Here is a 56,961-nt window from a genome sequence, read left to right as displayed (position 1 = left end):
CGGCGCCGCTGAGGATGAACAGCAGGCTGAGCGTGACCAGGCCCACGGCAGCAATGAGGCGCAGCAAAGGGATGCTGTGGCGCAGATGCATGAAGAACATCGCTACCAGTACAGTTTTCGCCACGGCGATGACAATGTTCAGAACGACATTGGCCTCGCCCAGCGGCACCAGCGAACTGATGGTGGTGGCTGCAAGCAACGCCATCAGGCAGATCCAGACATGAACGAGCATTTTCACGCAACTCCTCCTTCCATTTGCGCCTGCTTGTCTCGAGCCGGCAGGCCGTCCAGCGCACAAGTCATGACGCGCGACCAGCCAGGTACAAGGCTGGAAACAGAAATATCCATACGATATCTACAAAATGCCAATACAACCCGCATATTTCGAGGCGGCGTACAGCTGTGTGTCCGCTGTCGTGCTTCAGGTGGCAGCGGCAGTACAGCATCAAGGCCAGGCCAATGATCATATGCAGAGCGTGAAGCAGCGTGGCAAAGAAATAAATGAAATAGAAAAGCTGAGCCGCTGCCTGATCAGTGGCCTGATCCACATGAAAATGTGGTCCAGGCACTAGGTGCTCGTGCCAGTCCTGGCCATATTCGTAGCTTTTGATCAGCAGGAACGCAGCGCCCAACACGATGACGCAGTCCAGCGCGCGCCGTGCCTGTGTGCGTGCGTTTCGCTCCGCCAGCAGCAATGCCGCGGCGACGCAAGCGCTGCTGGTCAGCAATAGGGCTGTATTCAGGGTGCCGCAGACCAGGTCTGTGCTGCGGCTCGCCGCCTCGAATGCCTGCGTCCAGGTGTGGCGTCCGTATACATACGCAAAGAACACCGGCCCGAAGAACATGATCTCGGATGCCAGGAATACCCACATGCCCATGCGAGCGCGCGTATCGTGGGTAGCCCGAGCAAATTCGGATGCGGCGCTCATGCTCCCGCGCTCCCTGCGGCTGGGTAGTCATAGGGGCGCGCGGAGCCGTCCGGTTCCTCATCAAAATTATGCTGGGGCGGCGGCGACCGGGTCTTCCATTCGAGTCCCGTCGCCTGCCAAGGATTGTCGGGGGAGCACTTTCCATGCCACAGCGACCAGAGAAGATAGCCTATGGGCAGCAGATAGCCTATGGCCAGTACGGCGGCGCCGCTGGAAGACAGTACATTAAGCACCTGAAACTGCTCGGGATAAGTGTGGTAGCGGCGCGGCATGCCTTCATAGCCGAGCAGGTACTGGGGAAAAAACGTCAGATTGAAGCCCGTGAAAATAATGATGGCGGCTGCCCGCGCCCAGGCCTCTGAATAGAGGCGCCCCGTGATTTTCGGCCACCAGTAATGCATGGCGCCGAGATAGGCCATGACCGATCCACCCACCATGATGTAGTGAAAATGCGCGACGACGAAGTATGTGTCGGTGACGTGCACGTCGACTGCCAGCGAGGCGAGAAACAGGCCCGTCAATCCGCCTTGGAGAAAGAGAACGACGAAGCCAAGCGCATACAGCATGGGAGCGGAAAACGTAATGGAGCCTTTGTATAGGGTGGCTGTCCAGTTGAACACCTTGATGGCGGAGGGTACGGCAACCATGAAACTGAGTACGGAGAAAACCATGCTTGCATAGACTGACTGGCCGCTGACAAACATGTGGTGTCCCCAAACCAGGAAGCTGATGATTGCGATGCCGATGATGGCAAAAGCCATGAATCGGTAACCGAACACTCGCTTGCGCGCAAAGCAGGGAATAATCTCGCTCGCCACGCCCATGGCGGGCAGCACCATGATGTATACCGCCGGGTGGGAATAGAACCAGAACAGGTGCTGGAATAGAAGCGGATCCCCACCCAGTGCCGGATTGAACAGGCCGATGTGGAGAACGCGCTCCGCGGCGAGAAGCAGGAGTGTTATGGCAAGTACAGGTGTGGCAAGCACGAGAATGATGCTGGTGGCATAGATGGCCCATACGAACAGGGGCAATCCGAACCAGCCCATGCCGGGAGCGCGCAGCGTATGAACGGTCACGATGAAGTTCAGGCCGGTCAGTATGGATGAGAATCCCACGATCAGGACGCCCGCCAGCGTCAGGATGACATGGGTATTGGAAAATACGGACGAATAGGGTGTATAGAAAGTCCAGCCGGTATCGACGCCACCCAGCAGCAATGCAGCAATGGTGAACAAACCGCCACCCGCATACAGGTACCAGCTGAGCAGATTCAGGCGAGGGAACGCAAGATCGCGGGCCCCGATCATGAGAGGCAGCGCAAAATTACCAAATACCGATGGGATGGAAGGAATGAGAAACATCCAGACCATGATGACGCCGTGCGCGGTGAACAGCCGGTTGTATGTATCGGCATCGACCACATCGGCGGCGGGCGTGAAGAGCTCCAGCCGCATCAGTGCCGCAGCCACCGCACCGATGAAGAAAAAGGCGGTGATGGACAGTGCGTACAGAATGGCGATGCGTTTATGATCGTGGCTGACCAGCCAGGACCAAAGTGTATAGCCATCGTGAAGATAGCTGGGTCGCGCCGAACGGGCCGTTCTGGATGGATCGACAACGCCTGTTGTGTTGCTCATGGCCGCTCTCCCGCAAGCGTGTCCGGACCGAGCGAGCGGATATATTCTATGATGGCCATGATTTCCTCTTCGTTGAGTTGGTTCTTGAAGGAAGGCATGATGGCGTCATAGCCTGCCACGATCGCTTTCTGGGGCTCCATCATGGCGTCGCGGATATAAGTCTCGTCGGCGACAACTGTGCCGCCGTTGGACAGATGCACTGTGCGGCCCAGCAGTCCGGCCAGTTCGGGCGCATGCACGGACGATGCAGCGGCGTGGCAGCCCATGCAGCCATGCCTGCGAAACAATGTATAGCCTCGTGCCGCCAGCCCTGCATGCGTGGGGCCAGCCTCCAGCCATTGCGCATAGTCTTCGGGCGCCATGGCAACCACGCTGCCCTTCATCTCCGCATGATCTGTGCCGCAGTACTCGGCGCATAGCAGTAGAAACTCGCCCTCGCGATCCGCTGTAAACCACATTGTGCTGTAACGGCCGGGCACCACGTCTCGCTTGTTGCGCAATGCGGGCACGAAAAAACTATGTATGACATCCTGCGAGGTCATGATCAAGCGCACCGGGGTGCCGACAGGCACATGGAGCGTGTTGATTTCCCGTCGCCCATTCGGATGTTCTGCTTTCCACATCCATTGCTTGGCCACAACGAAAACACGCAGCGCATTCCGCGGCGCATGGAACTGCAGCGCATAATCGCGGGCAGCCCATGCGAAAAGCAACATAAAGACCAACATCGGTGCGATGGTCCATGCGGCTTCGAGGCCGCCGGCATGAGATGGCGCATTCCTGCGATCCACGCGGGCCTTTTTCCTGTATCGATAGCAAAACATGATGATCACCACGATGAAAGCAATCGCTATCAGCGTGGAGAAGGCGACCAGGGCCAGATAGAGCTTATCGGTGTCTCGCGCGGCGGAGGAGGCCGCGGGCGGAAAGAGTGTGAACGCGTGGCTCATGACGGCCTCCGCGCGTTGCGGCGTGCAATCCATATCCCGCCTGCGAGCCCGATCAGCGTCAGGAGGCCTATCATCCGCACCACCGTCATCACTGTGACGGTATATCGCCCAGCCAACGGATCATAATGGCTGCACAGCAGCAGAACCTGTTCCGTCAAGCTTCCGACACGCTCGTCCGAAGCCTCGATCAAGGCCAGGCGTACATCCCGGCTGTCGAAGCGCAGCCCGGAGAAATAGCGCGATATGACGCCATCCGGTGTGGCAATCAGAAAGCCAGCCGGGTGGCTGTATTGATCATGCTCTCGATCGTAGCTGTAGGTGAAGCCGGCCGCTTTGGCGAGACGGGCGATCTGGTGTTGCTGTCCGGTCAGCAGATGAAGCGCGCCTGTATCTTCTCCGCTGCGGCGGTATGCTTTCAGTTTGCGTGCGGCGTCGTCCGACGTTTCACGCGGGTCGATGCCTACGCCGACAATGGTGTACGGCAAGCCCGTTTCACGTGCCACTTGCAAGACGCCATCCATAATGGTGCTGCACAGGCGCGGGCAATGATAGTAGCCAAACACCATGATGACGGGGCTTGTTCCAAAATAGCTGGACAGCTGCCTGACATGACCGTCCGCGTCGCGGAACACGGCATCGAGCGGCAGGCCTGTGCCGGGGCGCTGGTGAAACAGAGGCGCGGGGCTGGCATGCACCATGGCCATGGCGCATGCCAGCAGAAGCATGGAAATCACCCGCATCGCCGCGCTCCTTTATTTGTGATCGCCATCGTCCGTCTCCAGGCCCATGAGGTATGCGCTGCGCTGTTCGGCTGGAATGTCTGTCGTCTCGGTCAGCGCACGCATGGCCTGCTCGACGGGTATGCGCGCCAACTGCCGGGATGCGTTGATCCAGGCATAATCTTGTGCAATACGCTGCTTCTCGGCAAGGTAGGCGCGTAGTGCCGATTGCGGTGTGGTCTCCAGTGCCGGTGCAATGCCGCGGCGAGCATCTATTGTCTGCCAGTCGGGTGGGTTGCCCACATGCCAGATTCTGCCCAGGGCAGCGACTGCGGCCAGCACAATGGCTATGGCGGCAATCAGGAGCACGAGCAGCAAGCCCATTCGGCGGATTGGCACCTCGTTGTCAAATGGCCTTTTCATGCTTCAATCTCCTGATATGGTGAAAGAATCATGGCAAGAAGCAATGCCGTCATCGCCAGCATGGCGAGAGGAGCCATCCAGGCCGTGTGCCATGTCATGCCGTTGATCGAAGGCAAGGTGATCCACACGGATTCGAGCCAGCCCAGTACGCACAGGATTAGGGCAAGACTGCGCAGGCGCGGCCGGCTCTGCTTGACGGCACGAAACAGCAACAGCAGCAGCGGCGCGAAGAAACCCGCCGTCGTTAGTACGATACCCAGCCAGAGCCAGTCTGTCTGGAGCCGCGGCACATACCAGGCGATTTCATGAGGCAGGTTCTCCGACCAGATGATCAGGAATTGCGTGAACGCCAGATACGCCCACATCAATATATACATCAGCATCAGGTTTCCCCAATCGCGTCCGATCTGGGGCGCGAATGTACCTGCCTGCGGTCTGTTGCGGCTCGCAGGCTTGGCTGCGGCCGCCACGCCCAGCGCAAAGCCCAGCTTCATGGCCATGGCGATGGCCAGCAGGCCGAATCCACTGGCATACCATTGCGGGACCAGCGACATGATCAGATCCACGGAGGCCAGACCTATGGTTATGGCATAGACGATGAGGCCAAAGGCGCTGAAGCCCTTGCGCCGGATGGGCATCAATGCCAACGCCTGCCATAACACGGCATAAACAACAAGGCGAAGCGTGACGAATCGCGGAGAAAGCCACAAGGTCTGGAATTCGGGATGAGACGAGTGCGGGGCCCAGCCCGCCTGGCTCCAGGGATAGAAGTGCCAGATTGCGCCAAATAACGGGAGCATCAGCGCCAGCAGCATTGGCATGGCGGCGGAAATCCGCCACCACGTCTGGCGCAGCGGTACACCCCAATCGCCGCCCGACAAATCGTGCAGCCACAGATTGGCCCGGGCGCCGAGCACACCGCCCGCACAGGTCCACCATGCCGCGAGCCAGCAGGCGAAGAAGGCCTTGCGATCCACAATGACACCCAGGCAGAAGATCGCGATGGCAATCGATCCGCCGATAATCAAGCGTATGCTGCTCCATTGAGAGGATAGGCTCATTGCTTATTCTCCGTTAGGGAAGCAGCGCCGGAAAGGGCGTGTCTTGCCTTTTTCTGAATATCCACTGGCAGACGATCGACTCGCGCGTGCTGGCTGATTTGCAAGGCGCGTACATAAGCCACGATCGCCCATCGGTCCGCCGGCGCGATACGGTCTGCATAAGAGGCCATGACCCCATATCCTTTGCTGATGACGTCGTAGATATAGCGGTCATGCACCTTGCGCAAACGTTCACTGTGATAGCTGGGCGGCGACGGAAATCCGCGCCGCACAATGCGGCCATCGCCATCTCCCACTGGGCTATGGCATGGAAGACAGTAAATGGAGAAGCGCGACTGCCCCCTTGCAAGCAGCTTCATATCAATCGGGTACGGTTGGGTCTGTGCGGCTTCATCGCGCGCGCGGCGCTCGGCGCGGTCTGCGCCAAGGCGGCCGCTCGACGAGCCGGGCCTCGCGCCACGCGCATGCGCCACGCTGCCAGCCGGGGGTGTGCGGGACGCGGCGCCGTCTGGGAACAGACTGCTCGTACCGTAGGTGTTTCCGCGTGGCTGGTCGTACATGTTGTGCATCATGCGTTCGCAGCCCGGAAGCTGCAGCAGTACAGGCAGCCCCAGCAGCAGGTGCGCCAACCGCTTCATGACCACACCTCGTCGGAGGCTGCTGCGCCCAGATCCTCGAGGCGCTGCCGATAGTAGGCGGCGTCAAATCCGCCTGCCTGCCGATGCGTAGTGCGAATACAAAGAAAGTAGCGATCGCGCGTGGCGAGATCAAAGCAGGGGGCGTTGAATACCGGATGATACAGGCGCGGCAATCCATTTATGGCAAGCATGCCGAAGGTTGCCGCCAGGGCGGCGCAGAGTATGGCCATCTCGAATGTCACGGGTATGAACATCGGCCAGCTGTTTAGCGGCCGGCCGCCGATATTGACAGGAAAGGACACGACTGCGGCATACCATTGCATGAAAAATCCACCCAGCCCGCCGATCACGCCGCCGATTAGCGTGAACAGCGGTATTTTGCTGGCACCCAGGCCCAGTGCTTCAGACAAGCCTTCCACAGCGTAGGGCGCATAAGCCTCCAATTGGATGGCGGCGTTCTGCTCACGCAAGGCATTAATTGCCTCAAGCAGCGCATCGGGCGTCTCGAATCGGCCAATCACTCCATAGAGTATCGGTTTCATCGTGCTTTCTCCTCTGCTGTTTCCTGTACCAGTCCGCGCATTTCCGCCATGGAAATCATGGGCAGGTAGCGAATGAACATGAGAAACAGCCATATGAACAGGCAGATCGAGGAAAGCAGGAAAATCCAGTCCCACACGGAAGGCACGAAGTTGCCCCAGGACGAGGGCAGAAAATCCTGATGCAGGCTTTGTACGACAATCAGGAATCGTTCCATCCACATGCCAACGTTGATAAGTATGCTGATGACAAACAGTGCGGGTATGCTGCACCGTATTCTTCGCCACCACAGCAATTGGGGAATCAGGACATTGCAGACGATGTACGCCCAGTACACCGGTGCATAGAAGCCGGTGAAGCGATCCTGCGTCATGTGGATTTCGTACCTGTCTCCGCTGTAATAAGCCGTGAATATTTCCGAGGCGTAGCCATAGGCAACGAATAGACTGCAAGCCAGCATGACCTTGGCGGCCAGGTTCAGGTGCCGCTGCGTGATGAACGCATGCAGTTGGAAGTAGTGCCGCAGGGGAATGGCCAGCGTGATGACCATGGCAAAGCCTGAGAACAGCGCGCCCGCGACAAAATAGGGCGGAAAGATGGTCGAGTGATAGCCAGGTGTGTTGCCTATGGAGAAATCCAGCGATACGACGGTATGCACGGAAACCACCAGCGGCGTTGCGAGCCCTGCGAGAAGCAGATAGGCGCTCTCATAATGGTGCCAATGGCGAGCCTCCCCGCGCCAGCCAAGTGCAAAGATACCGTAGGCGAGGCGCTTTCCCCGGCTGGCTGCCTTGTCGCGCAGCGAAGCCAGATCGGGAAGCAGACCCACATACCAGAACAGCAAGGACACCAGCAGATACGTGGAGATGGCAAAGATATCCCAGACCAGCGGGCTACGCCATTGCGGCCACAGCTCCATGCGATTTGGATAAGGCAGCAGCCAGTATGCGAACCACGGGCGGCCCAGATGGAAAATCGGAAACAGCCCCGCGATACCGGCGGCAAACAGTGTCATGGCCTCAGCAAAGCGATTGATGGAGGTGCGCCATCGCTGGCGCAGCAGCAACAGAATGGCGGAGATGAATGTACCGGCATGGCCTATGCCTATCCACCATACGAAATTGCCCAGTGCAAAACCCCAGGCCACGGGCATATTGACGCCGAACAGCCCGACACCGCGCACGAAAAGCCAGGTGCTTGCGCCCAGCAGCACAACGACACCTGTAAAGCTCAACAGCAGTGCCCCACGCCAACGCCAGTGCGCGTGCCAGCCGTGCGTCCAGGGGCCGCCTCGTCCGAGAACAATGTCCGATATTCTGTCCGTAACACTGCCCGCGGTCCATCCTGGTCCGAGTTCCGACGTGCCAGGAGAAACAGCCTGGGTGCCGCGCTCAGCCATCTCCGTCTCCAAGCTTTGCCAGAGGGTTGTCGATGCGCGCGAGATAGGTGGTTCGCGGACGCGTATTCAGCTCGTCCAGCACGGCGTAATTGCGTGGCGAGGCCTTGCTGCGGCTCACGCGGCTTTGGGGGTCATTGGTGTCGCCGAACACAATGGCCTGGGTGGGGCAGGTTGCCTGGCAAGCGGTCACTACTTCGCCGTCCTGAATGGCCCGCCCTGATTTCTGGGCTTCAATGCGTGCGTGAGAGATCCGTTGCAGACAGTAGGTGCACTTCTCCATGACGCCGCGCTGGCGTACCGTGACGTCTGGGTTGGCATGCGCGGCCGAACTTGGATCCTTGCTGGCGTAGTCGAAGAAATTGAAGTGCCTCACCTTGTAAGGACAGTTGTTGGAGCAGAAGCGGGTTCCGACGCAGCGGTTATAGACTTGTACGTTCAGGCCCTCGCTGTCATGCATGGTTGCGCCGACCGGGCATACCACCTCGCAGGGGGCATTCTCGCAATGCTGACATGCCATGGGTTGAAATTGCGACTTGTGTTTCTCATCGTCCCAATAGAGATCCACGCGTATCCAGTGCATCTCCCGGCCGCGGGCAACCTCCTCCGGGCCCACGACGGGGATGTTGTTCTCCGCCTGGCAGGCAAGCGTGCATGCATTGCAGCCTATGCAGGCATCCAGGTCCACGGACATGCCCCAGGCATAGCTATCATATTCGCGTGCGGGATACAGGGAGGGCGCAGCGGCAGCAGATCCATGATGCGCTGTCTTGCCTGTTGGCGGTACGTCCTGGATGTTGTGACCGTCAGGCATGGCTGGCCCCCGCCGCAGCTCTACGGTGCGTACGGGTTCGCGGCCCGCCTGGGTCATCTCGTGCTGGGTCCTGGCGAAAGCGTGATGATCGCCCGTGGCACGCAGCAATACCGGGCGGCTGCGGCGCGTGGCAGCATGTTGCATATCCAGAAGCGGATAGGCGTCGAATCCGCGGCCATGCGCGTTGCTGCCGCCGTGACGCCGTCCGTATCCCAGGGGTAGCGTCACGACTCCATCGGCATGGCCAGGCTGAACCCAGACAGGCACCCGCAATTTTGCATGCGCGTCCGCAGACGAAAGCGACACAATGTCGCCGCTGCGAATCCCATGGCGACGAGCGGTGGCGGGGCTCATCAATGCGGCATTGTCCCAGCTGATCTTGGTATAAGGGCGTGGAAGCTCCTGTAGCCATGTATTGTTCGCATATCTTCCCGTTACGATGTTGCTGTCGTTTGCGAAGACGGCGACGAGTTCGGCTGCTTGCGAGACGGTGTGGCCGCCCCCGAGCGCCAATTCGGTTAGCGTGTGAATGTCCAGATTCAATGCGGGGTCGGGCTGCGCATCCACCACGACGCCTTGCCGCAGCGATGTCTCCCAATTTGCCGCCATCGCGCTGTCGTTCTCCGGTCTCCATAGAGACCGCCATGTCTCGCGAACGCATGCATGCGCATCACGCGTCTGGCCGTGCGCAAGCAGATTGAGCAATGTATGTGGAGATCGTCCGCCATAGAGCGGCGAAATAACGGGCTGAATGATGCTGGGCGTCCCATCGAAGCTGCGCGCGTCGCTCCATGACTCCAGCTCGTGCGTCATGGGTATGTGCCATACTGCCTGGTGCGCGGTCTCGTCGGCGTACAGGCCCATATGAACGGAGCACGGCACATGCTGTAATGCATCTTGGAAGTCCAGCGAGCCGGGGGCATCATAGACCGGGTTTACATCCAGCATGATCAGCGTGTTCACTGCTTCATGGCGCATTGCATCCACCAGGCTGGACATGTCTTCCGGTCGCACTGATGAAGAAGGCTCACCGGCGGTACTGATGTTGGTTGGCAGCGCTGATGCGGCCACTGTGAGCGTCCTGCCCAGATTCCCCAGATGCGCATTGATTTGCCACGCCAGCAGTTGTCCGTGTTCCGATAGGCTGCTTCCGGGCGCAACCACGCTCGTGCCAGCCGCATCACGCAGCTGCGCTGCCAACCCGCGTACCCATTCCTCGTCGGCTGCATCGGCCATATGATGACGCCTCAAGCCTTGCACGCCGAGATGAGCCGCTATTGCTTCGAGAACGGCCTCCATGCCGGCGGGGGACAGCGCGACACGATGGTCTGCAAGTGCGCCGCAAAGGCCTGGTGCGCTTTCCAGTGCATACAGATGGGCTCTTGGCGTTCCGCGGCGCGACTGCATGAAATCATGGGCGTTGCGTACACCGTCAGGCGCGGGCCCGAACAGGTCTGCGTCCACAGCAAGAACGACCCGCGCCCGATCCAGGTGATAAATGGTGCGCGCGGGGCCGCCGAACAACCGCTTGGCAAGTCGTGATGCCGCATCGCAGCCTGCGGGGTCGTGTACATGCCATACCGCCTCTGGATAGCGGGCCTTCATGGCGCCGATCTGCGCGAGCAGCGTGGGTGAGGACACTGGCCCGGTCAGCAGTCTCAGTCCGCTCCCGCGCGCTGTGTCGGGCCCACGCAGACTGTGTGCAATAGCGTCGAGCGCCGCGTCCCAGGTCGCCAATTGTCGCTGCTTCATGACGATGTGCGATCGTTCGGGGTCCCACAGCGTCAGCACCGAAGCCTGCGATTGCGCATCGGCCGCACCCAGGCTGGCCGGATGCAGGGTATTACCCTCTATCTTTATGGGGCGGCCAGACTCGGCTTCGACCAGCACGCCAACACCGTAGCCTTCGCGCAGCAGTGTGCTGGCATAGAAAACCGGGTCACCGGGTACAAGGCCTTCGGGCATGGAAACATAGGGCAGTATCTTCTCCTGGGGCGCCTGGCTGCACCCCGCGCCGGCCAGCGCCGCTGACGCGGCCAGGAGTTTGAGCACTCGCCTGCGGCCGTTGTCCATGCCGGCGTGAGGCGGTACATCGATGGCGTTGGCGTCCTGGCGTTTCATGGTCGGCTTTTATTCAACGGTGACAAGTGGAACAGTCGGTAAGTCGTTGCGTGTCTTCCAGTTGCAGCAATCGCAGCAGGTGATTACGCTCGCTGTCAGTGAGCTTGGGCAGCGTTCGCATGGACGTGACATGATTCAGCGGCACAACCTTGCTCGATGGGTCCCGATGACACCCCAGGCACCATTGCATATCGAGCGATTGCTGACGGACCAGTACCGGCATCTGGTCCACGCGACCGTGGCAGCTCACGCAGGCGATGCCCTTGTTCACATGAATACTGTGATTGAAGAACACAAAGTCAGGCAGGTCATACACCCGGTTCCAAGCGATGGGCTTGTCCTGGCGCATGCTCTCGTGCAGCGGCGCCAGTGCGGGAGCGTCGCGGAACAGCTGTGAGTGACAAGTCAGGCAAATTCCGGTGGTCGGCATCCCTGCCGAGGCCGAGGTTTCGACCGATGTATGGCAATAGCGGCAGTCTATGCCGTCGTCTCCCACATGGTGCTTGTGACTGAACGGAATGGGCTGCGGCACGGCTACGCCCGGCTCCACCGGCGATGTTGTGCTCCAGACCATGCCGACTATCGTAAGAACAAGCATGCCGGCGGGCACAAAGAGGATGAGCTTCACCAACAGGACTTGCGAGCGCTCCATCAACTGCGGCATGACAGACTCTAGTGCGGCTCATGGGTAATAAGGCGCTTGTAGCGCGGCCCATACTCGTGCACAGCTTCCCGCACCGCCTTCACCTGTTCGGCACTCACGGCGGGCGCCTGGTTTCCCCAGCTGTTGCGCACATATGTCAGGACATCGGCCACCTGTTGATCATCCAGCTTCCAATCGAAGCCTGGCATGGCCAATCCTGTGGGCAACTCCGGCGGATCCGCCATATGATCGCCGGTCAGCACGACCTGTATCAATGTCTGGGGTTTGGCGGCTTGTATGGGCGGACTGTCCGCCAGGGGCGGGAACGCATGCTTCTGGCCCCGGCCGTCGGCCATGTGGCAGCCCATGCATTGATCCATGTAGATGCCCTTGCCGCGCGTCATGGTGTCGGCGCTGATTGCTTCACGGCGCTTATCCTCTGTTTTGTGTGCCGGAATATCCTTGAGATAGGTTGCCATGGCAAGAAGATCTTTCCGGCTGAGATGCTGCGTTGAGTTCATGATGACTTCGGTCATTGGGCCGGTACTGGCGGTATCTCGGTTCGCGCCGGTTTTCAGATACTGCACAATATCCTCGGTCGACCAGCTACCGAGCCCGTCGCGCCCATTTCCTGTCAGGCTGGGCGCAAACCAGCTCTCGCCTGCATCACCACCTTGCATGAAGCGATCGTGATCCGATGCGCCAAGGAAGTTCTTGGGCGTGTGGCAGGCGGCGCAGTGTCCAAGGCCATGCACCAGATACGCGCCCCGGTTCCAGAGATCGGATTTATCGGGATCAGCAACAAACTCGCCCGGCTCGAAGAAAAGAAGATTCCATCCTGTGACCAGTTGCCGCCATCCCAGCGGCCAGATCAACGCATTCTCGGGCGGGCGTGCGCGAACTGGCTCAACCGTATCCAGAAAGGCCTTTAGCGCGTCCACATCTTCGCGCGTCATCTTCGTGAACCAGGGGTAAGGACAGGCCGGATAGAGATTTTTGCCGTCCTTGCGCTTTCCCTCGTGCATGGCCCGATAGAAATCGTCGCGCGTCCAGTTGCCTATGCCTGTTTCCAGATCAGGCGTGATATTGCTGGAATAAATGGTGCCGAAGGGCGTTTCCACGGGATAGCCGCCTGCAAACGGCTTGCCGCCCTTGACGGTGTGACAGGAGATGCAATCGCCTGCTGCGGCAAGATAACGCCCACGTTGAATATCTATGATCTCGGTGCCTTGGGCGTAAGCGAGGGTGGCAGACAGGGATGTACAGAGAGACAGCAGCAGAGCGGCGATCTGATTTCTATTTTCGTGCATGACGCCTCCCTATTCATGCCTGGACCAACGGTCCGGGATTTTTCAGGTACATGGTGCGTATGGCATCTGCCGCCCAGAATGCGAGCGCGCCAACCGTACCGGTTGGGTTGTAGCCGGCGTTCTGAGGGAAATTGCAGGCCCCCACCACGAATACGTTCGGTACATCCCAGCTTTGCAGATAACGGTTGACGACGCTGGTGCGCGGATCATCGCCCATGACGGCACCTCCCGTGTTGTGTGTGGTCTGGTAGGGTACGATCGAATATGGCTTCTTGCGCTTCTTGACATTGATGGAGCGCGGTTTCATCGCTTTTGCGATGCCTTCGGCCTTGTCCGTCAAAAAATCGGACATTCGGTAATCGTTGTCGTGAAAATCAAAGGTAAGCCGCAGCATGGGATTGCCGTAGATATCCTTGTAGTTGGGATCCAGATCGAGATAGGCACCCCGATGACTGACAACGCTGCCGTGCGTGGAGACCGACACGCTCTTCAGATAGTTCTCCGCCATGGCCTTCTTCCATCCCGCCCCCCATTTGGGTGCATCCTTGGGCAGATGATGCTGAAGTATCGGACGTCCGCCCGTAGTCCAGAGCGCGATATAGCCGCCTCCGATGAAGCCCTCCGGCCCGTGGTCGAAGTTATCGGTATTGAATTCATCAATCGCCTGACCAAGTGCGCCGGCGCCCATATAAGGATTGATCAACTCGTCGACAAATACTTCCACTGACGAGGTGATCTGGTAGGCGTAGTTTCGACCCGTCACGCCCGTTTGCGACACCGGATCATAGGGTTGCCCGATACCCGAAAGCAGCAGCAGATGCACATTGTGGTGGGCGAACGCACACAAAATGACGATTTGCGCCGGCTGTTCGTATTCATCTCCCTTCAGGTCCCGGTACAGCACACCTTTTGCCTTCTTGCCGGTATTGTCCAGCAGAACCCTGGTGACATCGCAGCCTGTCCGATATGAAAAATTGTCTTTCTTCAACAGGACAGGCAGTATGGTGGACTGTGGAGACGCCTTCGAGTAATTCCCGCAGCCAAACCATTCGCAGAACCCGCAGTAAGTGCATTGCCCCATCTGGACGCCCAATGGATTCTTATAGGGCCGCGATGTGTTTGCCGCAGGCGCGGCGAACGGATGATAGCCCAGTTCCTTGGATGCTTTGTCGAACATCAGCGAACCCACACTGCGCTCCAGCGGCGGCAGCGGGTAGTCGCGCCGCCGCGCGCCTTCGAAGGGGTTGCCTTCCGCCTGCTGCGTCCCGTCCAGGTTTCCGGCTTTGCCCGAGACGCCGCATAAGTATTCGAAGCGGTCGTAGCTGGGCTCCAGGTCTTCATATGTCACGCCCCAGTCCTGTATGGTCAGATCATCGGGAATGAAGCCAGTCCCGTACCGTGCCTCGGTATGCGAACGCAGGAGAAAGTCGTCGGGGAGAAAGCGCCATGTCTGGCCGTTCCAGTGCACACCCGCGCCGCCTACGCCGGCCCCGGGCCTAAAGGATCCAAGGTGGCGCATTGGCAGCGCATGCTGATCCCGCGTGTTGCGAAAACTCAGTGTTTCTCGTACCGGCGCTTGGAAGAGCCCGCCCCGCACTGCGTACTTGAGCTCGTCCTGAATATGTGTGGTCGAGAAATCAGGCACTGTAGCGCGGTCCACGCCGCGCTCCAGTGCAAGCACTTGCAGCCCTTCTTCCGTTAGCTCCTGCGCGATGATGGATGCCGTCCAGCCAAACCCGACCAGAACAACGTCTACTGGGGTCAGTCTTTTTGCCATGGCCTGTCCTTATGAGCGTATGCGTGTACCATCCCGTCCCAGTAAGCCGACCGGCGGCAAGGGATAGGGCTTTCCATACTCTGTTATTTCTTTCACGTAGTTGTAGCGAGGTCCCGGAAAGCCGATCAGCTTCCATCCCGCGAAATTCCGGTTTCCGCCGTACATGGGATCCGAAAGAAAGCCCTCTTGCGTGTTCTGCCAAAGAATGGCGAAGAAGGCCTGGCCTGGAAAATCCTTGAGCTGGATCTTGTCTTCGTCCAGATCATGAAGCACCTGTTCCTGCTCGCTGGTTTTCAGGTCTGCATAATCCATGCCGTTGAAATGCTTGCGGCAGTATGCGTCCACCTCTGCAATGGCCTTGCGATAGAGCTGCGCGGGCGTTTCTTTCAATTGGTAGCCTTGTTGCTCGGTGCCGGATGCCCAGGGTCCTTCCATGTACCATCGATCCGCGCGACCATAAGGTCCGGCAAGCTGCAGATCGATGAAAAAGGGCACGCCTGCCTCCAGGGCGCCCGGGTCGGAGGCGTCGCCCGGGATCAGCCGCGCCGTGGCCGCCTCGATGAACCGCTGTTCTCGTGCTGAAAAGAAAGTACGGCTGACCTTGATTGCCTTGCGGTCATCGCTCCCGCAAGCGGGAAGGGCGATGATGGTGGGCAAGGCCAATGCCGCCTGAACGAATCGCCGCCGGGTAATGCCTCGGTCGAGTGCCGCCTGCTGGAATGAAGGCGTCGCGAATAGGCTACAGGATGGGGAGCGCGCTACAGGCATGCGCTTCTTTCTTTCTGCTGAGGTCATGTTTGTCTCCGGATGGCACTACGGACACGACCTCAGCAAAGCGCATTCCCGCGTTGAGTTACTCTCTATGCGGAGAAGACGATTGTATTTTTTACAGACGCTTGCAACAATTACTTTTTAAGCATCTTGTCAGCCTCGATGCTGCGACTCATATCATCAACGCGTTTCTGTTCGTCAACGCAGCATGAACGACATGGCTGAGAGGCAATTCAGAACGCGTATCACGGCTTCCATGGTCGGCGCATCAAAGCTCAGTGCGGTGGCGTCCTCGCGCCGCAACTCGGGCCACTGACAGAACAGGTCCGCCTGTCCTGGTGTTTGCGTTCTCAGCTCGCAGTGCATAACGGACCCGGACATGCGCCTGGCCTGAAGAGAGGGAGCGGCCGCCATCGCGCGTGCTGCGGCGGCGCGGATTTCTCGGCAGGATTGCGCGGGGGAAAGCGATACGCAGGTCGACTGCCCCTTTGCCCGCTTGGTCTGTACGGCAATGGCCCCCGGAAACCGGGCTTGGGTTTCGGCGATAAAGACATCGTCGCCGCTCATCAGCGCGACCGGCGTGCCCAGCTCCGCGGCCAGTGCGCCGTACAGTCCCGCCTCGTTCAGCTCTTCGCCATTCACCGTAACGCAGCGGAACGCGGCGCTGTTGATGGTGTGTGCCAGCACGCCCTCATGGCCGGCGCCGGCATGGTAGCCGATGAGAAAGACGGCATCGCAGCCTTCCACGCCGGCAACCATGCCCAGATAGCGAGGTTTTCCGGTAACCATGAAAGCGCGCTCGTCCATGCGGTCCAGCAGCAGGTTGCGAAAGCCGCCGTGCGAATCGTTGACCCATACCTCAGTGGCGCCACCGTCGAACGCGCCGCGGATGGCAGCATCGGCCTCGGCTGTCATCCACGCACGCGCGCGCTCATACTCTGGATTGCCGGGACGCACCTGCTCGACATGCGTAACGCCAGCCACGCCTTCTATGTCGACAGAAACCAGAATTTTCATTACCTGCTCCAGAAGCTCCGTCCTTCGAGACGGAAAAGAAATGTGACGCTACCCTTTGGCGGATTGCTGTGCCAATACCTCGCGCCAGTCGGGCAGCAGTTCGTGGATGGCGGTTCGTATATGCCCGTCCCGGCCAGATACGGTGATGGCCGCCCACAATGCGTTGATGATGGCCTGTTCGGTTGCCTCGGCGGTTGCTTCGAAAAGGGCGTCCATGCGCGTTTCGTGCAATGTGGTCACGCTGGGCATGGCTGCGTCGGCCTGAAAGGGAATGCGATAGGCGGTGCTGAAGGCCAGAGCAATATCGCCGCTGCCATGGCCGTAGAATGAGCCGGTGCGCGCCAGGCCCGCGGCGGCCCGTCGGGACAGCCTGCCCAACTGGCGCGTGTCCAGCGATGCATCGGTGGCAAGCACGATAATGATGGATCCCTTGTCCTGTTCGGCCAGCATGCCGCTGGCCTGGGGGGCAGCCTGCTCGCTTGCCAGCATACGGCCCACGGGTACACCGCCCACAACCAGGCTGGGAAGGCGGCCAAAGTTTGCCAGGACGAGGGCGCCCACGGTGTGGCGTGCGCCATCTTCCCACACAGCCAGGCGCGATGCCGATCCTATGCCTCCTTTCAGGCGGAAACAGGACATGCCGCGTCCCGCGCCGACCGCGCCCTGCGCGAAATCCGCGCCGGCGCTAGCCACGGCCTGCTCATAGTGCGACTGGCGCACGGCGAAGGCCTGGATGTCATTGAGATAGCCGTCGTGGCATTCGAGCACCAGCGGATTGAGCGTGGGCCAGCTGCGCCCGATCTCGGTATGCGCGGCGGTGGCCAGCTTGAGTTGAGCGGTGGCGATTTCACCCACGGAAAATGTATTGGTCAGTGCGATGGGTGTCTCGATGACGCCCAGCTCGCGCAGTTGAACCAGGCCTATGCTTTTGCCAAAGCCGTTGATGATCGTGACGGCGGCGGGCGCTTTTTCCAGGAAAATATCGCCATTGTGCGGATGAATGGCGGTGACGCCCGTCTGGATATCGCCCTGTTCAAGCGTTGTATGGCCAACCCGTACGCCTGCCACATCGCTGATGCGATTGCGCTCTCCCGCGGGCAGTATGCCGACGCGGGGCGCATCGAAATGATTCATATCCTGCATGGTCCATCCAGAAAATTCGGCCGTCCCATGGCCGAGGTGTTCGTCATTGTTCTATCTTGGGATCCAGCGCGTCGCGCAGGCCGTCGCCAAGCAGATTGAAGGCCAGTACGGTCAGGAAGATGGCCAATGCGGGGAAAATGGCCACATGCGGGGCCAGCAGCATATCGGCGCGTGCTTCGTTCAACATGGCTCCCCATTCGGGCGTGGGCGGTTGGGCACCCATGCCAAGAAAGGACAGACTGGCTGCCGTAATGATGGATGTGCCGATGCGCATCGTGCCATAGACCACGATGGGCGAAATGGTACCCGGAAGAATGTGGCGGAACAGAATGACGCGATCCGATGCGCCGATGCTGCGCATGGCTTCGATGTAGGTCATGTTCTTGATGGCCAGCGTGCTGCCTCGCACCAGACGCGCAAAGGCGGGCACGCTGAAGATGGCCACGGCGATGATCACATTCACCATGCTCGAGCCCAGCACGGCCACCACGCCAATCGCCAGCAGAATGCCAGGAAAGGCCAGCAGCACGTCTGAAATACGCATGGTAATGCGGTCCCACCAGCCTTCGTAGTAGCCTGCCAGCATGCCGAGCACGGTACCCACCAGTGCGCCCAACGCCACGGACACAAAGCCGGCCGCCAGCGAGATGCGCGCACCCATCAGGATGCGGCTGAAGATATCGCGGCCAAGGGAATCGACCCCCAGCCAGTGAGTCGGGCTGGGCGGGCTGTTCAGCGCGTTGTAGTCGAAGTAGTTCTCCGCATCGAAGGGCGCGATCCAGGGGGCAAAGACCGCGACGACAATAAGCAGGACGATAAAGACGCCGGCCCACATTGCCAGCTTCTGCTTGCGGAACTTGCGCCAGAATTCACGCATGGGCGTGCGTACCGGAGTTTCGTCCATATGCGGCTGCGCGTGCGCGGTCGTTGTAGCGTGCGTCATGGCAGTCACCTATTTGTAGCGTATGGTTGGATTGATGAGGCCATACAGCACATCAACAATCAGATTGATTACGATGAACTCCAGCGAGAACAGCAGGATGAGGCCTTGTATCACGGGGTAGTCGCGCATGTTCACGGAGTCGATCAGCAGGCTGCCCATGCCCGGCCAGGCAAACACGGCCTCCACGACAATGGAGCCGCCCAGCAGAAAACCGAACTGCAGACCCATCATGGTCACGACGGGAATAAGCGCATTGCGAAAAGTATGCTTGATGACGACGATGCGTTCGGCCAGGCCCTTGGCGCGCGCCGTGCGCACATAGTCTTCCTGCATGACTTCGATGAAGGCCGCGCGCGTGAAGCGCGCCATGACTGCCGCCACGCCGGCACCCAGCGTGATGGACGGCAGGATATAGTGCTGCCAAGTGCTTGCCCCTACTGTGGGCAGCCAGCCAAGCTGCACGGAAAAAATCTGCATGAGCACCATGCCCAGGGCAAAGGCGGGAAAAGAAATACCCGACACGGCCACGGTCATGCCTGCGCGGTCAGGCAGTCGGTTGCGCCAGACGGCCGAGACCACGCCTATGGCCAGGCCGAATATCACTGACCAGACCATGCTGGTCAAAGTGAGAAGCAGGGTGGGGACGAAGCGCTCGCCTATCTCCACGGATACGGGGCGCTTGGTACGCAGCGATTCGCCGAGATCGCCATGCAGAAGATTGCCGACATAGCGCACGAATTGTTGAGGCAGCGGCAGATCAAGCCCCAGCTGATGGCGCACCACTTCCACAGTGGCCTGGTCGGCTTCAGGGCCGGCCGCCAAGCGCGCGGGATCCCCTGGCAGAGCGTGCACGAACATGAATACCACGATCGCCACCAGAAGCAGGGTGGGTATCATGCCGAAAAGACGTTTGACGATATATGTAAACATAAGTCGGTAGCCGTGTTGCGGGCGGCGCCGGTGAGGGCGCTGCCCGCGTTGTTGAACGGCCGGCGGCCACGGCCGGAAATCAGAGTGCCGCCGGGCGCGCCCTTGATGGCGCGCCTTCCGGCACGGAATGCCTCATCAGGGCTTCAGGTCCACATCCTTGTACTGGAAGGAGCCATCAGGCATGACGTTGAAGCCAGTGAGATTCTTGCTCTGCGCGGAGAGCAGCTTCATGGTAACCAGGAAGGCCCATGGTGCATCCTTCCAGATGCGGTCTTGCGCGTCGGCATAGAGCTTAGTCTTCTCGGCGTCATCCGTGGTCAACAGGGCATTCTTGATGTCCTCGTCGACCTCCGGATTGGAGTAGTAGGCTGTGTTGTTGAAAACAGGTGGCCAGCCGCTGGTTGCCAGCAAGGGGCGCAGCGCCCAGTCCGCTTCGCCGGTGGAGGCGGACCATCCGGCATAGTACATGCGGACAGGTGCTGTTTTCGGATCCTGCGCCTGCTGCACGCGCTGCACCCGCTGGCCCGACTCAAGCAGCTCTACCGAGGCCTTGATGCCCACCTGGCCCAGCTGCTGCTGCAGGAATTGCACCACCTTGGCCGATGTGCCGTCGTTATAGGCTGACCAGAGCTGCGTGGAGAAACCGTCAGCATAGCCCGCTTCCTTCAACAATTCCTTGGCCTTCTTGGGATCATACGGCCAGGGGTCCATCTTCTTTGCGTATTGCACACCTTGCGGAATGACGCCCTGGGATGGGAAGGCATAGCCGGCGAACGCCACCTTGGCCAGCGCTTCCTTGTTGATTGCGTAGTTGATGGCCTGGCGCACACGCACATCGTCAAAGGGCTTGTGCTGCACATTCATGGAAATGTAGCGCGCAATGATGGATGGCGCGGCAACCACCTTCAGCTTGTCGTTCTTCTCGAGCAGCTTCGCCTGTTCGAAGGGCAGCGGAAAGGCAAACTGCGCTTCGCCCGTTTGCACCATGGCGGCCCGTGTGTTGTTGTCTGTGACGGTGCGGAAGGTCAGTGTATCGATTTTGGGGTAGCCCTTCTGCCAGTAGCCATCGAATTTCTTTACCTTCAGGTAGGTGGCCGGTTTCCATTCCACGAATTCGAACGGCCCGGTCCCTGTCGGATGGAAGGTGATGTCCTTGCCCCATTTCTTCAACGCCGTGGGGGAAATCATCATCGCCGAAGGGTGCGCCAGCGAGTTGATAAAAGCAGAGAATGGCTCTTTCAGTGTGATCTTCACAGTGAGCGGATCAACCACATCCACCTTCTCGATGCGGCTGAACTGGTTGTAGCGCGCCAGGCCGTTGGACTTGTCCAGCACGCGTTCAAGATTAACCTTGACTGCGTCGGCGTTAAAGTCGGTGCCGTCCTGGAACTTGACGCCATCGCGAAGCTTGATGGTGTAGGTCAGGCCGTCTTCGCTGGCTTCGTAACCTGTCGCCAACAGAGGCTGGATCTTCAAGTCCTTGTCGAACATGAACAAGCCTTCGTAGTAGCTCTTGCCCACGGCCTGTGCCAGCGTGGAATTGGTATTGTAGGGATCGAGCGAATCCAGGGAAATGTTGACGGCTATGGTCACGTCTTCGGTGGCCATGGCGGGCGAACCCGCAAGCAGGCCCACTGCCAAGCCAAGCACCGCAATGGTGCGTTTTATTTTGAAGCGTTGCATGATGTCCTCCTAATAAGTTGCATCGGATTGATGCGGTGCTACGTAATGTCCTGCTGACACCTCGACCAGCGGCTGTACGACGGGCTCATCGCCGACACGCCGAATGGGGCTTGGAATCTCTCCGGAAAGCAGCTTTCGATCCAAGTGCCTGCGGGATGGATCCGCGATGGGCACAGCGGCCATGAGCTTGCGTGTATAGGGGTGCTGGGGGTTCTCGAAGATTGCCCTGCGTGGCCCCATTTCCACGATCTGGCCCAGGTACATCACGGCCACGCGATGGCTGATGCGTTCGACCACGGCCATGTCGTGCGAAATGAACAGGAAGGCAATGCCCATCTCCTGTTGCAGATCGATCATGAGGTTGACGATTTGCGCTTGAATGGATACGTCCAGTGCCGACACGGATTCATCGGCGATAACCACTTTGGGTCGCATGGACAGGGCTCGCGCAATGCAGATGCGTTGGCGTTGCCCACCCGAGAATTCATGGGGATAACGTTGAGCTGCGTTGCGCGGCAAGCCTACCTTCTCCAGTAGCTCGAACATCCGGCGCTCGGCTTCCTTGGACGGCATCAGCTTGTGAATGAGTAGCGGCTCCATGATCGAATAGCCCACCGTGACCCGGGGGTCGAGTGAAGCAAACGGATCCTGGAAAATGAACTGTATATTCCGTCGCAGCGCCTGTAGCGCTGTACCCTGCAAGGCTGATATCTGCCTGCCTTCGAACTCGATTTCGCCGCCCTGGCTCTCCACCAGGCGCAATAGCGAGCGGCCGGTGGTGGATTTGCCGCAACCGGATTCTCCGACCAGCGCCAGGGTTTCGCCGGCGTACAGATCGAAGCTGACTTTTTCCACGGCATGCACGCGGCGTGTGACGCGGCTGAAGATGCCTGAGCGAATATCGAAGCGCGTTACGAGTTCGCGCACGCGCAGTATCGGTTGCCGCGGCGTATCCGCCGACTGGGTGTCCTCGGCAGGGGCTGCCAGTGTGGTGGCGGCAGGTCCGGCATCTGTCTCGGCCTTGGCTTTATGACCGACGCCCGCCGCCGCCTCGGCATCGGCGTCATAGGCCACAGCAGCCTCGGCCTCGTCGCCTGTTTTCATCGCGGCCGCCGCATCGACTACCGGAAAATGCATAGGCAGATCGGTGCCCCGCATGGATCCCAGCCTAGGCACGGCGGCGAGCAGGGCGCGTGTGTACGGATGTGAAGCCTGATCGAAGATCTGCTGCGCTGGGCCGGCTTCTACTTTGTCTCCGCGCAGCATGACCAGGACACGGTCCGCCACTTCCGCCACCACGCCCATATCGTGCGTGATGAAGATGACGCCCATGTTCATGTCGCGTTGCAATTCGCGAATCAACTGGAGAATTTGGGCTTGTATGGTTACGTCGAGCGCGGTGGTGGGCTCGTCGGCAATCAGCAGGGCGGGCCGGCAGGCCAGCGCCATGGCGATCATGACGCGCTGGCGCATGCCGCCCGAGAGCTGGTGCGGATAGCGGTTCAAAACACCTTTTGCATCCGGAATGCGCACTTGATCCAGCATGTGCAGCGCTTCCGCCAGCGCCTGGCGCTCGCTCATGCCCTGATGCAGGCGCAGGCTTTCCGCAATCTGATCGCCCACCGTGAAAATCGGGTTGAGCGACGTCATGGGCTCCTGGAAAATCATGGCCATGTCGGCGCCCCGTACGCTGCGAAGCTGTGCGCCGCTGGCTCGCGCGAGGTCAAGCACCTGGCCATTGCGCCGGCGCAGCAGCATCTCTCCGTTCAGGATGCGGCCGCCGCCGTAATGCAGCAGACGCATCAGGGCCAGCGACGTCACGGACTTTCCGGAACCCGATTCGCCAACAATCGCCAGGGTTTCGCCCCTGTCCACATGAAAGGACATGTGCTTGACGGCGTCCACGGTGCGTTCCGCGCCTTTGAACTGCACGCTCAGATCGGTTACGCGCAGTACGCGCGCCGCTTCGAGGTCGGTATACGAGTTGTGTTCTGCCTGCATGGGGCCGAATTCATCCTCTGAAAAAATCTTGAAAGACCGGCCATCGGACAGTGAGGCCGGTCGCGCGGCCTATTGCCGGTAAATGGCCACCTCGGCCGTTTCGCCGGCCACAATGCGCCCCCGATACATGCCTTCGGTATTGAAAGGCATGACGACGTTGCCTTGGCCGTCGATGGCGATCAGGCCGCCTGCGCCACCCAGGGGTGGCAGCTTTTCATGTACGACTTTGTCGGCAGCCTGGGCCAGGGATAGGCCGCCATATTCCATCAGCGCCGCAATGTCGTACGCGGCAACGGCGCGAATGAAGGCTTCGCCTTTACCCGTGGTGGACACTGCGCAGGTGGCATTGCTGGCATAGCATCCCGCGCCGACGACCGGACTGTCGCCTATGCGGCCCGGCCACTTGTTGGTCATGCCGCCGGTGGATGTGGCGGCGGCCAGATTGCCGTGGCTGTCGAGCGCCACGGCGCCCACTGTCCCCATCTTCGTGCTTTCATCAAGCGGCGCGGTGCTTGCTTCGCCCGCGAGCTTGGCGGCGTCATGGTCGAGCATGATGGTTTCGGCGCCGGTTTGCTGAGCCAGCGTCAGTTGATCGCGCCGGGCGGTGGTGGAGAAGAAAGAGGGGTCCACGCACTCCAGCCCCTGTGCGCGGGCGAAGGCTTCCGCGCCGTCGCCCACGAAGAAGACATGCGGGCTGTGTTCCATGACGGCCCGCGCAGCAAGTACGGGATTGCGGATGGTACGAAGGTTGGCGACCGCCCCACAGGCGCGCGTGCGCCCGTCCATGATGGCGGCATCCAGCTCGTGCTGTGCCTCACGCGTGAAGACCGCGCCGTGGCCGGCGTTGAACAGAGGACACTCTTCGAGCAGGCGCACCGCTTCGGTAACGGCGTCCAGCGCCGATCCGCCACCGGCAAGCACGCGCTCGCCCCCAGCCAGGATGGATCGCAGCGCGTCTTCATATTGCTGCTGCTGCGTGGGGGTGATCTGGGAGCGCGTCATGGCGCCAGCGCCGCCATGAATGGCGAGTACAGGTTTAATCATTGCGTTGTTCACCGTGTATCAGCCACGGCATGACAGACTCTGTGAGCAGGGCTGCCGTGGTGAGGGAGTGTTGGGATTGATGGGCGACGGCCGCAGATAGAGCCTCTATGAGACCCAGCGCGGCCGTCTCCGAATTGGAAAGAAGTTGCCGCTGGCTGTGGGCATACAGACAGATGTCGGCCATGGGCGCGAGTGGGGACGTTGGTTTGTCGGTGAGCGCCAGCACCGTTGCCTTGGCGGATTTCGCGGCCTTGGCCAGGGTGACGGTGTCGGCCAGGTAACGGGGAAAGGCGATCGCAATGACGAGATCTCCGGGCTGGATGCGTGAAAGCTCACGCGCCGCATGAGAGACGCCGCCTGGACCGGCCAGGGATTCGACCATGTCGCAGTGCAGGCTGAGCCCGCGTTGCAGAAGGCCGGCCAGAAAACCGCTGGAGCCGAAGCCGATAATGAAGACCCGCCGTGCGTCGAGGACGGCCCGCACCGCCTGCTCGCATTGTTCGGCGCTGAGCGCAAGCCTTGTCAGTTCGAAATTGCGCTGGTCTTCGTAAAGCGATGCCGCGATGACATCCGCCGCGGTGGCCGCCTTGCCCCGCTCAAGGCGCAGCCGCTCCACTGGCTCTAGTGCCTCTTCGAAGCCGCGCGCCAGTTCCGCACGGAACTGTGGATAGCCCGGCAAGCCCAGAGCCCGGGCAAAACGGTTGGCGGTGGCTATCGATACCTGGCACTCCTGCGCGAACTCGTCGATGGACATGGTGGCCACCTTGAATGGATGCGCCAGCACGTAGTCGGCCATGCGGCGGTGGGAGGCGCTAAGCGACGCCATCACATTGGCGATTCGGCCGGAGATGGAAGGCGTTTGCTTACGCCCGGAAGACTTGGCTTTGGTCAAGATGAAAAGTGAAAAGGCTGGGTCAATGCAAGGGAAGTCAGCGCAGGGGAAAAATCGACGCCTGCTTGTAAAGATAAGTAATTTACATGAAAACTCAATTTATGAAAATAAATTTTCATGCGGGAAAACCCCCTTGTCAGCCTGGCGGGCGGGGCTCTGCCATCGGCGGCATCGCAACACATATGAAACAAAACGGCGCCCCGAGGGGCGCCGCAACCAGACAGAGAGAAGATAAATCAGGCGCGCACTTCCTGCCGCTGAAATACGACGTATCCCGCTGTGAACAGGACGACGACGCCCGCAATCAGGCCGACAGCCTGGGGCCAGACTATGGACAGGCTTTCCGCCAGGGGGAGAGGGCTGCCGATGACGGCGCCGCGCAGCTGGCTCATGAAGACCGGGCCCAGTGTGCGCGTTTCGGGGCTGAGCAGGCCCAGAATGCCTTCCTCGAAAAGGCGGGCCGGCGATACACGCCCCAGGGCCTGCTGCCACTGCAGTGTGTCCAGGCTGGGCTGTCCCAACATGGCGCTGATCGGGTCTGGCGTGGAGAATGCCTGGGCAAGTGCGGGTACCAGCATCGGCCAAAGCAGTGTCAGGAACAGCCATAGCGCCAGGCAGACCAGGGCCGAGGTGGCCGCCGACCGAAAGCAGACGGAGCAGAGCAGCGCCACGGCCAGCCAGATGCCCGCGTAGGCCAGCGCCAGGACCAGGAAAAGCAGGGATCGCGCGACTTCCTCGCCGCTGGGCGGCACACCCATGAGCACCAGCCCTGCGCCGATGATGAGCAGCCACAGCGCCAGCAGGGATATCGCGATGGTGACGAGCCCGGCGAGGAATTTTCCCACCAGCAGAGCGTCGCGGTATATGGGCTGGGACAGCAGCCTGCTCATGGTGCGCCGGTTGTACTCGGCATTGATGGCGTCAAAGCCCAGGCCTATGGCAACCAGCGGGATCATGAAGGACAGTAGGGCCGAGAATGATGGCATGGGCGACTCGGCCATGGTGAACAGGCGCAGGAAGATGAAGGCGTCGTCGGGCGTTGCATTGTGTATCGCCTGGAACACGCCGTACAGCGAGGCCGCGGCCGTAAGGATGATGAGCCATTCGAGCACACGCATGCGCGCGCTGCCCAGATGGTCGGCAAGTTCCTTGGTGAATACGACGCCCAGTCCGCGCCAGGGAGAGCCTTCACGCTGCATGGCGCACCTCCTTGGATTCCAGGGACTGGAAGTAGCGGTTGTAGATGACATCGAGGCTGGGCACATCATCGTCCAGCCGCAGCAGATCGGCGCCGGCGCCGACAGCGGCGCGCGCAATGTCACCCCGGACGTCGCGATCGGTGAGCAGCCTGTACGCGTGTTCGCCGACCTGTTCGGCGCTACGCACACCGTCCAGTGCCTGCAGCGCAGGCAACAGCGAGGCGCCATGCGCTTCGATGCCGACATAGCGATGCCCGCCCAGCACTTGCCGCGCAAGCTCGTCCACCGAGCCTGACAATGCGATGCGCCCCTTGCGAAAGAGCGCAACGCGATCGCAGATGCGCTGCATGTGGTCGAGCATGTGGGACGACAGCAGCACCGTCACGCCGTCCTGCTTGAGGTGGCCGATGAGCGAAAGAAAATCTTCGGCGGCCTGGGGGTCGAGCCCTGATGTGGGTTCGTCCAGAATGGCAATGCTTGCGCCCTTGAGCACGATTTCAGCCAGACCCAGGCGCTGTCGCATCCCGCGCGAGAACGAGCCGACCTTGTCATGCGCCACGTCGGCCAGCTTGACGCGAGCAAGCGCATTATCGATGCGGGACTCGCGCTCTCGGGCGGGAATGGCCGCCAGCCGCGCGGTGTAGGCAAGATTCTCCCAAGCGGTGAGATAGTCATAAAAGCCAACTGCGTCGGGCATGTAGCCGATCTGGCTTTTGACCTGCAGCGGCGCGCGCTGCGGATCCTGCTCCAGCACCCGTATAGTGCCCGACGACACCTCTGTCAGGCCGAGCATCATCAGGATGGTGGTTGTCTTGCCCGCTCCATTGGGGCCGAGCAGGCCAAAGACTTCGCCTTTGTTGACGTTGAAGGAAATATGGTCGACGGCCAGGTGCTTTCCATATCGCTTGCATAGGGAACTGGCCTGTATGACTGGCGTGTTCATCGGCGTCCGAACCTCGCAACGGCGCCAACCAGAACCAGTACGGCGATGGCGATGATGATAGCGCCCGCAATGCCCCAAGTGCTGGACGTCTTGACCGTGACGCGGAAGTCGCCGGATGTGGACTGGCCCTCTGACGACGCGCGCACGGTCGTCATGTAGTCGCCTACGAGCGATTTGTCGGACGGTGTGATGGTGGCCTGGACCTCGGCCTTGTCATTGGGTGCGATCTGTTCGATTGTCTTGGGTTCGAACGCCACTTTCCATCCCGACGGCGCGCTGGACGACAGCTCGACATTGGTGGCGGGGGCGGAACCACTGTTGAATACGACGAGCGGCAAGGTCTTGGCCTCGCCCGTTTCAGCGTCGGTGCTCATCAGGCCGTCGCGGCCGCTTATGTGTAGCTTGGGCTGCCCCACGATATCGAGCTGTACCTCGGTGCTTGCCTGCGCCTCGTTGGTGACAACCTGGATTTTCACGGGATACTTGCCCGCCTTCACCGCGGAGGGCGTCTTGACGTTCAGCTTGAGATCCTTGGATTCTCCGGCCTTGATGGGGACGGATGTGAGCTCTTGTGTGCCGTAGCTTTCAGTGAACGTCGTCTCGAAATAGCGCGGCGCATCGGCGGCGAGTTGTGCGACAACATCCTTTCCGCTGTCGTTCTTGACGGTGAACTGGAAGTCGAAGGAGCTATCGGGCGCGCCGCGCAGGGCGGGCAGCTTGGTTGTGACAGCGAGCTTGGCAGGCAGCTCCTTGGACAGCGTCACGTGCAGTGGAAGAGAGATCTGGTCGGTGCCCATCTGACCCACCAGATCGAAGGCGTAGGGTTTGATCTCCGCCTGGTTCGGTATGTCGAGCTTGAGCTGAAGTGAAACGCTGTCCTCGCCCTTGGCCATGGCTGACTTCACAGGTTGGCCGCCTCCCAGCCATTGCGCCTTCCAGTTGTCGGGCAGGCCTTTCACATCGAGATCGACAAGCGCCGGCTGCTTCTCGTTGTTTTGCAGTGTGACGTTGAGGGTGGTGCTGTTGCCGGCTCGAGCGGTGAAGGAGGGATAGTGTGTGATCAAGTGCACGTCAGGTGCCGCGTGCGCAGCGGCAAGAGGCAGGAACGCCACGATGGCGAACACCAATGAAGAGATGAACTTGTACATAAGCGTTTTGATTTCTGGTTGTTGCGCGGCGGCGTTGCACCGGCCCGCGCCGGGTTTATGGACACGGTTTCAGCGCCCGGCGGGCCAGGCGCCACACACGAAGTGACCGTCGTCAAAACGATTGGTTCAGAAATCAGGAATCAGGGTTTTTACGAAGCTTGCCTTTCTGTAAGCTGCGTTTAAACCCTTTGTAAGCAAGGCGTTCCGGGCAGCGCCGCTGCGGCGGTGTCGAATCGGGCTGGCGGCCCGCCGCGCCGCAGGCATACGCAACGAGGCTGCCTTGCCGATTTGCACACTGCCGATTTCAGTCAGTCGCGCGCATGGGCCTTATCGAATTCCCACACTTGCTCGAATCCCATGAGCTTGCTGAAGGCCTCGAAGTCATAGAGCTTGCCTTCCAGGGACCGGGGCGCATCATCGCGCTGCAGCATCGAATAGACCTCTTCCAGCGCTTTCCCCATTGCGAGAAAACCCGTCGCCGGATAGATGGCGAGCTTGAAGCCCATCTGATCCAGTCTGGACTTGGGCAGCACAGGTGTCCTGCCGCCTTCGACATTGTTGACCAGCACCGGTTTGTCCAGCGACGAGGCGATGCGCGCAAGCTCCTCCTCCGACTCCGGCGACTCGACAAACAGAATGTCGGCGCCAGCCTGTGCATAGGCCTGCGCACGCCTGAGGGCTTCGTCCAGGCCGAGCGAGGTGCGGGCGTCGGTGCGTGCGACGATCAGGAAGTCGCTGCTGGATCGGGCATCGGATGCCACGCGTATCTTCTCGACCATGTCCTCCATGGGTATCACGCGCCTGCCGGGCGTATGGCCGCATTTCTTGGGAAACTCCTGGTCCTCAAGCTGGATGCCCGCCACACCGCCCGCTTCATAGCCACGCACCGTATGGGCCACGTTCAGCAAGCCGCCATATCCCGTATCGCCGTCTGCAATAATCGGTGTGCTGGTGCCCTGGGCGAAGGCGCTGGCGCGGGCCAGCATGTCGGTGTAAGTTGCCAGGCCGGCATCGGGAAGGCCCAGGTATGATGCGACGGTGCCGTAGCCCGTCATGTAAAGTAGATCGAAGCCCATGCGGTCCGCCAGGCGCGCGGAAATCAGATCGAATATGCCCGGCGCGACCAGCAAGCCCGGCTTGGCCAGCCTGGCAGCCAGGCTTTGTCGTTTGGATGCTGGTGTAGTCAAAATGCGGTTCCTCCGATGTATGAGCGTGAGCTTGAGTTCTTGGATGTCTCCTTTTGATTGTATACAATTCAGATAAAAATGGAATATAAACTGCGCCTTTCTGGCCGGAGCAGGGCATGAGCACGGACACGCCGCACGGGCACGCCGCCGAGCGCGCCTATCAGTGGATCAAGGAACGAATCCTGCGCAATCATTGGGAGGCAGGCGCATCGCTCAAGGAAAGCCCGCTGTCCCGCGAAATCGGCGTGAGCCGCACTCCGGTCAGGGAGGCACTGCGCCGCCTCACGCTCGAAGGGCTGGTGGAGACCATCCCGAATCAAGGAAGCCGGCTCCAGAAATGGAGTGACCAGGATCTGGACGAGATCTTCGGCCTGCGGGTTTTGCTTGAATCGCATGGCGCGCGGCTTGCGGCCCAGCGGATCACCGATGACGAGCAAGGCAAACTCTGCGCCCTATGTGACGCGATGGAAGAGCTGCTGGCCAAGTCCTTTGACGACATGGCGGCGCGGCAGTCCCTGACGCGTCTCAACGAGCAGTTTCATGCGCTGATTCTTGCAGCCGCGCACAGCGAACGCCTGAAGAGCCTGACGGCTCAGGTCATCTCGTTTCCTCTGGTCTATCGCACTTTCGCCATTTACGACAAAGCGGAAATATTGCGCAGCATGGCGCATCACCGCGAGCTGGCGGATGCGTTTCGCGCGCGCGATCCGGTGTGGGCGGAGAGTGTGATGCGCGCCCACCTCTCGGCTGGCCATCAGGCAACGCGTCGCATGTTGATCCGGGGCGCGGACGAATAAGCCGGGAATCATGTCAGCCGCCGCGTCCCCGTGCCGGCGGATTCGGCGCGCAAGCATTGCAATCATTCCACAGGTCTGCCTGCCGCGTGGATTCTTTCAAGCCAAAATTGACGTCATGGTTATTGGTTGTATACAATCCATGAAAATATCAGGCTTCGTAAGCTAAAGAGGAGACATGCCGTGAAGAAATTCAATCCCATGAAATCATTGTGCCTGTCGGCTGCCGCCGCGCTGATGCTCTGCACAGCCCTGTCGGCCCAGGCAGAGCGTACGCTCAAGGTCAGCCTTCAGGTCAACACCAAGCATCCTGTGGGCGCCAACGTCGTCTTCTTCAAGGATCAGGTGGAAAAGATCTCAGGCGGCGAGATCAAGGTCGAAATCTATGATTCGGCGCAGCTCTACAAGGGCAGCGAGATTCCCCAGGCAGTTGCTGCGGGCGCCATCGACATGGGCTTGGTGCTCGTGGACGAGTATGCGGGGACATTGCCGGCCACGGGCCTGTTCTCGGTCGCATTCCTTTTCCCCAACTACGATGTGCTCGCAAAGGCCGCCGCGCCTGAGAGTCCTGTAAGACAGGAAATCGACGAGATGATACGTGCCACCGGCACCCGTGTGCTGTGGTGGCAGGATTACGGGCCGGTACAGCTTCTGTCCAAGGAACACGCTGTGTCCTCCCCGGCGGACATGAAAGGCAAGAAGGTGCGTGTTCTGGGCAAGCCTTCTGGTGATTTCATCGAGGCTGTGGGCGGCATCCCCGTGAAGATAGGCGGTTCCGAACAGTTCATCGCCTATCAGCGCGGTACGGTCGATATCGGGATGACAGGCACCACGGCCATTCAGTCTCGCAAGCTGTTCGAGGTCATGAATTATGTGACGATCACAAACCATGCCCAGACCGAGTTCCTTATCGTGATGAACGACAAGTTGTGGGATTCGCTTTCCGACCAGGAGAAAGACTGGGTATCCAAGGCCGCTCTCAGCGCCGAGCAGAAAATACGCGCCGATACCAAGAAAAACAATCTGGATTCGGAAAAGTTCATCGCTGACAAGACCTCGATGAAAGTGGTCCATCTTGATGATGCCCAGGTCAAGGCATGGCAGGCTGCCGCGGCGCCAGCCGTGGATGCATATATCAAGGAAGCGGGCGATGTAGGCAAGCGCCTGGTGGATGAAGTCAAGAAATTCTATTGATATCCCCTCCAGTGAATTACTGGCGCTGTCTTTGATCATCCGGCGGGCTTGACGCAAGCGCGCCCGCCGGACCAGTGACTGCCCGTATAACAGACACGACTTTATCCATGCCCACGAAGAACGCCATTGAAAACAGCAGGCTGCTGCGCTGCGTAGACCGCATTGCGGACCTGTGCGGGGCTGCGGGCATTGCGATGCTTATTTTCATCACCGGGGCGCTCACATACGAGGCCGTTGCCCGGTATTTCTTTCATGCCCCCACGCAATGGACGCAGGATATCTCGGTGACCATGCAGATATGGTTCACCTACATTGGCATGGCCATGGTTCTGAAGGACGGCAAGATGATAAGAATCACCGCCATCCTGGGTATTTCGCCGGTCTGGTTCAGGTATGCGTGCGAAGGACTCGCACTGCTCATCATTTTTCTTTTCTCTCTCATGGCGACGGTCAAGGGCTGGGATGTCGTTGCCGACTCCATAAGGCTGGGGCGCCGTCAACCCACCATGCTTGCCCTGCCGAACTGGATTGCCGAGCTGCCAGTCGTGCTGGGCTTTGCCTTGTTGACCGTGCAGTCTTTCGTTGAAATCGTCAGGCTGCCATTTCGTGGTCCGCCTTCCATTTCCGCGGAGAGTGAGCTGGATATGGCCGATTCCCAATTGGCCGCGGAAGATACAGAAGGGGAGAGAGCGTGACGCTGCTGTATATCGCCCTGGCCTTGCTGGCGCTCCTGTTTCTTGGTGTGCCGGTGGCCTTTTCCCTTGCCGGCCTGGGCGCCGGCCTGCTCTTGATAAAAGGGCTGCCGCTCGCCATGGTGGCGCAGAACCTGCATGGCGCACTCGATAACTTCGTACTGCTTTCCGTGCCGCTATTTCTGCTCATGTCCAACCTCTTGCTCAAGGGCGGTGTGGGCAAGGATCTTTTCGAGGCCGTGCAGAAATGGGTGGGGCATCTGCCCGGCGGGCTGGGACTGTCGGCGCTGGTATCCTGCGGCATCTTCTCGGCCATCTCGGGCAGTTCGGTGGCCACAGCCGCGACCGTGGGCACGGTTGCCATACCCGAAATGGTCAAGAGAGGCTACAGCAAACATTTCACGCTGGGCTTGCTGGCCGCGGGCGGCACACTGGGCATACTGATTCCGCCTTCCATTCCACTTATTGTGTACGGCGTCATCACCGAGGAGAGCATAGGCAAGCTGTTTCTGGCCGGCGTCGGGCCCGGGGTCATGCTGCTGCTATTCTTCGGCTTGTATACCGTGATCCATGCCAAAGTAACCGGCATGCATCGTGGAGAGAAAGTAGCCTCATCGCAGGAGAAGATGGCTGCCACGGCGCGGGCGCTGCCCACCATTGCCCTGGCCGTGCTGATCATCGGCGGCATCTATGCGGGGGCCTTTACGCCCACGGAGGCCTCCGCCGTGGGCGCTTTCGCATCTTTCGTCCTGACTGCCTTCGTGCTGCGCACCTTGACGCTGAAGACTTTCATTGCCGCGGTCAGGCAGACCCTGAGTACGACTGTCGTCCTGTTTCTGATCGTGATCGGCGCGAAAATATTCGGCAAGGCGATCACGCTGTATCAAGTGCCGTCGATGCTGTCCGAGCTGGTGGATGTGCATATATCGTCGGTGGATGGCTTTCTGCTGCTTGTCACCATCATTCTGCTGATCATCGGACTGTTTCTTGAAAGCCTTTCCATGCTGTTGATCATGGTTCCCGTGCTGTTTCCCACCGTACTCGGCTTGGGCATCGATCCGATATGGTTCGGCATCTATTTCGTCATCCTGATCGAGCTCGCGCTGATTACGCCGCCCGTTGGTCTCAATCTATTTGTCATCCAGGCGATTGCGGGCACATCGCTGGGGGTGGTCGCGCGTGGCGTGCTGCCTTTCATATTGATCATGCTGGCGAGTGTGATTATCGTATATTTCGTCCCCGGCATAGTCACCTGGATACCCGCCAACCTTTAGCCATTGGCGGCTGTGAGCGCAGACGTCCCCGCCACACGCCTGCGCGGGCAGACATGCATGAAGCCGCTGCGGGCGTACAGCGGTGTGCGAACCGTGATATAACTTGCCTCATCGTGAACAAGTATCTGACGGTGCGGCATCGCCGACCACGCGTTTCGGTTACCAAGGGCATCAGGCATGTTGTGTATTGCCTGATGCTGTTTGCGTTTGTATGCCGGGCCATGATACCCGTGGGGTTCATGCCTTCCGCCAATGCAAGTGGCGACATGCCTGGCATGATCCTGTGTTCAGCGGGCATGGCCACCGGCGTGGAAGGCGGAGAAGCGCCACAGAACAACAAGCATGATCATGACCGAGGCGCGCATGCCGTGTGCCCGTTCAGCGCACTGAACCTTCAGGCCGCCCTGTCGTTTTCAGGGGGCGTGCTTGAGTCGACCACCTCCGTTGCCGCCACGATAGTTGTATACACGGCGCATGCGCAGCAATCGAACCAGATGTCGGCGGGGCCGCCGCTGGGGCCGCGCGCACCGCCCATCTTCCTCTGAAATGCCTTGCTTCTTGCCGGCCTCTTGGGTTGCGCCGGCTATTCATTATTTTCCGGTGATGCTCAGTCATGGATTTCACCGGCAGGGATTTCGAGGTTTTATCTTATGTTCAAGTCTTTTCTTTCATTGGCCGCGCTCGGCGCCGCCGTGCTGTTTCCCGCTTCGCAGGCCTCTGCGCATGTCACCTTGGCTGTCCATGAGGCGCCGGTGGCCAGCTACTACAAGGCGGTGCTCAAGGTACCGCACGGTTGCGACGGTTCGCCCACGATCGCGTTGCGTGTTCGCATCCCCGAGGGCGTCATTTCTGTCAAGCCGCAGCACAAGCCCGGCTGGAAAATCCAGACGACCAAGGGCGACTACGCCCAATCCTATGTACTGCATGGCGGCAAGATAGAATCAGGTGTCAAAGAAATCGCATGGACCGGCAGCGTGTTGCCCGATGAAGAATACGATGAGTTTGCATTTGTCGCGTATCTCGCGAGCGATCTGAAGCCGGGAGGCATGCTGTACTTTCCAGTGGTGCAGGAATGCGAAAAAGGCGTTGCCCGCTGGATAGACGTACCGGACGGACATGCCAAGGGCAGCGATACGCATGAGGACACGCCCGCGCCGGGCCTGAAGTTGCTGCCGCCACAATGATGACTGCAAGACGCGCGCGGGCCTGGGCGTCAGGGCTGCTGGCGCTTATGCTGTGTCTGGCCGGCTTGCTTGTTTCGCCCAGAACGTGGGCGCATGCCTCTCTGGTGGAGGTCGAGCCGGCCAACGGTGCGTTGCTTGCAGCGGCGCCGGCAAAGATGACCTTCTCCTTCAACGAGGCAGTGTCTCCCACGGTACTCAAGCTGCTCAGGCCCGACGGCAGGACAGTGGTGTTGGATCGGGTGGCACAGCACGACAATACCTTTGTCGTGGATCTGCCGCGCTTGCAGCAGCACGGCACCTATGGCCTGAGCTGGCGCGTGGTGTCGGCTGACGGCCACCCGGTGGGCGGCACGACCCTGTTTTCATTTGCTGTGGCAAGTGCGGTGCCAGGCGGCGCGCAGGCCGATCATGCTTTCCGTTCAGCGGGCATATGGCTGCTGCGGCTGATGTCATACATGGCGCTATTTTCGGGTATCGGGGCTGTTTTTCACCGGTATTGGCTGAGCCAGACCCGGACGGATCACGCGCATCTGTCGATCTGGCCCCAGCGGCGCATCGTAACCGCGCTACTCGCGCTTGCCGTGTTTGCCGGCATTGTGTACACCGGCCTGTTTGGCCTGGATGCCCTGGACCTGGGCTGGGCGGGTTTGCTGAACAGCCATCCCTGGCGTGTGGCGGCGTCCTCGACAGTTGGGCTGGCCGCCTTGCTAGCCATCATTGCCTGCTTTGCGGCCGCGACCGCAACATGGACACGCGGGCTTGTCCCCGCACGGGGCCTGGCGGCGCTGGCAGTGGTGCTGGTTGGCCTGTCTCTGGCAGTTACAGGCCACGCCAGCCAGGCGCCGCCGCAATGGCTGTCGCGCCCCGCGGTCTGGCTTCACGGCGTGGCCGTGGTGTTCTGGATAGGTGCTTTGATGGGCCTGGCTGTCCGGCCGTGCAGCGGAGAGGAAGCCTATACCAGAGGGTTGCGTCTTTTTTCCGCCTGGATTCCCTGGATCCTCGCCGGCTTGCTGGCCAGTGGGGTAACACTGGCATGCCTACAGCTTGGCCATCTGTCGGCCTTGTGGACCACACGCTATGGCGTGGTGCTGGTAGTCAAGCTAATGCTGGTGTCTCTTCTATTGGGGCTGGGCGCGTTCAATCGTTATAAACTGACGCAGCGGGTACTCGATGGCGATGCCGTCGGCCAGGCCGGAATGCGGTCCATAGTCTTGCTCGAGATCGTGGTGGCGGCGGCCATCCTGGCAGTGGTGGCCTTCTGGCGCTTTACACCGCCGCCACGCACGATGGCGTTTCAGGACATGGCGCAACCCGCTATGGACCATCATCATGCCTCAGGCCATGTCATGGGCAGCCATGCCGCCACTGAACTGCATGCCCGCCGCGCTTCCGCGCGACTGGACGTCGTTCACGCACAAGGCGGACAGCCCATGGCCTTGCGTATTGAACTGCTTGATGCGCAGTCCTTGCCGCTCAAGGCCCAGGAGGTGGATATTTCCTTTTACAACCGGCAGGCCGGCATAGAACCCGTGCGATACGCTGCGGGTAAACAGGATGGCGTCTGGATCGTTCCCGATCTGAGACTGCCCGCGGTAAGCCATTGGACGGTGGAAGTGGATGCCTTGATATCCGATTTTGAACGTATCCGGATGGTCGGCGATCTGGCGCTCCAGTGAGGCGTTGACCACGCGGGCCAGGCTTTACGCGGGCGCCTTATCGGCGCGCGCTTGCCTGGCGGCCCAGCCAAGCATAAGCAGGACGAGACCTACAATGGGCAGCATAAGTGTATTGATGCTGCTCCAACCTGAAGTATTCAGCAGTTGGCCAGATCCGAATGAGGCTATCGCCACTGTGCCGAAAACCAGGAAATCATTCAGGGCTTGGACTTTTGCGCGCTCACTGGGCCGGTAGCAGTCGGTCACCATGGCGGTGGCGCCGATGAAGCCGAAATTCCAGCCTAGGCCCAGCAAGACAAGGGCGCCCCAGAAATGCAGCAGGTCGAGTCCGGCGAGGGCCAGCAAGCCGGAAGCGGCGATCATCGCCAGGCCGGCCGCAGTAACGCCCGGCTTTCCAAAGCGGTTGATCAGACTGCCCGTGAAAAAGCTCGGACCGAACATGGCCAGCACATGCCACTGTATGCCCAATGCCGCTTCGCCTACAGTGTGGCCGCAGCCGACCATGGCCATGGGGGCCGCCGTCATGATAAAGCTCATGAGGCCATATGAAACCACACCGGCTGTAACAGCGACGATGAAGCGGGGTGACCGGGCGATGACGACAAGTGGGCGGCCCGCATCGGAGGATGCCGTTGCAGAGGCCGTGGGCGGCATGCGCAGCAGCGCGAGCAACGGCAATGCCAGCAGGGCCAGCACGGATTGACCGAGGAAGCTGCCCGCGAAGGGGCTTGCTGGCAGCGCGTCGCGTGTCCAGATGACCACCTGCGGGCCAATAATGGCTGCCATCAAGCCACCGATCATAATGTTGGAAATGGCCTTGGCGCGCCGCTCGCTGTTGACTGTGTCCGAAGCGGCAAACCGGTAACTCTGCACACACGCGCCATAAAAGCCAGCCATGGCAGTGCCCACGCAAAACGTCAGGAAACTGCCTTGTATGATGCCCGCAGCCGCCGTCAGGCCAGCGGCTATGGCCAGTATTGCACCGAGTAGATAGACGCTTCTGCGGCCCCACGTGCGCATGAGCATCGCGGCGGGAATGGTGGAGAGTGCCAAGCCCAGTTGATACAGGCTGACTGGCAACGTGGCAATGGATGCGTCATCAGCCAGCGTCTGGCCCACGATGCCGCCCAGGGAAATCAGAATGGGCGCCGAAGCGCCGCCCAGCGATTGCGCGGCCATGAGCAGTCCGACATTGCGGCGCGCCGAGATTGTGCCGTCTGTGGTCTGTGTCGGCTTTGACACAGGCGAAACCTGGAACGCCATGGTTGATGCCGCCTTGTGAAAGTTTGTTATATCTTTAAATTATATATTTATTATTTAAATGAATATTAACTGAGTTGGTCCGCAGCCTCGACGCCGTTCTTAAAAACAAATCTTTAGTCCCACGGGATTACACGGGCATATTTTCGTGCGCTGGCAAAAGAGTAAGATTCAGCACCATGACCACACACGCTTTGTTCACATTGCTCGATCTGATAGGCACCTTTGCGTTTGCCATTAGTGGGGCGGTTGCCGCGCATCAGAAAAAGCTGGATCTATTTGGTGTCATTTCGCTGGCCTACGTGACTGCCTGCGGCGGCGGGATTATCCGCGACATCTGCATAGGCGCCATACCGCCGGCGGGCTTGTCGGACTGGCGTTATCTTGTTGTTGCCGTCATAGCTGCGGGGCTTGTCATCAGCATGAATGCTTTGGTAAGAAGGCTCTCCCATCCCGTGCTCCTGTTCGATGCGGCAGGGCTGAGCTTTTTTGCGGTCTTTGGCGCCCATAAAACGCTGCAATTCGGCCATGGCATCGGTGCAGCCATTATTCTTGGGACAGTGTCGGCAGTGGGCGGCGGCGTGATGCGAGATCTTTTCCTGAACCGCACGCCTGTGATTCTCCAGAAAGAAATCTACGCCTCAGCCGCGCTATTTGCGGCGGCTTTCCTGGCCATTGCAGAGGAAGTTGGCTGGTCGCTCCAATGGGTACCCTGGACGGCCATTGCCCTGTGTTTTGCTATCCGGTATCTATCGTTGCGCTTCAATTGGAATTTGCCGCGGTTCTCGGACGACAAGGCGGAGCGGGGCTAGGGCAGGGTGAGGCGCGTGCCTGATCGGCAGTCTGTGGTCAATCCGCCTTGATGCCTGCTGCCTTGACAATGGGCGCCCATTTCTCAACTTGAGCGTGTATGTATTTATCGAATTGCTCTGGTGTTCCTGGTTGAAGTGTGACGCCAAGGCTTATGAGTTGATTTTTTACATCTGCGTTATTCAATACGGTATTAAGCTCGGCATTTAGTTTCCGGACTACATCGGGCGGTGTGCCCACTGGCGCCACCAGCCCCCACCATACGGTTGCATTCAAGTCGGGATAACCTGCTTCGCCTGCCGTTTGGACGTTGGGAAGCAAGGAAAGGTGGTCGTTCGTTCCTATCATCAGCGCGCGCAGACGATCAGATTTGATCTGCGGCATCGCTTGAAGTGGGTCAAGCATCATGAAGGAAACTCTTCCCGTACTCAAATCCACAATCGCAGGTGCGCCACCCTTGTACGGGACGTGAAGAATATCCACTTTTGCTGCGAACTTAAGCGCCTCCGATGCGAGATTCGCCGAGCTGCCAAACCCTGCAGACGCATAACTGACCGAAGTCGGATCCGATTTTGCCTTTGCAATAATTTCACCTGCCGAATCGGCAGGATAGTTCTTTCCTACCACCATGATGAGTGGTGCGCTTCCAATATATCCAATGGCAGTCAGGTCCTTCAGTTCATTAAAACTACGGTGTGAGTAAACCAGGCCGTTGCTCGCCATCCCGTTGCTGCCCAACAGCAACGTATAGCCATCAGGTGCTGATTTAACTACATATTCAGTGCCGAGATTTCCGTTTGCACCGGGGCGATTTTCAACAATAACGGATTGATGCATCTGTTGCGAAAGATGGGTGGCAATCAGTCGTCCGAGCATATCCACCGCGCCGCCTGGGGAAAACGGCACGACGATATGGATGGCTTTGGTCGGAAAACTCTCTCCTTGTGCGTGCGCGGCAGATATGCCAGAGGCAACAGGCATTGTCAATATGGACAGTGCTACGGCGATCTTTGAGATGATTCTCATGTGTGTCTCCTATATTTATTCAGTCGATGCGGGTGCGGCTCAGCAGTGCCAGATAGCGTCTGCTATCTGGCAGGGTAAGTATTCAGAAGTGTCACGGGAATTCCGCCTCTGGCCAACGGAGCAGCTCAGCAATTGTTCCGCCCAGAATCCAATCCTTGTCTTCGTCGCCAAGAAAATCCAGCGCATAGCGAAAATGGTCTAGACATTCCTGGTACGTGCAAGGCAGTCGGGTGTAATCGGATCCCCACATCAGTTTCCTGGGGCCAAAAGCATCGTAGATTTGCCTCAGAAATGGTTTTAGATTGGAGAATGGGTACGGCTGCGTGGTATAGCATGGAACCGCTGATACCTTCACAGAAACATTGGGATATCGTGAGAGCGTAATAAGCTTTTCTATATCCGCAAAACATGCATCATCCCTCAACGAGCTCTGACGCGCCATATGATCCAGGATGATAATGAGATCGGGATGCTTGATGGCGATATGCTCGATTTTGTGCAATAGACCTGGCGCGAGCAGCATCAAGGGTATGCGCAGTCGCTCACACTTTTCCCAGAACCAGTCCAGCGTGTCGCCTTCAAGCCATTCCTTCCATTTTTCCTTGTGAAAGGTCATGCGTATGCCAAGCATGTTTTTCTGGCTCAACCAACGCGTTATACGCTCTCTGGCATTGGCGGCTTGTGGATTGAAGCGGCCCATGACTGCCAGTTGTTTGGGATAGCGTGCTGCCGCTTCCATCGCGGTTAGATTTTCGTCCCCCACTGGAGACGGGGGAACAATAATGGCGCGGTGAACGCCCGCGAGCCGCATGACATGCAGCAACTCGTCAGCTTGTAAAGGCTCTTTGCGGTGAGGGCGAGCTCCTTCTTCCGCAACGAAAACCGGTTGGCCCACTTCTTCAGTCGGCCAGGGACGGTCGGGACGATGTGCCTCCCATAAATGCACCTGCGAATCTGTAATCAGCACTGGAGCTTCCTTTCTATAACTGGCGAAAGCAATGATAGTCAGGATGGTGCCAGATAAAAATGTAATTTCTAATCTAGCTGATATGTATTAAATGAATACAATAGAGCAGGTAGCATTACCTCTTGCGTGTCTTGGTATTGGGGGCAACGAGGACGGTTGGTAAGAAAGCTTGAAGCAAAGAAATCGAGCTTGAAACCAGTGTTGTCATGGGCCTTTCCGCGGAGATTCCCAGCGCGAGTATGCTGGTCAAACCTGGCGATACGATTCTGCGTGCGGAAAGTTTCGCCGCGTCTTCCGCAATAAGCAAGGCGTTTGCCGTAACCACTGCGTTGCCGAAGCCCTGCATGACGAGTTCCACAATGCCTGACACCGTATCAATTTCCAATCTTATGGTTGGTTTTCTTCCGAGATTGGCAAGTCGCGTTTCTATCAGCATGCGCAGAGGGTGAGGGCGGCTCGGTATGATCAGCGGCATATCGGCCAGCGCTTTGAGCGGCACAGTGGTACGACTCCTTCCGGGCTGACCCTGCTTGCGGCCAATCAGAAACAGGTCATCTTCGCTCAGAGGAATAATTTCGAGGGCTGGAGATGGTGAGGGGTCATGCAGCAGGGCGATGTCGATGCGCCCGGATAGCAGCCATTCATGTAAATGCACGGTAAGGCCTGCAGTAATGCAGATCGTGGCATCGGGAAAAGCTTTAGTGAAATGCGTGACAAAGGGCGCGATAATAATCCGACCAATCGAATGCGGCACGCCGATGACAACCCGTCCGACAGGCGTGTCTCTGATGGCCTCGACGGCCTGCCGGGCTCGCTCTAACTGCGTCAAGACAACTCGGCCGTGTGTCAGCAGTCTCTTGCCTGCTTCTGTCGGGCTGACACCCCGCCCATTCCTGTAAAGCAGATTCTGGTGTAATTCGGCCTCCAGGCTTCGTATCGAACGGCTGAGCGCTGGCTGGGCAACGTCCAGCAGCATTGCGGCTTTCGTGAAGCTCCCTACATCGGCGACCTGGATGAAATATTCCAGTTGACGAAGGTTCATGGCATCGTCCTGTTGAAAATAGCATGGAGTCTGTAGTGTGCCGCATTCCTCGCGCTGTGCAAGCAGTATGCATGGGGGGGCATCACGGTTAATTTCCATTGGAGGCGTTCTGCTGGCGAAATAGTGCCAGGTGGCCGTTATACTGTTTGCGTTTAAAGCGAGTTTGGCATATGGCTGACCTTTCCGATTTGCATGCCTTCATCAAGCGTCACCAGCGGCTGTTTGTCATCACGGGCGCCGGTTGCAGCACCGATTCCGGCATACCTTGCTATCGCGACACGGCGGGCAACTGGAAGCGTCCGGCGCCGATGGACTTTCGCCTGTTCATGGATAATCCCAAGCAGCGTGCCCGCTATTGGGCGCGCAGTATGGTGGGCTGGCGCCGCTTCGGCAGCGCGCGTCCCAATGCGGCGCACTACGGACTGGCGATGCTTGAGCAAAAAGGACGCATTTCGCTGTTGCTGACGCAGAACGTAGATGGCTTGCATCAGGCAGCCGGCAGCCAGCGTGTTCTTGATCTGCATGGCAGGCTGGATCGGGTACGTTGCATGAAATGCAGTCATGTGCAGCCCCGCGCCTCTATACAGGAAGAACTGGAAGCACTCAATGATACAGAGTGGCTGAATCTTGACGCTATGGATGCGCCCGATGGCGATGCGGATCTCGAGTGTGTGGATTTTTCTGCGTTTGCCGTGCCTTCCTGTCCGCACTGCGGCGGCATCCTGAAACCCGACGTGGTGTTCTATGGCGAGAATGTACCGCGCACACGCGTGGACGAAGCTTATGGGCAACTTGAAAAAGCCGACGCGGTGCTGGTTGTCGGTTCGTCGCTGATGGTGTATTCGAGCTACCGGTATATCAAGGCGGCGGTTGATCTGCACGTGCCCATTGCCGCCGTCAATCTGGGCCGTACCCGGGCGGATGCACATCTGGCCTTGAAAGTGCGCCAGCCTTGCGGGCCTACCTTGGAAATACTTGCCGCTCGCGACTGCCGCGCAGGCGCCAAGGCCGCCTGAGCATACGTTGATTTCCACCTTTTTGGCCGGCAGGCACGCGAGGCGAGCAGTCAGCGTGCACAACGCCGGCGCGGCGCATGGGCTTCTGCTATGCCTGATCGTTCGCTTGCCCGGCTTCCTTCTTAAACAAGGCATTCAGTTGTGCCTGGCTCATCGCGTCGGCGAAGCCATCGAAGCGCCCCTCCCGCGCAAGCATGCTGGCCGCGCGTTGCAGGCCGCCCCATGCCGCGCGGGCCATTGCGCCGCCGACGCTCACGCGCCGTACGCCCATGGCTTCGATATCTTGCAGGGTGAACTCGATTGTGGTGCCGACCAGAAGGTTGACAGGCTTGGGTGCAACGGCAGAGACCACCGCCGTGATTTGTTCACGGGTACGTATCCCGGGTGCATACAGACAATCCGCGCCAGCTTCGGCGTAGGCTTTTAGTCTGGTGATGGCATCGTCAAGGTCGGGGCGTCCCACGAAGAAATTCTCAGCCCGGCCTATCAGCAGCGTGTCTCCTCCTGCTTCGTCGATAGCAGCGCGGGCCGCCCGCAACCGGGCTACGGCATCGTCTATGCTGAGTAAGGGCGCATCGGGATTGCCGGTTGAATCTTCCAGCGACAGCCCTGCCACACCTGTGTCGAGCGCCATTCGCACACTCTGCGCCACGCCGGCCGGGTCGTCGGCGAAGCCGCTTTCAAAATCAGCGTTGATCGGCAGATCGGTGGCTGATACAAGCTTGCGCATATGCGCAATCACTTCGTCTCGAGACGTCGATCCATCAGGCAAGCCCTGGGACCAGGCATGGCCGGAGCTCGTCGTAGCCAGTGCCTTGAATCCCATTTGCTGCAGAAAGAGGGCACTGCCCACATCCCAGGGGTTGGGCAGTACAAAGCAGCCCTGTGCGTGAAGTGCCCTGAAAGCTGCCCGCTTCTGTTGAATGGTCTGCGCCATCGTGTCTCCAAAAAATCATGATGTATATAAAAACGTCTGTCCCTCATCCGCAGCAATGCACCCGCGCATCCCGCGCTATATCAATGCGCGTCCCGGCTAACGATCAACCGGATCCGCGTCCCGTTGCTGTCGGTGCGCGCAATGTCCAGGCGCCACCCCAACCGTTCGGTCATCAGTGTCACAATATACAGGCCCAGCCCGCTGAGCGAAGCCCCATCATGGCGTGTGTTTTGCCCTAGCAGTATGGACTGCTGGTTGGTATTGAGCCCCAGCCCCTTGTCTTCAATCTCTATGACGCCCTGGGACACTGTTACGTGGATATCGCTGGCGGTGTGCTGCAGTGCATTCTGCACGAGATTGCGCAATAGCATGCGCACCATGGCTGGATCCGTCTTAACGGTCAATGGCGCGGCGCACTGCAGGATTACGCGATCTCCCGCTTGATGGCTAATCTTCAGATCATCGATGACTTGTTGTATGGCAGGGCGAACATCGAACACCTCCTCGATGTGGCCGCCCGGCTCTCGTCGAGCCAGCCTGAGCAGAATGTTGACGTTGTCGCGCATTTCATCGCAGGCTCTGCGTACGCGGGCAAGTGTGGCCCGGTCATCCGGGTTTAGCTGGTCGCGCAGCTCAATAATATCCAGGGCGCCGGACATGACGGCGATGGGGGTGCGCAGCTCATGGCTTGCGAGGCTTAGCAGAGACTGCTCGCGTCGCACATAGGATTCGAGTTCGTCCAGAAACCGGTTGAACGTCGTGGCTATGGCGTGCAGTTCGGCGTCCACGTAGTCTGTTTTCATGCGAGGCATGTTCGCCCCGACCGGTGTTCTGCTGATCCGCTCCGACAGCCGTCTTAATGGCTTGACGATTCGTCTGCTGCTAACTACCGCAAGCAGCAGGCTGAATGTGATGATGACAAGCGTCATGACCAGCAAGGCGATGGTGAACAGCGTTTCTCTGTCTTCAAAGTGCGTGATGTTCTTGGCGATGTAAAGAATGCCGGTTGAAACGGTTTCGGTCTTTACGAGATAGGTTTCGCCATCCAGCTCGATTTCCGCGGAATGATTGTCCGGCAGCCCCTGGAATATGCGTGGCAGAACTTTGGGGCGAGGTTTTCCCGAGGGGACAAAGACAATCGCCAGGTTCTTCGTGTCCCACACGAAATCATCGTCGCCCGTATCGTTCGCCAGAATGAAGTCCCGCTCCTGGGCAAACTCCACATCCAGCATGGTCTGCTCAAGGTCTTCGTTGACCAGCAGGACTGTCGCAACCATGGCCAGCATGCTCACCACACTCACCGCCAGTATGGCGCGGTAGACCCGGCGGGATATTGATTTAGGCGTCATCAGGTATCTTGGTCGGACGTGTTGAGTTCGGGCGCCACGATCCTGTAGCCCCGTCCATGCATGGTTTTGATGACGGGATAATGAAAGGCATCCTGAAGCAGCTTGCGCAGCGAATAAATGTGAGTACGCAAGGTGTTCATGTCGACCTCTCGCTCGCCCCATACTCTCTCCTGGATCTCCTCATAGGAAAGAAAGTCTGGATAGGCCTTGAGCAACTCCTCGAAAATTCTGGCCGCCGTGCCGGAAAGCTCAAGCTTGTCGCCGTTATCCCTGTGCACCATGAACGTGCCGGGATCAAACCGCATTCCCGGTATGCTGATTTCCGGCGTTCTGGAAAAGCCCGCCTTGCGCCTGTAGAGCGCGTCCACCCTCAATTGCAGCTCCCGCAAATTGAAAGGCTTGACAAGATAATCGTCTGCGCCGACCGTGAAACCTTCTTCCTTGTCCTGTAATTGATCCTTGGACGTCATGATGATGACCGGGGTGGCGCAGCGAAGATCCTTGCGGATGCGGCGGCAAACTTCGAAGCCGGATAACCCCGGCAGCATCACGTCCAGGACGATCACGTCGTACTCATTGGTGGCAATGAGGTGAATCGCCGTCAAGCCATCGGAAGCGAAATCCAGGATATAGCGCCCATCCGCAAAAAATTCGAGCAGATTTGCTGCCAGGCCCGAATGGTCTTCCACGACCAGCATTCGTACTGCATGTTTCAAAGCCATGTTGTTCTTCTCGGTTTGGATCGCACGTCAAGGAATAATCCAATAATATCAGTTGCCTATCTTGCACCCACGTCGGGAATGTGTGTGCCTCGCACCGGGAAATGCGGCCAGAGGCAGCCATGCCGGCACGCGTGCCTTGTCGTACGCCGCCTAATTGTCTGTTCCGAGCAGCCCGCCATTGCGCAGAATACCCGATGCAACTTGGTAATAGCCAATGGCTTCGTCGACCAGGCGCCCAGCCTGGGGATCCTGCATGCGGGGCTTGCCGTTGATGGCGTCCAGCACACGCACCTGCCGCCGCGGCGACAGCTCCACGACCATGCCGCTTTCGAGCAGCCCCACGGTCTGGTAGTTGGCCATGAGTGCCCGCGGGTTGTTGCGTCCTTGCGCGAGTATGTCTTGGCCGAAGAACTGCGAAGTGTAGGAAAAATGCAGCAGCGAGAGCAGTGTCGGGCCGACATCGATCTGGGATGCAAGCGTATCTATGCGCTGGGGGTGAATGTTTGCAGGAGACCAGATGATCAACGGAATATGAAAGGCCTCGGGCGGCAAATCCGTGCGCCCGCGTCCGTGCGATGTGTGGTCAGCCACGAACACGAATATCGTGTCCTTGAACCAGGCGTGTCTGGCGGCCTGCTCGACAAATTGGCCAATGGCCCAGTCGGCATACTTTACCGCGCCCGCGCGCCCGCTACCCGACGGAATATCTATGCGCCCCTCTGGATAAGTATATGGGCGATGATTCGAAGTCGTCATGACATGGGCAAATACCTTCCTGCCATCGGCCGTACGCGCATCGAGCACTTGAAGCGTTTTTCGGAATAGGTCCTCATCGGCCACGCCCCAAATGGTTTCATGGGATATCTGATCGTCTGGCATATCCATTCTGTCTATGACAGCATAGCCATTGCCGCCGAAAAAGTCCTTCATGTTGTCGAAGTAGCTGTAGCCGCCATAAAGATAGAGAGAGTCATAGCCATGCTCTCGAAATACCTGCCCCAAAGTCTGAAATCCTTTGTTGTTCTTGCGCATGACAACGGCATGACCGGGTGTTGGCGGCATGGACAGTGTCAGCGCCTCCAGGCCGCGCACCGTCCGCAGGCCTGTTGCATAGGTTTGCGTGAACATCATGCCTTCCCGCGCCAGGCGGTCAAGATTGGGCGTAAGGCCTTCTTGGCCGCCGAACGACGCCAGGTAATCGGCGCCCATGCTTTCCATGGATACCAGCACCACATTCAGCCGACGTTCTGGGCCTGCGGCAATGATGCTGCGTGCAAGCGGATTCCTGGCATCCGGCAGGAAATGTGCGGAAGCGGCTCCTTTTGTGAACGCTGTACGCATGATTTGCTTGGCCTGGGCTTCCGGCAGGACCTTGTAGAAGCGGCGATAGTCCAGCTTATTGTCCCGAAATGCGCGAAACAGTTCGTAGTCGCCATTTCCGGCAAGTTGGCTTGCCGAGGCAGACGCCTGATGCGTCTTGAAGGTGTCGTTGACCAGGAAGTAACTGGCGGCGGGCAGCAGCAGGATCGCCAGAAACATGCCCGTGCGCTGTTTCCAGTTGCCTGCGGCGGCCGAGGCCGTCGACCAGAAGCGCCGGCGCAGCGGCCAGGCAATCAGGACAGTGGCAATGGCGATGCAGGACAGGATGAGATTGACATGGTAGGACTCCTCGATATTGCCGAGAACCTCGCGCGTGTATACCAGGTAGTCCACGGCAATGAAGTTGAAGCGCGAGGAAAACTCATTCCAGAATAGAAACTCAGCCACCGCCGTAAAGAGAATGGCCGCCAGCAGTGCCAAGCATCCGAGGCTGGCTGCCACGGCATGCACACGGCGTCCAACGCGCGTATCGGGGATGATTGCGGCGAGCAGGGCCAGTGGTATCAGAAACCACGCCGCGGCAGCCAAGTCGTAGATCAGGCCGGCGCCGAATATCTCGAGCAGATGAGCAAGGGCAAGGTTGCTCATGTCGCCTTCATAGACAAGCAGGACCGCACGCGTCAATGTGTTGACAATGAGGAAGACGGACAGAAAGTACGCCAGCACTTCGAAACGCGGCATAATCAGGTGGGCGCGTCGCCGCCTGCTGGCGTCCTCGCCAGGAAGAAATGTGCCGGGAACTTGCTGAGAGATCGGATTTTGCATGGCCTATTGGCAGGCAGGGCGCTGCGATTGCATATACGAAGCGCAAAGCCTAGCCAACCGGGCATCAATAAATCATTAAGAAAAAATCAAGGAATTATCAAACCCGGCCCCGCATGCGGTGCTGAAGGGTGGGCGCGTCTGGACGATGTGCCGTGGTTGGCCGACGGCGGTCTTCATGACTGCTTCGGCCGTGATGCCGGTTTCGATAGTTTATTGAGAACAGATTGATAAATTCTTGATGACCTGATGGCTATCCTTTGCGCAGTCGAAGTGCCTAAGGTCTGTAATGTCTGTATTTTTTCGTTTACGCGGCGTGCTGTGCGCCGGAGCCGTGGCTTCTGAGGGCGGCCTCCGCGCGCATCGCCGCACCCTGGCTGCGGCACGGCTGGCTCGGTTCGGGGCCAGCGCGGGGGCCGCAACCCTGCTGCATTGGGCGGTGATGGCGGTGCTCATTGCCATGAATTGGGGTGTCGTCCCTGCCTCCACCACGGGTGCGGTCGCCGGATCCGCGCTGAATTACCTGCTTCAGTCGCGGTGGACATTCAACGCGCCGCAGCCCAGATGGCTCGCCTACATATTTGTGGTGCTCATAGGCTGGAGCACTAATGCAGCCATTGTCAGAATACTTGTGGCTTTCGCCGGATTTGGCTGTGCGCTCGGGCAATTCTGCGCCACGGCCTGCGTGGCGCTTCTTAATTACGCTTTCTATCAAAGGCTCGTCTTTCATGAACGCACTCACTGACTTATGGCATTCTGGAGCTGGCAGAAGCGTGGACCCTGAACTGTCGGTTGTCGTCCCGTTGTACAACGAGCACGAAGTGCTGCCGATGCTTCATGAACGCCTGACCCGTGTTTTGAGATCGCAGGGCATTACGTATGAGCTGGTGCTGGTCGATGACGGAAGCCAGGACGCAACCTCCGATATGCTCGATACGCTGGCCGCCAGCGATCAGGCAGTCACGGCGGTTTTTCTCAGCCGCAACTTTGGCAAGGAGGCGGCGCTGACGGCTGGCCTGCAACAATCAGCGGGGCAGGCGGTCATCGTGATGGATGCCGACCTGCAGGACCCGCCCGAACTGATTCCGCAAATGTTGCTGGCCTGGCGCAATGGCGCTGACGTGGTCAATATGCGGCGTCGCTCGCGCGAGGGTGAATCTTTCCTGAAACGGGCCAGTGCCTATTGTTTCTATCGCGTTCTGAATGCGGTGAGCGAAGTCGACATTCCGGCTGATACCGGCGATTTCAGACTGCTTAGCCGCGCTGCTGTCAATGCGCTGGATCTGGTTGTCGAGCGCAAGCGTTATATGAAGGGGCTGTTTGCCTGGATTGGCTTTCCCACAGTCGAGATCGAGTACGACCGCCCGGCGCGCGCTGCGGGTGCCAGCAAATGGGATTACCTCAGCCTGATAGGGCTGGCGTTCGAAGGCATTACCTCGTTTTCGATTGCGCCATTGCGTCTGGCGACCATTTCCGGACTATTGATTGCATTAGGCGGGGTGCTTTTCACACTCTGGATTGTTGTCAAGACGCTTGTACTGGGCGACCCGGTTCAGGGATATCCGTCGATGATATCCCTGATTGCAGTCCTGGGCGGCGCGCAGCTCTTGGCCATAGGAGTGCTGGGGGAGTATATCGGCAAGACATACTTCGAAGCCAAGCGGCGTCCGGTCTTCCTGATACGAAACGTGGTGCGGCGGGGCCAGCCGCGGCAAGCCACCGCATGGGCAGGCCAGCCCATCACCACCAAAGAGCCATATGCCGCGAACTATTGATTGGTACCGCCGCCTGCTCGTCGTGGTCCTTTTGCTGCCGCTGGCATCGATGTGGCTTGTGCCGTTTTCGGATACAAGCGAACCCAGATATGCGGAGATAGCCCGCCTCATGGCTCAGACCGGGGACTGGATTACCCCATGGTTCAGGCCCGGCGTGCCCTTCTGGGGTAAGCCGCCGCTTTCCTTCTGGGCCGAAGCCCTCTCCATGCGATACCTGGGCGTCAACGAATTCGCCGCGCGGCTGCCATCCTGGCTTTGCCTGCTGCTCTCGGTATTCATCCTGTATCGCGGGCTGCGCATCCTGCGCGGAAGGCGCGTCGCCATCCTTTCAGCCCTGATCTATGCGACCAGCACACTCGTATACGTCGCATCGGGCGCGGTATTGACCGATCCTTTTCTTGCGCTGGGCACTAACTTGTCGTTTGTCACATTTGCGGTGCTCGCGAGCGAACACCGGCGTCAATGCGCTACGCAAGCCTTTTCGTCACGGCTGCTGCTGTTTTGCCGGATCGGCTTCTTTGTCGGTGTTGCCATCGGCTTGCTGGCCAAAGGACCGCTGGCGGCGGCAATTATTCTCGTGCCTTCAGCATGCTGGTGTGCGATGGAACAATACGCAAATCGTCCGCAACCCCGCATGGCCTGGGCAAAAGGGTTGCTGCTTGCCGCGCTGATCAGCGCGCCATGGTACATACTGGCCGAATTCAAGACCCCTGGCTTTCTGGACTACTTCATCGTTGGCGAACACATCCGGCGCTTCCTGGATGCTGGCTGGCACGGCGATCTCTATGGCACGGCGCATCGGGAAGCGTACGGCACCATCTGGCTGTATTGGCTGCAGGCCACGTTTCCGTGGGGGCTTGCACTACTCGCAATGCTCGCGGCTTCCTGGCGCAGCGCGCGGGTGCGAGGCGTTTTGCGCCCGTTGCGCCACGATGCGCTTTTCCCTTACTGGCTGGCTTGGGCTGCGTTTACGCCGTTGTTCTTTACATTCTCCGCCAATATTCTCTGGACATACATACTGCCCGCCATTGCGCCGCTCAGCGTGCTGGTGGCATTGCCGATTGAACGTTTGCTGGTGCAAGGCTGCATTACCCGTCGTCATCTTCTGCCGCTGTTCGTCCTCGTACCTGTTGCTGTGCTGATGTGGACGGGTATCGCTTGGCATCGTCCCGACACGCTTAAATCGGAACGCGGCCTGGTGCGCTATGCATTGCAGCGAGGCAACGGTCACATTCCGCTGCGCTACTTGGGCGGGCCCCCTTTTTCGGCACAATTCTATTCGAAGGGCACGGCGGAGGCAGTAGGCTTGTCTGCGCTTGCCGCGGGTGAGGAATCAGAAGGCTTGGCCTTCGTGGCCATTCCCAAGGATGAAGCGGGGAGGGCGCAGGCTGCACTTGGGCACCAACTGAATGTGCTGTATGAGAACCGCCGCTATCTGCTGGTTCGCTGCGGGTCAAGCACCCAGGAAGCCATCCTTCCGCAGGAGCCCCGACAACGGGTAGCCAAACACCTTCCGAAAAACCGGTCATAATCGCAACAATTATAGGTAATGCAGTTGCATTGACATGACAAGCCAATTGCATTACCATGCAGGGCGTCTGTCCCTTTGACCGGAGAACACCGTGTCTGTCACTCTCGAAGCCGAATCCACGCTGACCGACCGTTACCAGACCACGGTGCCGGAAACCGTGCGTCGCGCTCTTCGCCTCGGCAAGCGCGACAAGATCCACTACACGATCCGCACCAGCGGCGAAGTTGTGCTGACGCGTGTCGACGCCGCCGAAGCTGACGACCCGGTGCTCGGTCAGTTCTTGGACTTCCTGGCGCGCGACATCGCCAGCCATCCGGAGCGCCTGCAGGCTATCGACGTCGCCTTCGTTCAGCGCCTCCAATCCCTGACCGGCGGCATCGAAGTTGATCTCGACACCCCCTTGTCGGCGGATGATGAATGAGCAGCAGCAAGCCTGCGCCCCTAATCATTCACGGCTGGACAGTTTTCGCGCACCCGCTATTTCTAGTGCAACTTGAAACCTATGTTCAGCAGGTCGAGGCGCTTAAGACAAAAGACCCCGCCGGATACGTAAAGAAGAACACCAACAAGCGGCTGGCCGCGATCATCAAACTGGCGTTCGACGTCATTCCGCAAGACCCGGCACGGCCGGAATACCGCCAAGGCAACACGCTCGGTGACGGCCGCAAACATTGGTTTCGCGCCAAGTTCTTCCAACAGTACCGCTTGTTCTTTCGCTATCACGCGTCCAGCAAGGTGATCGTGCTGGCGTGGGTGAACGACGATGATACGAAACGCGCCTATGAAAGTGGTGATGATGCGTACCGAATGTTTCGGAGGATGCTGGCCAGCGGCCAGCCTCCCGACGACTGGGATCAGCTATTGGAAGAGGCCACATCTGCTGCCGAGCGACTGCGATCCAGCATGGCATCCCTGAAGAAGTTGGAATCATGACCAATATAGCCTCTATTTGTGAGCCTCTTTAAGTCCTCTTCCAATACGCTAAAGGTGAGACGTATCCTGTAAATTCTCACCATTGGCGTGAAGCTTGTCTGCGCTTGCCGCGAGTGAAGAATCAGAAGGCTTGGCCTTCGTGGCCATCCTAAAGGATGAAGCGGGGAGGGCGCAGGCTGCGCTTGGGCACCAGCTCAATGTGCTGTATGAGAACCGCCGCTATCTGCTGATCTGCTGCGGGTCAAGCACCCAGGAGGCGGCGAGCAAGCACGGTTTGCATGTCACGGCGTCCGTCCGCAATCAGGTAAATGATGACCTGGCTGCCTGTGACACGGTAGTAGACGGCCTCAGGAATCGAACAGCGTCCGCATGGTGGTTCAGACCGAGGGTTCGGCGGTTGCGTCATTTTCGGCGGCGTGATCGGTGAGCCGCCGAATCGTCAGGGTGCAGCGTTGTTCAATCAAGGTATTGATTTGCTCAACCACTGGATTGCCAACAAAATTGTGCCCAGGGTCAGCCTGGAGCTTGCGCGCCGTTGCTGGCAGTAACTTTGCCAGCTCCAGAATGCGCCGTTTGGCCTGCGCCTTGGTAAAGCCTACGCCTTCGGCGAACTGCTCCCAGTGACGCGCCTGAACTTCGCTGAACTTGTACTTGCTACCGATTTTCATCGCCATCTTCTGCGTCAGTGTTGGATACACCGCAGTCGAGAGCGTGTCGTAAAATGGTGCCAGAACAGGGGCTTTGCCTGTGTAAAGCAGAGAGAAATTCTTGGCGTGCGCATCATGATTACCGATCAGCGCATTGAAGATCACGTAGTCAAACAGCCGCAGTACCTGTGGCGCACTAGGGCGCGTCGCGCTGCGTACCAGCTCAAAGCACTGGATCAGATCCGGACCACCTTCATTCTGATACTTCATTTCGGGCACCACGCCAAGCGCCTGGCAGAAGTCCTCTTGATGGACCCGTTGCCGGTTCCCCCGAGGGTCGATCAGTCGGTCGTAGCGCTCAACCAGCAGAAACGAGCGATCCAATACCTGGTGAACTTTTGATTTTGCTGGTTTGAGTTGCATGGCCTCAGCCAGCGCCATGCAAAATCCTTCGTTGATCACACTGTCTTCAACAGCGTGGATAGGGGGCTTCAGAATGTGGGAACTGGGCGTGCCGTTGAGGGGCAGTCCGATGCGCGCACCATCGAAAACCACTGGCAACTTGTCTTGGGCACCAGCCAAGGAAAGTCGCAAGCCGTCTTTGCCTGCCAGCATGGGACGACGCGGCAATTCATCCAGGATGGCAACGACTTCGTCGTCGCTCAACCATTGAACGTCATCGCTGTGTGTCGGCACAGGCAAAGCCTGCCCCGGCTCAAGGAAGGTCACGGCTCCGGCGCAGTCGCCACCGATGTGGTCCAGCAGCGCAAAGTCGTTCTGGCCAGACACCTGAAACTGCTGCGCAATCAGGCGACGCATTTGCCCTTCGGGTAGCAGACCAGCAAAGAAGGGACGCGTTTTGCGATCGTCGAACGGCTCCGCTTGCAGGGGCAGCGAGGCGGACAAGGTAACGGCGTCTTTGTGTGACAGCCAATCGGGTGCGTAGCAAAAGTTTATGCGCCCATCGACCAGCGCCAACGTGCCGACACGTTCGGCGAAAAGCCAGACTTCGAGCTCATGCGCCATGGTTGTCCTCCTCGCGTTGATCGTTGGCCACGGGTGATGGCAACCCGCTCAACTGGACCTCTCCACCCAAGGCATCAATGACTCGCAGTACGTTTTCCAGTCTTAACGTGGGTTTGCCTGCTTCAAGATCGACAATGAAGCGCACACCCACCCCTGCCGCCAGCGCCAACTGAGGCTGTGTCAGCCCGAGTTGCTTGCGGGCGGCACGCAGTACATCGCCGAGTTGTTGAGGTGATCGAATGGATATCATGGCTTGCTAAATTTCCCGTTCGGGAAATTATGAGCCAAAACGGGGCTATATGCCAGCGATATTTCCCGATCGGGAATGCTCGGTGTAATTCGGGCATGATTCGATCTATAATTTCCCGATCGGGAAATAATGGCAGGCTCTTTATCATTAAAGGGATAGAGCCAAATGGGGAAGGGCCGCCAAGAAAAAAGCCCAACTGTGGCGTAAAGCATAACGTCCCGTTCCAGGTTCATGTGATTCACGGCCCGCAAATTCGCCAAGCCCTGGCCAAGCATCAATGACCATTGTCTGGGTTTCTGGCGTTAGGTGACGATGACGAAGGTCTAGCGGCATCTCTGGAGCGTTGGTTTTGCAATCGACAGACAGCAACCTTTGCCGATTGGAATACAGCCATGACGCTAAAACAGAGGGCGTGACAAGTTGCACCTACTGATTTTGCAGATGACTCAGCTCAATGAGAAGCTTGGATAAATAGCCTCCGTCGCTAGTGGCAAACCCAAGTGGCTCTGCATTTTCCCGATGCAGAACCACTCCATCGCTGAACGATTCAAACATAACAATGGACTTATAGGGAATGCAGAAACGCTCATTTCCTGTATCAAAGTAGACATGTTTGTCGGTTACGCCTAGTGTTCCTACCCCCATGCACACAAGTTCTGTAATGCTGACAAGCTCGCCTTTGGACTCATCCACCTGAAGAAGGAGCCCTTCACCGGCCATTAGTTCGACGCCATGAGAGGCACCAATACGTTCAGTCCGAGATCTTTCTTTGTAGTAATCCACATTACGCATTGCCCATACCAGGCGTTCATCTTGAAGCTCAAATGGCACTGGAAAATCAAGCTTCACTTCCGGCACCTGGCCCTCCATCACATTTCTAAGGATGACGAGCCTAACCACTTGTGAGTAGGCACCAGACTGATTCAAGTCATTTCGCATCAAGGAAAAATGGTTTTGCAGCTCGAGCAAGCGGAGCTCCATTTCCCGCGAAATGGGTTCATCACTAGGATGAGCGGCAACAACCTGCACCCATCCTGAAATGATTAAGGATTTGAGCTCGGATAGGCTCACCCTACCAGACTTGGCGATAGTATTGACATCCCATCTCAGATCATCCAAATCACTGTCCGATGATATTGCCTCAGCAACTAGGGCAGTTATTTTTTCTTTCGCAATATCGAAGTCCACACACTTACCTCATAGAGACCATGACAAGTCACATAGACTCTCACTAAGTTTGGTTGTTGATGGAAGAAAACACCCAGTATAGGGTGATAGTCAGGCTATTTGCTTGCGTCTACTTATTTGCCGCATAAATGCATTCCAGCAATGCAGACGTACCGTAAGCGCCCGACCTGCACCGTCTTGAGCCTGGTCACGGCATGTGGAAAATAGATCCCCATCAATGGCTGGGGTTTCGTTATTGGTGGTGGGGTGGTACCCCGCACCAAACGACTATTGAAAGTACGGAATCGAAGCGCTGGGGGCTGCTGCGAACCCGTGAGAACCGGATCGAAAAGCCTGCTGGTGTGCCATTCGGTACCGGACGTTCGAACAGGCTTTTCGCCTTGATTGGTCACTGGAAAGGCCGTTCAACCTCGTTTGCTTTCCGGGGCCAGTTCAATTTCCGAAACGGGAATCGAGCCCGCCCGCGTCCGTTGCCACAACCAATAACGCACCCATTTACACCTATTGCTGGGCAAGGCGATCCCATGCGGCGAATGGTGCTCATATTCACCGCACAAAATGCGGTGAATGAATTGCCCATGCGGAGATTGCAGGCCATAATCTCCGCATGAATAGCGGCGATTACAAATATATCTGGCAGGTCGGTGACTGGCCGAACTGGCGCTTCGACCTGGCTGTGCTGGCCAGGCCGATGGCCGAGGTTAGTCGTGCCCAGGGGCTCTTGATGGGGCGCTTGGCCGATGTCGGCATGGCGCTGCGCGATCAGGCGAGCCTCGCAGCGCTCACCGAGGACGTGGTGAAGACCAGCGAGATCGAAGGCGAGCAACTCAACGTCGAATCCGTGCGCTCGTCCATTGCCCGCAGACTGGGCGTGGACATCGGCGCGCTCGCTCCGGTCGATCGCCACGTCGAGGGCGCGGTCGAGATGGTGCTCGACGCCACCGCGAACTGTCATGCGCTGGTGTCGCGTGAACGTCTGTTCGGCTGGCATGCCGCGCTGTTTCCCACCGGCTACTCTGGTCTTTCCAGGATCAAGGTTGGTGGCTGGCGAGACGATGCCAATGGCCCGATGCGGGTGGTGTCCGGCCCCATCGGCCGCCAGCGCGTGCATTTCGAGGCGCCGCCCGCCGATCATCTGGAGTCTGAAACCAGTCGATTCCTGGACTGGCTCAATAGCGCATCAAGCGAACCGCCGCTGCTGAAGGCAGGCCTTGGGCATCTTTGGTTCGTTACCCTGCACCCGTTCGACGATGGCAACGGACGCATCGCTCGGGCCATCGGCGACCTGCTGCTGGCGCGTGCCGACGGCAGCCCGCAACGCTTCTACAGTTTGTCGGCGCAGATGCAGCGGGAGCGCAAGGCCTATTACGACATCCTGGAGCGTACCCAGAAGCGCTCGATGGATGTTACCGAGTGGCTCGTCTGGTTCCTCGAAACCCTGCATCGCGCCGTCGATCAGGCGCAGCACACGCTCGAGGCCGTGCTGACCAAGGCGCGGTTCTGGCAGCGCTGGGCGACCACGCCATTGAACGAACGACAGGTGAAGTTGCTGAGCAGGCTGCTCGACGGTTTCGAGGGCAACCTCACCAGCAGCAAGTGGGCGGCCATTGCCAAGTGTTCACCGGACACGGCGCTACGCGACATCAACGATCTGCTGACGCGGA

54 protein-coding genes and 1 pseudogene (2 of these 55 cut by a window edge) are annotated in these 56,961 nt (G+C 58.9%); 16 read left to right on the top strand and 39 right to left on the bottom strand.

Annotated elements, in window-relative coordinates:
- From ERD78_RS00760 to ERD78_RS00630, 27 genes are all read right to left on the bottom strand, one after another.
- Window positions 1-232 carry the 5' portion of a cytochrome C oxidase subunit IV family protein gene (locus tag ERD78_RS00760; RefSeq protein ID WP_218940761.1) on the bottom strand. It extends 83 nt beyond the left edge of the window, so only the first 232 of its 315 coding nucleotides appear in the window; it begins with the start codon at window positions 230-232; its stop codon lies off the left edge, out of view.
- 67 nt (window positions 233-299) lie between these two features.
- Window positions 300-929: a cytochrome c oxidase subunit 3 gene (locus ERD78_RS00755; protein WP_129967268.1), complete on the bottom strand. Its 630-nt coding sequence runs from the start codon at window positions 927-929 to the stop codon at window positions 300-302.
- Window positions 926-2,569: a cytochrome c oxidase subunit I gene (ctaD, locus tag ERD78_RS00750; protein WP_129967267.1), complete on the bottom strand. Its 1,644-nt coding sequence runs from the start codon at window positions 2,567-2,569 to the stop codon at window positions 926-928. The genes ERD78_RS00755 and ctaD overlap by 4 nt, the downstream gene beginning before the upstream one ends.
- The gene (coxB, locus tag ERD78_RS00745; RefSeq protein WP_129967266.1) at window positions 2,566-3,519 is read right to left on the bottom strand and encodes a cytochrome c oxidase subunit II; all 954 of its coding nucleotides are present in this window, start codon (window positions 3,517-3,519) and stop codon (window positions 2,566-2,568) included. The genes ctaD and coxB overlap by 4 nt, the downstream gene beginning before the upstream one ends.
- Window positions 3,516-4,259, bottom strand: a complete 744-nt coding sequence (locus ERD78_RS00740; RefSeq protein ID WP_129967265.1) for an SCO family protein — start codon at window positions 4,257-4,259, stop codon at window positions 3,516-3,518. Before ERD78_RS00740 ends, coxB begins: the two co-directional genes overlap by 4 nt.
- 12 nt (window positions 4,260-4,271) lie before the next feature.
- Window positions 4,272-4,661, bottom strand: coding sequence for a hypothetical protein (locus ERD78_RS00735; protein WP_129967264.1), 390 nt, complete (start codon window positions 4,659-4,661; stop codon window positions 4,272-4,274).
- Window positions 4,658-5,722 carry a hypothetical protein gene (locus tag ERD78_RS00730; protein WP_129967263.1) on the bottom strand — a complete coding sequence of 355 codons (1,065 nt, stop codon included), beginning with the start codon at window positions 5,720-5,722 and terminating at the stop codon, window positions 4,658-4,660. Before ERD78_RS00730 ends, ERD78_RS00735 begins: the two co-directional genes overlap by 4 nt.
- Entirely contained in the window at window positions 5,719-6,360 is a 642-nt protein-coding gene (locus ERD78_RS00725) for a c-type cytochrome (RefSeq protein WP_129967262.1), read from the bottom strand. Before ERD78_RS00725 ends, ERD78_RS00730 begins: the two co-directional genes overlap by 4 nt.
- Window positions 6,357-6,902: a DUF3341 domain-containing protein gene (locus tag ERD78_RS00720; protein ID WP_129967261.1), complete on the bottom strand. Its 546-nt coding sequence runs from the start codon at window positions 6,900-6,902 to the stop codon at window positions 6,357-6,359. The genes ERD78_RS00725 and ERD78_RS00720 overlap by 4 nt, the downstream gene beginning before the upstream one ends.
- Window positions 6,899-8,299, bottom strand: coding sequence for an NrfD/PsrC family molybdoenzyme membrane anchor subunit (nrfD, locus tag ERD78_RS00715; protein WP_129967260.1), 1,401 nt, complete (start codon window positions 8,297-8,299; stop codon window positions 6,899-6,901). Before nrfD ends, ERD78_RS00720 begins: the two co-directional genes overlap by 4 nt.
- The gene (locus tag ERD78_RS00710; protein WP_129967259.1) at window positions 8,292-11,231 is read right to left on the bottom strand and encodes a 4Fe-4S dicluster domain-containing protein; all 2,940 of its coding nucleotides are present in this window, start codon (window positions 11,229-11,231) and stop codon (window positions 8,292-8,294) included. The genes nrfD and ERD78_RS00710 overlap by 8 nt, the downstream gene beginning before the upstream one ends.
- 13 nt (window positions 11,232-11,244) lie before the next feature.
- The gene (locus ERD78_RS00705) at window positions 11,245-11,895 is read right to left on the bottom strand and encodes a cytochrome c3 family protein (protein ID WP_129967258.1); all 651 of its coding nucleotides are present in this window, start codon (window positions 11,893-11,895) and stop codon (window positions 11,245-11,247) included.
- Window positions 11,896-11,903: 8 nt separating this feature from the next.
- Window positions 11,904-13,184, bottom strand: a complete 1,281-nt coding sequence (locus tag ERD78_RS00700; protein WP_129967257.1) for a c-type cytochrome — start codon at window positions 13,182-13,184, stop codon at window positions 11,904-11,906.
- A gap of 13 nt (window positions 13,185-13,197) precedes the next feature.
- On the bottom strand, window positions 13,198-14,961 hold the full coding sequence (locus tag ERD78_RS00695; RefSeq protein WP_129967256.1) for a GMC family oxidoreductase: 1,764 nt from the start codon (window positions 14,959-14,961) through the stop codon (window positions 13,198-13,200).
- A 9-nt stretch (window positions 14,962-14,970) separates the two neighbouring features.
- On the bottom strand, window positions 14,971-15,756 hold the full coding sequence (locus ERD78_RS00690) for a gluconate 2-dehydrogenase subunit 3 family protein (protein WP_245152286.1): 786 nt from the start codon (window positions 15,754-15,756) through the stop codon (window positions 14,971-14,973).
- A 174-nt stretch (window positions 15,757-15,930) separates the two neighbouring features.
- Window positions 15,931-16,749: a M55 family metallopeptidase gene (locus tag ERD78_RS00685; RefSeq protein ID WP_129967255.1), complete on the bottom strand. Its 819-nt coding sequence runs from the start codon at window positions 16,747-16,749 to the stop codon at window positions 15,931-15,933.
- Window positions 16,750-16,797: 48 nt separating this feature from the next.
- Window positions 16,798-17,892, bottom strand: coding sequence for a DmpA family aminopeptidase (locus tag ERD78_RS00680; protein WP_129967254.1), 1,095 nt, complete (start codon window positions 17,890-17,892; stop codon window positions 16,798-16,800).
- Between the two features lie 43 nt (window positions 17,893-17,935).
- Window positions 17,936-18,835, bottom strand: a complete 900-nt coding sequence (gsiD, locus tag ERD78_RS00675; RefSeq protein WP_129967253.1) for a glutathione ABC transporter permease GsiD — start codon at window positions 18,833-18,835, stop codon at window positions 17,936-17,938.
- 9 nt (window positions 18,836-18,844) lie between these two features.
- A complete protein-coding gene (gsiC, locus tag ERD78_RS00670) occupies window positions 18,845-19,765 on the bottom strand; it encodes a glutathione ABC transporter permease GsiC (RefSeq protein WP_129967252.1) in 921 nt (306 codons plus the stop codon).
- A 135-nt stretch (window positions 19,766-19,900) separates the two neighbouring features.
- The gene (gene gsiB / locus ERD78_RS00665) at window positions 19,901-21,451 is read right to left on the bottom strand and encodes a glutathione ABC transporter substrate-binding protein GsiB (protein ID WP_371734559.1); all 1,551 of its coding nucleotides are present in this window, start codon (window positions 21,449-21,451) and stop codon (window positions 19,901-19,903) included.
- A 6-nt stretch (window positions 21,452-21,457) separates the two neighbouring features.
- The gene (locus ERD78_RS00660; RefSeq protein ID WP_129967250.1) at window positions 21,458-23,449 is read right to left on the bottom strand and encodes a dipeptide ABC transporter ATP-binding protein; all 1,992 of its coding nucleotides are present in this window, start codon (window positions 23,447-23,449) and stop codon (window positions 21,458-21,460) included.
- Window positions 23,450-23,518: 69 nt separating this feature from the next.
- Window positions 23,519-24,493, bottom strand: coding sequence for an isoaspartyl peptidase/L-asparaginase family protein (locus ERD78_RS00655; RefSeq protein WP_129967249.1), 975 nt, complete (start codon window positions 24,491-24,493; stop codon window positions 23,519-23,521).
- Window positions 24,486-25,385, bottom strand: a complete 900-nt coding sequence (locus ERD78_RS00650) for a MurR/RpiR family transcriptional regulator (RefSeq protein WP_257216457.1) — start codon at window positions 25,383-25,385, stop codon at window positions 24,486-24,488. Before ERD78_RS00650 ends, ERD78_RS00655 begins: the two co-directional genes overlap by 8 nt.
- Before the next feature lie 236 nt (window positions 25,386-25,621).
- Window positions 25,622-26,584, bottom strand: a complete 963-nt coding sequence (locus tag ERD78_RS00645) for an ABC transporter permease (protein WP_129967248.1) — start codon at window positions 26,582-26,584, stop codon at window positions 25,622-25,624.
- Window positions 26,574-27,527: an ABC transporter ATP-binding protein gene (locus tag ERD78_RS00640; protein WP_129967247.1), complete on the bottom strand. Its 954-nt coding sequence runs from the start codon at window positions 27,525-27,527 to the stop codon at window positions 26,574-26,576. The genes ERD78_RS00645 and ERD78_RS00640 overlap by 11 nt, the downstream gene beginning before the upstream one ends.
- The gene (locus ERD78_RS00635) at window positions 27,524-28,675 is read right to left on the bottom strand and encodes a COG1470 family protein (protein WP_129967246.1); all 1,152 of its coding nucleotides are present in this window, start codon (window positions 28,673-28,675) and stop codon (window positions 27,524-27,526) included. The genes ERD78_RS00640 and ERD78_RS00635 overlap by 4 nt, the downstream gene beginning before the upstream one ends.
- 308 nt (window positions 28,676-28,983) lie before the next feature.
- On the bottom strand, window positions 28,984-29,862 hold the full coding sequence (locus tag ERD78_RS00630) for an isocitrate lyase/PEP mutase family protein (RefSeq protein ID WP_218940744.1): 879 nt from the start codon (window positions 29,860-29,862) through the stop codon (window positions 28,984-28,986).
- Window positions 29,863-29,978: 116 nt separating this feature from the next.
- Between ERD78_RS00630 and ERD78_RS00625 the strand changes: the two genes are divergently transcribed.
- From ERD78_RS00625 to ERD78_RS00595, 7 genes are all read left to right on the top strand, one after another.
- Window positions 29,979-30,659, top strand: coding sequence for a GntR family transcriptional regulator (locus ERD78_RS00625; RefSeq protein ID WP_129967244.1), 681 nt, complete (start codon window positions 29,979-29,981; stop codon window positions 30,657-30,659).
- A 180-nt stretch (window positions 30,660-30,839) separates the two neighbouring features.
- Window positions 30,840-31,850: a TRAP transporter substrate-binding protein DctP gene (dctP, locus tag ERD78_RS00620; RefSeq protein ID WP_209019928.1), complete on the top strand. Its 1,011-nt coding sequence runs from the start codon at window positions 30,840-30,842 to the stop codon at window positions 31,848-31,850.
- Window positions 31,851-31,957: 107 nt separating this feature from the next.
- Complete coding sequence (locus tag ERD78_RS00615; protein WP_129967243.1) at window positions 31,958-32,545, top strand: TRAP transporter small permease; 588 nt, start codon at window positions 31,958-31,960, stop codon at window positions 32,543-32,545.
- On the top strand, window positions 32,542-33,816 hold the full coding sequence (locus tag ERD78_RS00610; RefSeq protein WP_129967242.1) for a TRAP transporter large permease: 1,275 nt from the start codon (window positions 32,542-32,544) through the stop codon (window positions 33,814-33,816). The genes ERD78_RS00615 and ERD78_RS00610 overlap by 4 nt, the downstream gene beginning before the upstream one ends.
- A gap of 113 nt (window positions 33,817-33,929) precedes the next feature.
- Complete coding sequence (locus ERD78_RS00605) at window positions 33,930-34,361, top strand: DUF2946 family protein (RefSeq protein ID WP_129967241.1); 432 nt, start codon at window positions 33,930-33,932, stop codon at window positions 34,359-34,361.
- A 105-nt stretch (window positions 34,362-34,466) separates the two neighbouring features.
- On the top strand, window positions 34,467-35,000 hold the full coding sequence (locus ERD78_RS00600; protein ID WP_129967240.1) for a YcnI family copper-binding membrane protein: 534 nt from the start codon (window positions 34,467-34,469) through the stop codon (window positions 34,998-35,000).
- The gene (locus ERD78_RS00595) at window positions 34,997-36,676 is read left to right on the top strand and encodes a copper resistance CopC/CopD family protein (protein ID WP_129967239.1); all 1,680 of its coding nucleotides are present in this window, start codon (window positions 34,997-34,999) and stop codon (window positions 36,674-36,676) included. The genes ERD78_RS00600 and ERD78_RS00595 overlap by 4 nt, the downstream gene beginning before the upstream one ends.
- Window positions 36,677-36,700: 24 nt before the next feature.
- Here ERD78_RS00595 and ERD78_RS00590 read toward each other — a convergent pair whose 3' ends face one another.
- Window positions 36,701-37,855, bottom strand: a complete 1,155-nt coding sequence (locus ERD78_RS00590) for an MFS transporter (protein ID WP_129968266.1) — start codon at window positions 37,853-37,855, stop codon at window positions 36,701-36,703.
- Window positions 37,856-38,115: 260 nt separating this feature from the next.
- On the opposite strand from ERD78_RS00590, the gene ERD78_RS00585 reads away from it, so the two are divergent.
- A complete protein-coding gene (locus ERD78_RS00585; RefSeq protein ID WP_129967238.1) occupies window positions 38,116-38,748 on the top strand; it encodes a trimeric intracellular cation channel family protein in 633 nt (210 codons plus the stop codon).
- 37 nt (window positions 38,749-38,785) lie between these two features.
- Here ERD78_RS00585 and ERD78_RS00580 read toward each other — a convergent pair whose 3' ends face one another.
- From ERD78_RS00580 to ERD78_RS00570, 3 genes are all read right to left on the bottom strand, one after another.
- Window positions 38,786-39,772 carry a tripartite tricarboxylate transporter substrate binding protein gene (locus tag ERD78_RS00580; RefSeq protein ID WP_129967237.1) on the bottom strand — a complete coding sequence of 329 codons (987 nt, stop codon included), beginning with the start codon at window positions 39,770-39,772 and terminating at the stop codon, window positions 38,786-38,788.
- A 91-nt stretch (window positions 39,773-39,863) separates the two neighbouring features.
- Entirely contained in the window at window positions 39,864-40,739 is an 876-nt protein-coding gene (locus tag ERD78_RS00575; protein WP_167668800.1) for an amidohydrolase family protein, read from the bottom strand.
- A 115-nt stretch (window positions 40,740-40,854) separates the two neighbouring features.
- Window positions 40,855-41,781, bottom strand: coding sequence for a LysR family transcriptional regulator (locus ERD78_RS00570; RefSeq protein ID WP_167668799.1), 927 nt, complete (start codon window positions 41,779-41,781; stop codon window positions 40,855-40,857).
- A gap of 170 nt (window positions 41,782-41,951) precedes the next feature.
- On the opposite strand from ERD78_RS00570, the gene ERD78_RS00565 reads away from it, so the two are divergent.
- On the top strand, window positions 41,952-42,797 hold the full coding sequence (locus ERD78_RS00565; protein WP_129967234.1) for an NAD-dependent protein deacetylase: 846 nt from the start codon (window positions 41,952-41,954) through the stop codon (window positions 42,795-42,797).
- 88 nt (window positions 42,798-42,885) lie between these two features.
- On the opposite strand, the gene ERD78_RS00560 is transcribed toward ERD78_RS00565, so the two are convergent.
- From ERD78_RS00560 to ERD78_RS00545, 4 genes are all read right to left on the bottom strand, one after another.
- Entirely contained in the window at window positions 42,886-43,734 is an 849-nt protein-coding gene (locus ERD78_RS00560; protein ID WP_129967233.1) for an isocitrate lyase/PEP mutase family protein, read from the bottom strand.
- 80 nt (window positions 43,735-43,814) lie between these two features.
- Complete coding sequence (locus tag ERD78_RS00555) at window positions 43,815-45,083, bottom strand: sensor histidine kinase (RefSeq protein WP_129967232.1); 1,269 nt, start codon at window positions 45,081-45,083, stop codon at window positions 43,815-43,817.
- Window positions 45,083-45,805, bottom strand: coding sequence for a response regulator transcription factor (locus ERD78_RS00550; protein WP_129967231.1), 723 nt, complete (start codon window positions 45,803-45,805; stop codon window positions 45,083-45,085). Before ERD78_RS00550 ends, ERD78_RS00555 begins: the two co-directional genes overlap by 1 nt.
- Window positions 45,806-45,955: 150 nt before the next feature.
- The gene (locus tag ERD78_RS00545) at window positions 45,956-47,773 is read right to left on the bottom strand and encodes an LTA synthase family protein (RefSeq protein WP_245152284.1); all 1,818 of its coding nucleotides are present in this window, start codon (window positions 47,771-47,773) and stop codon (window positions 45,956-45,958) included.
- On the opposite strand from ERD78_RS00545, the gene ERD78_RS19695 reads away from it, so the two are divergent.
- The 6 genes from ERD78_RS19695 to ERD78_RS00520 all read left to right on the top strand — a co-directional run bounded on the left by ERD78_RS19695 (window position 47,750) and on the right by ERD78_RS00520 (window position 52,186).
- Complete coding sequence (locus tag ERD78_RS19695; protein WP_167668793.1) at window positions 47,750-48,178, top strand: hypothetical protein; 429 nt, start codon at window positions 47,750-47,752, stop codon at window positions 48,176-48,178. The genes ERD78_RS00545 and ERD78_RS19695 overlap by 24 nt on opposite strands.
- 58 nt (window positions 48,179-48,236) lie before the next feature.
- A complete protein-coding gene (locus ERD78_RS00540; protein ID WP_129967230.1) occupies window positions 48,237-48,692 on the top strand; it encodes a GtrA family protein in 456 nt (151 codons plus the stop codon).
- Window positions 48,676-49,722 (top strand): glycosyltransferase family 2 protein, encoded by a 1,047-nt coding sequence (locus ERD78_RS00535; RefSeq protein WP_129967229.1) that lies wholly within the window; start codon window positions 48,676-48,678, stop codon window positions 49,720-49,722. The genes ERD78_RS00540 and ERD78_RS00535 overlap by 17 nt, the downstream gene beginning before the upstream one ends.
- Entirely contained in the window at window positions 49,706-51,253 is a 1,548-nt protein-coding gene (locus ERD78_RS00530) for an ArnT family glycosyltransferase (RefSeq protein ID WP_129967228.1), read from the top strand. Before ERD78_RS00535 ends, ERD78_RS00530 begins: the two co-directional genes overlap by 17 nt.
- A gap of 91 nt (window positions 51,254-51,344) precedes the next feature.
- Window positions 51,345-51,674: a type II toxin-antitoxin system PrlF family antitoxin gene (locus tag ERD78_RS00525; protein WP_129967227.1), complete on the top strand. Its 330-nt coding sequence runs from the start codon at window positions 51,345-51,347 to the stop codon at window positions 51,672-51,674.
- Window positions 51,671-52,186: a type II toxin-antitoxin system YhaV family toxin gene (locus ERD78_RS00520; RefSeq protein WP_129967226.1), complete on the top strand. Its 516-nt coding sequence runs from the start codon at window positions 51,671-51,673 to the stop codon at window positions 52,184-52,186. The genes ERD78_RS00525 and ERD78_RS00520 overlap by 4 nt, the downstream gene beginning before the upstream one ends.
- Window positions 52,187-52,427: 241 nt before the next feature.
- On the opposite strand, the pseudogene ERD78_RS20140 reads toward ERD78_RS00520, so the two are convergent.
- The 4 genes and pseudogenes from ERD78_RS20140 to ERD78_RS00500 form a co-directional block, all read right to left on the bottom strand.
- Window positions 52,428-52,538: pseudogene (locus ERD78_RS20140) on the bottom strand (type II toxin-antitoxin system RelE/ParE family toxin); the annotation flags it as partial.
- A 25-nt stretch (window positions 52,539-52,563) separates the two neighbouring features.
- Window positions 52,564-53,859 (bottom strand): type II toxin-antitoxin system HipA family toxin, encoded by a 1,296-nt coding sequence (locus ERD78_RS00510; RefSeq protein ID WP_129967225.1) that lies wholly within the window; start codon window positions 53,857-53,859, stop codon window positions 52,564-52,566.
- Window positions 53,849-54,109 (bottom strand): helix-turn-helix transcriptional regulator, encoded by a 261-nt coding sequence (locus tag ERD78_RS00505; RefSeq protein ID WP_129967224.1) that lies wholly within the window; start codon window positions 54,107-54,109, stop codon window positions 53,849-53,851. The genes ERD78_RS00510 and ERD78_RS00505 overlap by 11 nt, the downstream gene beginning before the upstream one ends.
- 426 nt (window positions 54,110-54,535) lie before the next feature.
- Entirely contained in the window at window positions 54,536-55,297 is a 762-nt protein-coding gene (locus tag ERD78_RS00500) for a hypothetical protein (RefSeq protein WP_129967223.1), read from the bottom strand.
- A 607-nt stretch (window positions 55,298-55,904) separates the two neighbouring features.
- Here ERD78_RS00500 and ERD78_RS00495 point away from each other — a divergent pair.
- On the top strand, window positions 55,905-56,961 hold the 5' portion of the coding sequence (locus ERD78_RS00495) for a Fic family protein (RefSeq protein WP_129967222.1). It continues 68 nt past the right edge of the window; only the first 1,057 of its 1,125 coding nucleotides appear in the window; the start codon lies at window positions 55,905-55,907; its stop codon lies beyond the right edge, outside the window.

Origin of the sequence: Allopusillimonas soli (assembly GCF_004153445.1) — a bacterium.
Classification (GTDB): Bacteria; Pseudomonadota; Gammaproteobacteria; order Burkholderiales; family Burkholderiaceae_B; genus Allopusillimonas; species Allopusillimonas soli.
This window is presented reverse-complemented; position numbering and strand designations above follow the sequence as displayed.

Excerpts from the sequence above, each read along its gene's own strand:
- ERD78_RS00505 (WP_129967224.1), bottom strand. The coding sequence starts at position 54,109 with ATGATATCCATTCGATCACCTCAACAACTCGGCGATGTACTGCGTGCC.
- nrfD (WP_129967260.1), bottom strand. The coding sequence starts at position 8,299 with ATGGCTGAGCGCGGCACCCAGGCTGTTTCTCCTGGCACGTCGGAACTC.
- ERD78_RS00570 (WP_167668799.1), bottom strand. The coding sequence starts at position 41,781 with ATGAACCTTCGTCAACTGGAATATTTCATCCAGGTCGCCGATGTAGGG.
- gsiC (WP_129967252.1), bottom strand. The coding sequence starts at position 19,765 with ATGTTTACATATATCGTCAAACGTCTTTTCGGCATGATACCCACCCTG.
- ERD78_RS00540 (WP_129967230.1), top strand. The coding sequence starts at position 48,237 with ATGTCTGTATTTTTTCGTTTACGCGGCGTGCTGTGCGCCGGAGCCGTG.
- ERD78_RS00635 (WP_129967246.1), bottom strand. The coding sequence starts at position 28,675 with ATGTACAAGTTCATCTCTTCATTGGTGTTCGCCATCGTGGCGTTCCTG.
- ERD78_RS00740 (WP_129967265.1), bottom strand. The coding sequence starts at position 4,259 with ATGCGGGTGATTTCCATGCTTCTGCTGGCATGCGCCATGGCCATGGTG.
- ERD78_RS00600 (WP_129967240.1), top strand. The coding sequence starts at position 34,467 with ATGTTCAAGTCTTTTCTTTCATTGGCCGCGCTCGGCGCCGCCGTGCTG.
- ERD78_RS00695 (WP_129967256.1), bottom strand. The coding sequence starts at position 14,961 with ATGGCAAAAAGACTGACCCCAGTAGACGTTGTTCTGGTCGGGTTTGGC.
- ERD78_RS00730 (WP_129967263.1), bottom strand. The coding sequence starts at position 5,722 with ATGAGCCTATCCTCTCAATGGAGCAGCATACGCTTGATTATCGGCGGA.
- ERD78_RS00545 (WP_245152284.1), bottom strand. The coding sequence starts at position 47,773 with ATGAGCAACCTTGCCCTTGCTCATCTGCTCGAGATATTCGGCGCCGGC.
- ERD78_RS00530 (WP_129967228.1), top strand. The coding sequence starts at position 49,706 with ATGCCGCGAACTATTGATTGGTACCGCCGCCTGCTCGTCGTGGTCCTT.
- ERD78_RS00710 (WP_129967259.1), bottom strand. The coding sequence starts at position 11,231 with ATGAAACGCCAGGACGCCAACGCCATCGATGTACCGCCTCACGCCGGC.
- ERD78_RS00510 (WP_129967225.1), bottom strand. The coding sequence starts at position 53,859 with ATGGCGCATGAGCTCGAAGTCTGGCTTTTCGCCGAACGTGTCGGCACG.
- ERD78_RS00595 (WP_129967239.1), top strand. The coding sequence starts at position 34,997 with ATGATGACTGCAAGACGCGCGCGGGCCTGGGCGTCAGGGCTGCTGGCG.
- ERD78_RS00520 (WP_129967226.1), top strand. The coding sequence starts at position 51,671 with ATGAGCAGCAGCAAGCCTGCGCCCCTAATCATTCACGGCTGGACAGTT.
- ERD78_RS00625 (WP_129967244.1), top strand. The coding sequence starts at position 29,979 with ATGAGCACGGACACGCCGCACGGGCACGCCGCCGAGCGCGCCTATCAG.
- ERD78_RS00535 (WP_129967229.1), top strand. The coding sequence starts at position 48,676 with ATGAACGCACTCACTGACTTATGGCATTCTGGAGCTGGCAGAAGCGTG.
- ERD78_RS00720 (WP_129967261.1), bottom strand. The coding sequence starts at position 6,902 with ATGAAACCGATACTCTATGGAGTGATTGGCCGATTCGAGACGCCCGAT.
- ERD78_RS19695 (WP_167668793.1), top strand. The coding sequence starts at position 47,750 with ATGAGCAAGGGCAAGGTTGCTCATGTCGCCTTCATAGACAAGCAGGAC.
- ERD78_RS00655 (WP_129967249.1), bottom strand. The coding sequence starts at position 24,493 with ATGATTAAACCTGTACTCGCCATTCATGGCGGCGCTGGCGCCATGACG.
- ctaD (WP_129967267.1), bottom strand. The coding sequence starts at position 2,569 with ATGAGCAACACAACAGGCGTTGTCGATCCATCCAGAACGGCCCGTTCG.
- ERD78_RS00660 (WP_129967250.1), bottom strand. The coding sequence starts at position 23,449 with ATGCAGGCAGAACACAACTCGTATACCGACCTCGAAGCGGCGCGCGTA.
- ERD78_RS00555 (WP_129967232.1), bottom strand. The coding sequence starts at position 45,083 with ATGACGCCTAAATCAATATCCCGCCGGGTCTACCGCGCCATACTGGCG.
- ERD78_RS00585 (WP_129967238.1), top strand. The coding sequence starts at position 38,116 with ATGACCACACACGCTTTGTTCACATTGCTCGATCTGATAGGCACCTTT.
- ERD78_RS00685 (WP_129967255.1), bottom strand. The coding sequence starts at position 16,749 with ATGAAAATTCTGGTTTCTGTCGACATAGAAGGCGTGGCTGGCGTTACG.
- ERD78_RS00690 (WP_245152286.1), bottom strand. The coding sequence starts at position 15,756 with ATGACCTCAGCAGAAAGAAAGAAGCGCATGCCTGTAGCGCGCTCCCCA.
- ERD78_RS00560 (WP_129967233.1), bottom strand. The coding sequence starts at position 43,734 with ATGGCGCAGACCATTCAACAGAAGCGGGCAGCTTTCAGGGCACTTCAC.
- ERD78_RS00615 (WP_129967243.1), top strand. The coding sequence starts at position 31,958 with ATGCCCACGAAGAACGCCATTGAAAACAGCAGGCTGCTGCGCTGCGTA.
- ERD78_RS00565 (WP_129967234.1), top strand. The coding sequence starts at position 41,952 with ATGGCTGACCTTTCCGATTTGCATGCCTTCATCAAGCGTCACCAGCGG.
- ERD78_RS00550 (WP_129967231.1), bottom strand. The coding sequence starts at position 45,805 with ATGGCTTTGAAACATGCAGTACGAATGCTGGTCGTGGAAGACCATTCG.
- coxB (WP_129967266.1), bottom strand. The coding sequence starts at position 3,519 with ATGAGCCACGCGTTCACACTCTTTCCGCCCGCGGCCTCCTCCGCCGCG.
- ERD78_RS00735 (WP_129967264.1), bottom strand. The coding sequence starts at position 4,661 with ATGAAAAGGCCATTTGACAACGAGGTGCCAATCCGCCGAATGGGCTTG.
- ERD78_RS00700 (WP_129967257.1), bottom strand. The coding sequence starts at position 13,184 with ATGCACGAAAATAGAAATCAGATCGCCGCTCTGCTGCTGTCTCTCTGT.
- ERD78_RS00580 (WP_129967237.1), bottom strand. The coding sequence starts at position 39,772 with ATGAGAATCATCTCAAAGATCGCCGTAGCACTGTCCATATTGACAATG.
- ERD78_RS00680 (WP_129967254.1), bottom strand. The coding sequence starts at position 17,892 with ATGCAGGATATGAATCATTTCGATGCGCCCCGCGTCGGCATACTGCCC.
- ERD78_RS00705 (WP_129967258.1), bottom strand. The coding sequence starts at position 11,895 with ATGCCGCAGTTGATGGAGCGCTCGCAAGTCCTGTTGGTGAAGCTCATC.
- ERD78_RS00645 (WP_129967248.1), bottom strand. The coding sequence starts at position 26,584 with ATGCAGCGTGAAGGCTCTCCCTGGCGCGGACTGGGCGTCGTATTCACC.
- gsiD (WP_129967253.1), bottom strand. The coding sequence starts at position 18,835 with ATGACGCACGCTACAACGACCGCGCACGCGCAGCCGCATATGGACGAA.
- ERD78_RS00590 (WP_129968266.1), bottom strand. The coding sequence starts at position 37,855 with ATGGCCGCGCAATCGCTGGGCGGCGCTTCGGCGCCCATTCTGATTTCC.
- ERD78_RS00725 (WP_129967262.1), bottom strand. The coding sequence starts at position 6,360 with ATGAAGCGGTTGGCGCACCTGCTGCTGGGGCTGCCTGTACTGCTGCAG.
- ERD78_RS00640 (WP_129967247.1), bottom strand. The coding sequence starts at position 27,527 with ATGAACACGCCAGTCATACAGGCCAGTTCCCTATGCAAGCGATATGGA.
- ERD78_RS00755 (WP_129967268.1), bottom strand. The coding sequence starts at position 929 with ATGAGCGCCGCATCCGAATTTGCTCGGGCTACCCACGATACGCGCGCT.